45 protein-coding genes and 3 pseudogenes (1 of these 48 running past the window's edge) are annotated in these 57,671 nt (G+C 66.3%); 29 read left to right on the forward strand and 19 right to left on the reverse strand.

Features of this window, described 5'->3' with window-relative positions; all coding sequences use genetic code 11:
* Positions 1 to 148 precede the first annotated feature (148 nt).
* The 5 genes from ABD301_RS31335 (at position 149) to ABD301_RS31355 (ending at position 5,124) form a co-directional block, all read left to right on the forward strand.
* Entirely contained in the window at positions 149 to 1,624 is a 1,476-nt protein-coding gene (locus ABD301_RS31335) for an FGGY-family carbohydrate kinase (RefSeq protein WP_344313880.1), read from the forward strand.
* Positions 1,621 to 2,256, forward strand: a complete 636-nt coding sequence (locus tag ABD301_RS31340; RefSeq protein ID WP_344313881.1) for a histidine phosphatase family protein — start codon at positions 1,621 to 1,623, stop codon at positions 2,254 to 2,256. The genes ABD301_RS31335 and ABD301_RS31340 overlap by 4 nt, the downstream gene beginning before the upstream one ends.
* An 11-nt stretch (positions 2,257 to 2,267) precedes the next feature.
* Positions 2,268 to 3,059 carry a DeoR/GlpR family DNA-binding transcription regulator gene (locus tag ABD301_RS31345; RefSeq protein ID WP_344313882.1) on the forward strand — a complete coding sequence of 264 codons (792 nt, stop codon included), beginning with the start codon at positions 2,268 to 2,270 and terminating at the stop codon, positions 3,057 to 3,059.
* A gap of 354 nt (positions 3,060 to 3,413) precedes the next feature.
* Entirely contained in the window at positions 3,414 to 4,430 is a 1,017-nt protein-coding gene (locus ABD301_RS31350; RefSeq protein WP_344313884.1) for a glycoside hydrolase family 43 protein, read from the forward strand.
* 7 nt (positions 4,431 to 4,437) lie between these two features.
* A complete protein-coding gene (locus ABD301_RS31355) occupies positions 4,438 to 5,124 on the forward strand; it encodes a class I SAM-dependent methyltransferase (RefSeq protein ID WP_163566954.1) in 687 nt (228 codons plus the stop codon).
* A gap of 103 nt (positions 5,125 to 5,227) precedes the next feature.
* On the opposite strand, the gene asnB is transcribed toward ABD301_RS31355, so the two are convergent.
* Positions 5,228 to 7,066 carry an asparagine synthase (glutamine-hydrolyzing) gene (gene asnB / locus ABD301_RS31360; RefSeq protein WP_344313885.1) on the reverse strand — a complete coding sequence of 613 codons (1,839 nt, stop codon included), beginning with the start codon at positions 7,064 to 7,066 and terminating at the stop codon, positions 5,228 to 5,230.
* Positions 7,067 to 7,329: 263 nt separating this feature from the next.
* Here asnB and ABD301_RS31365 point away from each other — a divergent pair, with 263 nt between their 5' ends.
* Positions 7,330 to 8,478 (forward strand): acyl-CoA dehydrogenase family protein, encoded by a 1,149-nt coding sequence (locus ABD301_RS31365; RefSeq protein WP_344313886.1) that lies wholly within the window; start codon positions 7,330 to 7,332, stop codon positions 8,476 to 8,478.
* A 32-nt stretch (positions 8,479 to 8,510) separates the two neighbouring features.
* Here the strand turns inward: ABD301_RS31365 and ABD301_RS31370 are convergent, their stop codons facing one another.
* Positions 8,511 to 9,401: a phosphotransferase family protein gene (locus tag ABD301_RS31370; RefSeq protein ID WP_344313887.1), complete on the reverse strand. Its 891-nt coding sequence runs from the start codon at positions 9,399 to 9,401 to the stop codon at positions 8,511 to 8,513.
* A gap of 111 nt (positions 9,402 to 9,512) precedes the next feature.
* On the opposite strand from ABD301_RS31370, the gene ABD301_RS31375 reads away from it, so the two are divergent.
* The 4 genes and pseudogenes from ABD301_RS31375 to ABD301_RS31390 all read left to right on the forward strand — a co-directional run bounded on the left by ABD301_RS31375 (position 9,513) and on the right by ABD301_RS31390 (position 13,753).
* Positions 9,513 to 9,911 (forward strand): thioesterase family protein, encoded by a 399-nt coding sequence (locus ABD301_RS31375; RefSeq protein ID WP_163567072.1) that lies wholly within the window; start codon positions 9,513 to 9,515, stop codon positions 9,909 to 9,911.
* Positions 9,912 to 10,145: 234 nt separating this feature from the next.
* A complete protein-coding gene (locus ABD301_RS31380; protein WP_279579233.1) occupies positions 10,146 to 11,750 on the forward strand; it encodes an alpha/beta hydrolase in 1,605 nt (534 codons plus the stop codon).
* 316 nt (positions 11,751 to 12,066) lie between these two features.
* Positions 12,067 to 13,185: pseudogene (gene rho, locus ABD301_RS31385) on the forward strand (transcription termination factor Rho); the annotation flags it as partial.
* Between the two features lie 43 nt (positions 13,186 to 13,228).
* Complete coding sequence (locus ABD301_RS31390) at positions 13,229 to 13,753, forward strand: redoxin family protein (RefSeq protein WP_163566951.1); 525 nt, start codon at positions 13,229 to 13,231, stop codon at positions 13,751 to 13,753.
* Here ABD301_RS31390 and ABD301_RS31395 read toward each other — a convergent pair.
* Positions 13,737 to 14,339 (reverse strand): class I SAM-dependent methyltransferase, encoded by a 603-nt coding sequence (locus tag ABD301_RS31395; RefSeq protein WP_344313888.1) that lies wholly within the window; start codon positions 14,337 to 14,339, stop codon positions 13,737 to 13,739. The two genes, ABD301_RS31390 and ABD301_RS31395, sit on opposite strands and share 17 nt — an antisense overlap.
* A gap of 87 nt (positions 14,340 to 14,426) precedes the next feature.
* On the opposite strand from ABD301_RS31395, the gene ABD301_RS31400 reads away from it, so the two are divergent.
* A complete protein-coding gene (locus tag ABD301_RS31400; protein ID WP_163566950.1) occupies positions 14,427 to 14,681 on the forward strand; it encodes a hypothetical protein in 255 nt (84 codons plus the stop codon).
* Here the strand turns inward: ABD301_RS31400 and ABD301_RS31405 are convergent.
* Positions 14,674 to 16,977 (reverse strand): sialidase family protein, encoded by a 2,304-nt coding sequence (locus tag ABD301_RS31405; protein ID WP_344313889.1) that lies wholly within the window; start codon positions 16,975 to 16,977, stop codon positions 14,674 to 14,676. The genes ABD301_RS31400 and ABD301_RS31405 overlap by 8 nt on opposite strands.
* A gap of 142 nt (positions 16,978 to 17,119) precedes the next feature.
* Between ABD301_RS31405 and ABD301_RS31410 the strand changes: the two genes are divergently transcribed.
* From ABD301_RS31410 to ABD301_RS31430, 5 genes and pseudogenes are all read left to right on the forward strand, one after another.
* Positions 17,120 to 17,782 (forward strand): response regulator transcription factor, encoded by a 663-nt coding sequence (locus tag ABD301_RS31410; protein ID WP_344313890.1) that lies wholly within the window; start codon positions 17,120 to 17,122, stop codon positions 17,780 to 17,782.
* Between the two features lie 47 nt (positions 17,783 to 17,829).
* Entirely contained in the window at positions 17,830 to 18,633 is an 804-nt protein-coding gene (locus ABD301_RS31415; protein ID WP_344313891.1) for a MerR family transcriptional regulator, read from the forward strand.
* A gap of 673 nt (positions 18,634 to 19,306) precedes the next feature.
* Positions 19,307 to 20,244 (forward strand): annotated as a pseudogene (locus ABD301_RS31420) (DUF222 domain-containing protein); the annotation flags it as partial.
* Positions 20,233 to 20,547: an HNH endonuclease gene (locus ABD301_RS31425; protein ID WP_344313926.1), complete on the forward strand. Its 315-nt coding sequence runs from the start codon at positions 20,233 to 20,235 to the stop codon at positions 20,545 to 20,547. The pseudogene ABD301_RS31420 and the gene ABD301_RS31425, both read left to right, overlap by 12 nt.
* Positions 20,548 to 20,660: 113 nt before the next feature.
* Positions 20,661 to 21,115 (forward strand): annotated as a pseudogene (locus ABD301_RS31430) (transposase).
* 266 nt (positions 21,116 to 21,381) lie between these two features.
* On the opposite strand, the gene ABD301_RS31435 reads toward ABD301_RS31430, so the two are convergent.
* From ABD301_RS31435 to ABD301_RS31455, 5 genes are read right to left on the reverse strand one after another with little or no spacing between them, the layout of a single operon-like run.
* Positions 21,382 to 22,842, reverse strand: coding sequence for a DUF8189 domain-containing protein (locus ABD301_RS31435; RefSeq protein ID WP_344313892.1), 1,461 nt, complete (start codon positions 22,840 to 22,842; stop codon positions 21,382 to 21,384).
* Between the two features lie 55 nt (positions 22,843 to 22,897).
* Positions 22,898 to 25,039 (reverse strand): transglutaminaseTgpA domain-containing protein, encoded by a 2,142-nt coding sequence (locus ABD301_RS31440; protein ID WP_344313893.1) that lies wholly within the window; start codon positions 25,037 to 25,039, stop codon positions 22,898 to 22,900.
* The gene (locus ABD301_RS31445) at positions 25,036 to 26,172 is read right to left on the reverse strand and encodes a DUF58 domain-containing protein (protein WP_344313894.1); all 1,137 of its coding nucleotides are present in this window, start codon (positions 26,170 to 26,172) and stop codon (positions 25,036 to 25,038) included. The genes ABD301_RS31440 and ABD301_RS31445 overlap by 4 nt, the downstream gene beginning before the upstream one ends.
* Positions 26,169 to 27,137, reverse strand: coding sequence for an AAA family ATPase (locus ABD301_RS31450; protein WP_344313895.1), 969 nt, complete (start codon positions 27,135 to 27,137; stop codon positions 26,169 to 26,171). The genes ABD301_RS31445 and ABD301_RS31450 overlap by 4 nt, the downstream gene beginning before the upstream one ends.
* Positions 27,134 to 29,302: a fibronectin type III domain-containing protein gene (locus tag ABD301_RS31455; RefSeq protein ID WP_344313896.1), complete on the reverse strand. Its 2,169-nt coding sequence runs from the start codon at positions 29,300 to 29,302 to the stop codon at positions 27,134 to 27,136. Before ABD301_RS31455 ends, ABD301_RS31450 begins: the two co-directional genes overlap by 4 nt.
* Positions 29,303 to 29,618: 316 nt before the next feature.
* Here ABD301_RS31455 and ABD301_RS31460 point away from each other — a divergent pair, with 316 nt between their 5' ends.
* Complete coding sequence (locus ABD301_RS31460) at positions 29,619 to 31,685, forward strand: serine/threonine protein kinase (protein WP_344313897.1); 2,067 nt, start codon at positions 29,619 to 29,621, stop codon at positions 31,683 to 31,685.
* A 7-nt stretch (positions 31,686 to 31,692) separates the two neighbouring features.
* On the opposite strand, the gene ABD301_RS31465 is transcribed toward ABD301_RS31460, so the two are convergent.
* Together ABD301_RS31465 and ABD301_RS31470 are read right to left on the reverse strand one after the other, a co-directional pair.
* Entirely contained in the window at positions 31,693 to 32,964 is a 1,272-nt protein-coding gene (locus ABD301_RS31465) for a sensor histidine kinase (protein ID WP_344313898.1), read from the reverse strand.
* Entirely contained in the window at positions 32,961 to 33,650 is a 690-nt protein-coding gene (locus ABD301_RS31470; RefSeq protein WP_344313899.1) for a response regulator transcription factor, read from the reverse strand. The genes ABD301_RS31465 and ABD301_RS31470 overlap by 4 nt, the downstream gene beginning before the upstream one ends.
* An 86-nt stretch (positions 33,651 to 33,736) precedes the next feature.
* On the opposite strand from ABD301_RS31470, the gene ABD301_RS31475 reads away from it, so the two are divergent.
* Genes ABD301_RS31475 through ABD301_RS31485 form a run of 3 tightly spaced genes read left to right on the forward strand, consistent with a single transcriptional unit; the run spans position 33,737 to position 37,523 of the window.
* Positions 33,737 to 35,152, forward strand: a complete 1,416-nt coding sequence (locus tag ABD301_RS31475; RefSeq protein ID WP_344313900.1) for a hypothetical protein — start codon at positions 33,737 to 33,739, stop codon at positions 35,150 to 35,152.
* The gene (locus ABD301_RS31480; RefSeq protein WP_344313901.1) at positions 35,149 to 35,829 is read left to right on the forward strand and encodes a helix-turn-helix transcriptional regulator; all 681 of its coding nucleotides are present in this window, start codon (positions 35,149 to 35,151) and stop codon (positions 35,827 to 35,829) included. Before ABD301_RS31475 ends, ABD301_RS31480 begins: the two co-directional genes overlap by 4 nt.
* Positions 35,826 to 37,523, forward strand: a complete 1,698-nt coding sequence (locus tag ABD301_RS31485; protein WP_344313902.1) for a right-handed parallel beta-helix repeat-containing protein — start codon at positions 35,826 to 35,828, stop codon at positions 37,521 to 37,523. The genes ABD301_RS31480 and ABD301_RS31485 overlap by 4 nt, the downstream gene beginning before the upstream one ends.
* Here the strand turns inward: ABD301_RS31485 and ABD301_RS31490 are convergent.
* On the reverse strand, positions 37,520 to 37,939 hold the full coding sequence (locus ABD301_RS31490; protein WP_344313903.1) for a hypothetical protein: 420 nt from the start codon (positions 37,937 to 37,939) through the stop codon (positions 37,520 to 37,522). The two genes, ABD301_RS31485 and ABD301_RS31490, sit on opposite strands and share 4 nt — an antisense overlap.
* Before the next feature lie 133 nt (positions 37,940 to 38,072).
* Here ABD301_RS31490 and ABD301_RS31495 point away from each other — a divergent pair, with 133 nt between their 5' ends.
* Positions 38,073 to 39,068: a hypothetical protein gene (locus ABD301_RS31495; RefSeq protein WP_344313904.1), complete on the forward strand. Its 996-nt coding sequence runs from the start codon at positions 38,073 to 38,075 to the stop codon at positions 39,066 to 39,068.
* A 350-nt stretch (positions 39,069 to 39,418) separates the two neighbouring features.
* Positions 39,419 to 40,660 (forward strand): HNH endonuclease, encoded by a 1,242-nt coding sequence (locus tag ABD301_RS31500; protein ID WP_344313905.1) that lies wholly within the window; start codon positions 39,419 to 39,421, stop codon positions 40,658 to 40,660.
* 136 nt (positions 40,661 to 40,796) lie between these two features.
* On the opposite strand, the gene ABD301_RS31505 is transcribed toward ABD301_RS31500, so the two are convergent.
* Positions 40,797 to 41,213 carry a MarR family winged helix-turn-helix transcriptional regulator gene (locus tag ABD301_RS31505; protein ID WP_163566934.1) on the reverse strand — a complete coding sequence of 139 codons (417 nt, stop codon included), beginning with the start codon at positions 41,211 to 41,213 and terminating at the stop codon, positions 40,797 to 40,799.
* Between the two features lie 88 nt (positions 41,214 to 41,301).
* Here ABD301_RS31505 and ABD301_RS31510 point away from each other — a divergent pair, with 88 nt between their 5' ends.
* Positions 41,302 to 42,240 carry an NAD-dependent epimerase/dehydratase family protein gene (locus ABD301_RS31510; protein WP_344313906.1) on the forward strand — a complete coding sequence of 313 codons (939 nt, stop codon included), beginning with the start codon at positions 41,302 to 41,304 and terminating at the stop codon, positions 42,238 to 42,240.
* Here ABD301_RS31510 and ABD301_RS31515 read toward each other — a convergent pair.
* Positions 42,237 to 43,481 carry a serine hydrolase domain-containing protein gene (locus ABD301_RS31515; protein ID WP_344313907.1) on the reverse strand — a complete coding sequence of 415 codons (1,245 nt, stop codon included), beginning with the start codon at positions 43,479 to 43,481 and terminating at the stop codon, positions 42,237 to 42,239. The genes ABD301_RS31510 and ABD301_RS31515 overlap by 4 nt on opposite strands.
* Positions 43,482 to 43,603: 122 nt before the next feature.
* Between ABD301_RS31515 and ABD301_RS31520 the strand changes: the two genes are divergently transcribed.
* A complete protein-coding gene (locus ABD301_RS31520; protein ID WP_344313908.1) occupies positions 43,604 to 44,329 on the forward strand; it encodes a GntR family transcriptional regulator in 726 nt (241 codons plus the stop codon).
* Positions 44,322 to 45,140, forward strand: a complete 819-nt coding sequence (locus tag ABD301_RS31525; RefSeq protein WP_344313909.1) for an arginase family protein — start codon at positions 44,322 to 44,324, stop codon at positions 45,138 to 45,140. Before ABD301_RS31520 ends, ABD301_RS31525 begins: the two co-directional genes overlap by 8 nt.
* Here the strand turns inward: ABD301_RS31525 and ABD301_RS31530 are convergent.
* Positions 45,128 to 45,946 (reverse strand): C40 family peptidase, encoded by an 819-nt coding sequence (locus tag ABD301_RS31530; protein WP_344313927.1) that lies wholly within the window; start codon positions 45,944 to 45,946, stop codon positions 45,128 to 45,130. The two genes, ABD301_RS31525 and ABD301_RS31530, sit on opposite strands and share 13 nt — an antisense overlap.
* Before the next feature lie 216 nt (positions 45,947 to 46,162).
* Here ABD301_RS31530 and ABD301_RS31535 point away from each other — a divergent pair, with 216 nt between their 5' ends.
* Positions 46,163 to 46,861, forward strand: coding sequence for an alpha/beta fold hydrolase (locus ABD301_RS31535; RefSeq protein ID WP_344313910.1), 699 nt, complete (start codon positions 46,163 to 46,165; stop codon positions 46,859 to 46,861).
* Here the strand turns inward: ABD301_RS31535 and ABD301_RS31540 are convergent, their stop codons facing one another.
* The 4 genes from ABD301_RS31540 to ABD301_RS31555 form a co-directional block, all read right to left on the reverse strand.
* Entirely contained in the window at positions 46,862 to 47,653 is a 792-nt protein-coding gene (locus tag ABD301_RS31540) for a nuclear transport factor 2 family protein (protein WP_163566932.1), read from the reverse strand.
* A 45-nt stretch (positions 47,654 to 47,698) separates the two neighbouring features.
* The gene (locus ABD301_RS31545) at positions 47,699 to 48,460 is read right to left on the reverse strand and encodes a SecDF P1 head subdomain-containing protein (RefSeq protein ID WP_344313911.1); all 762 of its coding nucleotides are present in this window, start codon (positions 48,458 to 48,460) and stop codon (positions 47,699 to 47,701) included.
* 75 nt (positions 48,461 to 48,535) lie between these two features.
* Complete coding sequence (locus ABD301_RS31550; RefSeq protein ID WP_344313913.1) at positions 48,536 to 51,244, reverse strand: lectin; 2,709 nt, start codon at positions 51,242 to 51,244, stop codon at positions 48,536 to 48,538.
* Positions 51,245 to 51,448: 204 nt separating this feature from the next.
* A complete protein-coding gene (locus ABD301_RS31555; protein ID WP_344313914.1) occupies positions 51,449 to 55,357 on the reverse strand; it encodes an alpha-N-acetylglucosaminidase TIM-barrel domain-containing protein in 3,909 nt (1,302 codons plus the stop codon).
* Positions 55,358 to 55,633: 276 nt separating this feature from the next.
* Here ABD301_RS31555 and ABD301_RS31560 point away from each other — a divergent pair, with 276 nt between their 5' ends.
* The 3 genes in view from ABD301_RS31560 to ABD301_RS31570 are tightly spaced (at most 19 nt apart) and all read left to right on the forward strand, a layout consistent with a single transcriptional unit that may run on beyond the window.
* Positions 55,634 to 56,068 (forward strand): hypothetical protein, encoded by a 435-nt coding sequence (locus ABD301_RS31560; RefSeq protein ID WP_344313915.1) that lies wholly within the window; start codon positions 55,634 to 55,636, stop codon positions 56,066 to 56,068.
* Positions 56,069 to 56,087: 19 nt separating this feature from the next.
* The gene (locus ABD301_RS31565) at positions 56,088 to 57,212 is read left to right on the forward strand and encodes a sensor histidine kinase (RefSeq protein WP_344313916.1); all 1,125 of its coding nucleotides are present in this window, start codon (positions 56,088 to 56,090) and stop codon (positions 57,210 to 57,212) included.
* Positions 57,209 to 57,671, forward strand: the 5' portion of a protein-coding gene (locus tag ABD301_RS31570) for a response regulator transcription factor (protein ID WP_344313917.1). The gene runs 146 nt beyond the window's last position; 463 of the gene's 609 nt are visible here — the first part of the coding sequence; it begins with the start codon at positions 57,209 to 57,211; the stop codon falls past the right edge of the window. Before ABD301_RS31565 ends, ABD301_RS31570 begins: the two co-directional genes overlap by 4 nt.

The following is a 57,671-nucleotide window of genomic DNA, read 5'->3' on the forward strand; positions in this document are numbered from 1 at the left end:
GGACGCACGCATCGCGTCGATGCGGACAAAACAGGACTACTGAGGGTGAGAAAGAACAGGTCGGAGGGCGGCGCGGGCGTACGACACTTAACATAGTGGTTGAAGAATTTATCATTCAGGTATGTGATCTTCGGGGAGAGAGGGTGCGGTGGGCGACCTCTGGGCGGGCGTCGACATTGGCACCCAGAGCGCGCGCGTGGTGCTCCTCAATGAGACCGGCCAGCAAGTCGCGGCCGGCTTCGCCGCGCTCGGCACCGACCACCGGATGGCCACCCGGCACGAGCAGGATCCCGACGAGTGGTGGGACGCGGCGTGCGCGGCCAGTCGGCAGGCGCTGGACGGCATCGCGCCCGAGCGGGTACGAGCCCTCGCGATCTGCGGTACGTCCGGAACGGTCCTGGTAGTGGATCACGCCGGCCGCCCGACCGGGCCCGCGGTCATGTACGACGACAGCCGCGCGAGGGACGAGGCCGAGTGTGTGCAGCAGGTCGGCGCGGACCTGTGGGACCGGCTCGGTTACCGCATCCAGGCCTCCTGGGGGCTGCCCAAGGTGCTCTGGCTGGCCCGGCACGGCGAGCTGACCGGCGCCCGCCGGATCGAACACCAGGCCGACCACCTCGCCGCCCGGCTGGTCGGGCACCCGGTCGCCACCGACACCGGGCATGCTCTCAAAACCGGCGCTGACCTCACGAAACTCAGCTGGCCAACGGACGTACTCGACAAGCTGTCCCTGGACCCGGCCGTCCTTCCGGACCTGGTGGTTCCTGGCACGCCGTTGGGGACAGTCAGCCAGAGTGCCGCGCAAGCCTGCGGGCTGGCGGCCGGTACGCCCGTGCTGGCCGGAACGACCGACAGCTGCGCCGCCCAGATCGGCGCCGGCGCGCTTCGGCCGGGCAGCTGGAACTCGGTGCTGGGCACCACGCTCGCGATCAAGGGCGTGTCCACTGAGCTGCTTAGAGACCCAGAAGGCAGCGTCTATTCGCACCTGCACCCGGACGGCGGCTGGCTGCCCGGCGGGGCGTCCAGCGTGGGCGCCGGGGTGCTGAGCCGCGACTTCCCGGCCGGCGACCTGGACCGGCTGACGGCCGCGGCGGCTGCCGTGGAACCGGCCCCGGGCGTCACGTACCCGCTGGTCGGCCACGGTGAGCGGTTCCCGTTCCGGGCCACCGCGGCGGAAGGCTTCCAGCTCGGCGTCCCGGATGACGAGGCCGTACGCTTCGCTGCCGTACTGCAGGCGGTGGCCTTCACCGAACGCCTTGCCTATGTGGCGCTCGCCGAGATCGGCGCCGACGTGAGCGGCCGGCTGACCGCGACCGGCGGCGGCAGCCGCAACGGCTACTGGAACCAGCTGCGGGCCGACGTGATGAAGCGCCCGGTCTCGCTGCCGGCGCACGTCGAGGCGGCCGCCGGGATGGCGATCCTGGCCGCCGCACCAGCCGGCGAACTCACCGCGACCGCCGAGGCGATGGTCCGCATTCGCGAGGTGGTCGAGCCGCGGCCGGACCGGGCCGGCCGGTTCGACGACGCGTACGCGCGGTTCGTCGACGAGCTGTGCCGCCGCGACTGGCTGCCCACCGCACTGGCCGCGGCGGCTTTCCGGCCGTTGACCAAAGGCGACCAGTGACCAGCCTTTTGTTGGTACGGCACGGCGAAACCGAATGGCACCGGGAAAATCGGTATGCCGGTTCGTCGGACATCGGGCTCGCACCAGCCGGGTACGCGCAGGCGAGGCTGCTCGGCGAATGGGCCGGCAGCCGGACGGCCGCCGAAAGGCCGACCGTCCTCGCGTGCTCGACATTGCGCCGGTCCCAGCTGACCGCCGCGCCGGCGGCGCGGGTTCTGGGCGTACGGCCGGAAATTCACGCCGATCTGCGGGAAGTCCACTTTGGATCGGCGGAAGGCCGGACGCTGGACGAGATCCGGGCGGACAGCGCGCAGATCGCGGACTCGTTCGTACGCGACCCGGTGGCGTCGCCTTTTCCTGGCGCGGAGCCGCTTTCGGCGGCCGCCAACCGGATGGTCCACTGTCTACAACTGCTTGCCAAGGCACATCCGGGTGAACGAATCCTGGTGGTCGGCCATAACACCGTGATCCGGCTCGCGCTCTGCCAGTTGCTGGGAATCGATCTCTCGACCTACCGCCGGGTGCTGGCCGCGCCTGACAACGTGGCGGTGACAGAACTGCAGGTAGCTGACCGAATGTTCAGGCTGGCCAGATTCAATGCCCCGTTAAGCCCGGTAGACCCGATCTTCTAAGCTCAGGCCACATGGACGCGCAAAAGCCCGCCTCGGCCCGCCGGTCCCGGCAGGAACAGATCGCCCGTTACGTGCTGGACCGCGAGTCGGCCACCGCGAACGAGCTCGCCGAGATGACCGGCGTCAGTCTGATGACCGTGCACCGGGATCTGGAAGATCTCGCCCGCCAGGGCATTGTCCGCAAATTCCGTGGTGGGGTGTCCGCGCAGCCATCCAGTGTTTTCGAGAGCAACATCGAGTTTCGGCTGCAGAGCAGGCAGGCCGAGAAAGCCGCGATGGCGCGGGTGGCCCGCCGGCACGTCGACGCTGGGATGGCCATCATGCTCGACGACGCCACCTCGACGCTGGCGACCGCGCGGCTGCTCGGCGATGTCTCGCCGCTGACCGTGGTGACGAACTACATCGGTGCCATCGAGGTGTTGCGCAAAATGCCGGACATCCGGCTGATCGCGCTCGGCGGGGAGTATTCGCACACCCACGACTCGTTCGGCGGAGTGGGCTGCATCGACGCCATTTCCCAGCTCACCGTCGACGTGGTTTTCGTTAGTACGTCTGCGATGACACCGGAAATGACGTACCACCAGGAGCAGGAGATCGTGCTGACCAAGCGCGCGATGCTGCGGGCGGCGCACAAGAAGGTGCTGCTGATGGATTCCCAGAAGATCGGCCGGCGGGCCCTGCACCAGCTCTGTCCGCTGAAGGATTTCGACGTGCTCATCGTGGACGCGGGCGTCGGCGCGCAGCAGTTGGAGGACATGCGGGCCGGCGGAGTGAACGTTGAGGTCGCCAGCCTGCGGGAATGACTGGTCCCCGCTGACCAGCACGGCCAGCGGGACCCCGCCACCACCGGAGCCTCCCCCGACCACGCGCATCGAGCGCGACGGACGCGCGACCCGGTGCCCACCGGCACCACGGCCCCACATCCCCGGTGACAGAGGATCTGCTGCAGACCCTCGGCGCGTACCCGATACGGCGTGTTGCGCCGTGCTAGACGATAGCTCGAAAGATCAACCCTGCGTAATGGACAAAAGGCCCTAAAGCGGTAGCAATTGCCGAGAATTTTGGCTGCCAGATGCGGACAGTTCAGTGCCGCCCGGCTGTTTACAACGTGAGAATGGGATGTCCGCCGCATTCCGTCGTACCCAGGGAGCGCCCAGATGACCGTTCCGCGCACCGGATTAGCTGGGTACGTACGAGGCCTGCGCCAGGTGGTCTCGGTGGGGCTCGTCGGCACCCTCGTGATGAGCGCTCTGGTTTTGGGTGATCTGGCTTTGGGCGATCTGCCCGCGGTCGCCGCCGGCGCGCCGACTCCGCTGATCAACCGCGACTTCCCGGATCCGGACGTGCTGCGGGTCGGCAACAGCTACTACGCGTACTCGACGAACAGCACCTACGACACCGGCCTGCGCAACATCCCGGTCGCCCGGGCTTCCCGGATCACCGGCCCGTGGACCGTTCAGCCCGTCGACGCACTGCCGCAGCCGCCGTCGTGGACCGTCTTCGACCAGGGCAGCGGCACCAACCTGATCTGGGCGCCGGACGTGTCCCGCCGGCAGGACGGCAAGTTTCTGATGTATTTCGCGGCAAACTTCCACGGCCAGGTGCAGTGCATCGGCGCCGCGCTGGCCGACCGGCCGACCGGGCCGTTCCGCAACGTCGGCTCCGCGCCGTTGGTCTGCCGGCAGGACGAAGGCGACATCGACCCGTCCAGCCTGACCGTGAATGGCCGGCATTACCTGGTTTACAAAGACAATTCCAACGCCCATGGGCAGCCGGCGTCGATATGGCTGCAGCCGGTGGCCGCCGACGGGCTGACCTTTCGGGGCGACCGGGTCCGGCTGCTCACCGCGGATCCGGCCGGCGACGAGAACAACGTCATCGAAGCGCCCATTATCGTGCCACGAGCCGGAAAATTCGTGCTGCTCTATTCAGCGAACCCGTACACGCTCAACTACCACGTCAAATTCGCCACCGCGGATCGACTCACCGGCCCGTACCAGAAATCCAGCACGTACGTGCTGGACAGCACCACCTGGCCGGGGGTGATCACCAACCCCGGCGGGCAGGACGTGGTCGGCGGCCAGATCGTCTTCCACGCGAACATTCCCAGCGGGCGGGCGATGTTCACCGCACCGCTGTGCTGGCGCGGGTCGACGCCGGTGGTGGTGCGATAATTTCCGGATGCGCGGTGCGATTCCCAGTCCGAACATCTGGAAACACCCGGATGTCTACGAGCTGGAAAACCGCGCGGTCGACCCGGACGGGGTGATTCCGGCCGCGATGCGGCGGATGCGGGACTGGGCCGGCGAGCCAGTGCTGGATATCGGCTGCGGCACTGGCTTTCACCTGCCGATGTTCGCGGCCACCGCGGCCAGTGTGATCGGGGTCGAGCCACATCGCGGCAATGCCCGGCAGGCGGCCCGCCGAGTTGCCGGACTGTCCACTGTGGACGTGAGAGTCGGCGTCGCGCAGGCACTGCCGGTCGCCGACCGTAGCATCGCGGTGGCGCATGCCCGCTGGTCGTACTTTTTCGGCCCTGGCTGCGAACCAGGGCTGCGCGAGCTGGAGCGGGTGATGCGCCGCGGCGGGGTCGCCTTCATCATCGACAACGACGCCACTCGATCGTTCTTCGGGCCGTGGTTTCGCCGGCAGGTGCCGTCGTACGACCCGATCGAGGTCGAGCGGTTCTGGGGCCGGCACGGTTTTTCCCGGCAGAGCCTGGACATGGGCTGGCGGTTCGAGTCGCGCGCCGACTTGGAGGCGGTCGTACGGATCGAGTTCTCGCCGGCCCTCGCTGACGAGTTCTGCGCCGCTCACCAGGGTTTGGAGGTCGACTACGCCGTCAACCTCTGGTCCCGCTCGTACTAGAAAGGGAGACCGGGATCGGCGCCATCGCCGACGAGGGGGGCGTTCGTGGACGGATGCGCCGATCCCGGTCTTACCTAATCGTACACGTGTTCGAATGATTCGCCTAGACGGCGACGGTGACCTTGTAGTCGGTGAGCCAGGTGTGCAGGTTGAGGGCCATGTCCAGGCCCATCCGGGCGCCCTGGTCGTGGCCGGCCGGCACCTCGGCGAGCTTGCGCAGCGCATCCGGCGCGATCACGTCGAAGATCGGGCTGTCACCGGTCGCCAGCAGCTTGCCGGCCGCGTCCTCCAACGCCTGGTGATAGCGCGGGTCCTGGGTCGACGGGTAGGGGCTCTTCACGCGCTGCACGATCGACTCCGGCAACACGTCCTTGGTGGCCGCCCGCAGCAGGCTCTTTTCCCTGCCGTCAAAGGTTTTCATCGACCACGGAGTGTTGAAGACGTACTGTACGAGCCGGTGGTCGCAGAACGGCACCCGGACTTCCAGGCCGACCGCCATGCTCATCCGGTCCTTGCGGTCCAGCAGGGTCTGTACGAACCGGGTCAGGTGCAGATAGCTGACCTCACGCATCCGCGCCTGGAACGGCTCCTCGCCGTCCAGTCGCGGCACCTCGGCGAGCGCCTGCGCGTACCGGTCGGCGACATAGGCATCCAGGTCGAGCTGCTTGGCCAGCGCCGGAGTCAGCAGGTTCTGCCAGCCGCCGTCCATGCCGTGCTGCATGGCCATCCACGGGAACGTGTTCGCGTTGACCGCGGCCTTGTCGTGGAACCATTTGTAGCCACCGAAAACCTCGTCCGCGGACTCCCCCGACAGGGCCACTGTCGAACGCTTGCGAATGGCCGCGAAAAGCAGATAAAGCGAGGTGTCCATGTCGCCCATCGAGAGGCCGTCCCGGGCGCGTACGACCGCGAGCCGGTTCGCCTCGTCCATCAGGTCGGCGGTGTCCAGCACGATGTCCTGATGGTTGGTCTTGGCGAACTCCGCCAGGTCATGCACGTACGGGCCGTCCGGAGTCCCGCGCATCGCGTCCGGCTGGAAGTTCTCGGCCTGGCCGGTGAAATCGACCGCGAAGGAGCGCACCGAGTCGTGGCCCTGCGCGATCAGCGCCTTCTGTGCGATCGCGGTGATCGCGCTGGAGTCCAAGCCGCCGGACAGCAGCGTGCACAGCGGTACGTCCGAGATCAGCTGCCGGGTGACGATGTCGTCGAGCAGCTCGCGGACGGTGTGGATGGTGGTGTCCAGGTCGTCAGTGTGTGGCTCCGAGTGCAGCTCCCAGTAGCGGTGTTCCTCGATACCGGAACGGCTGACCTTGACCAGGTGTCCGGGACGCACCTCCCGAATGCCCTCGTACGGCGACTCGCCCGGCGTCTTGATGAAGGCGAGCACCTCACGCAGCCCGGTCGCGGAGACGACCGGTTTGATCAGGCCGTTGGCGAGAATCGCCTTGGGCTCGGAGCCGAACAGCACGCCGTTCGGGACGGTCGCGAAGAACAACGGCTTGACGCCCATCCGGTCGCGTACGAGCAGCAACTCCTGCGTACGGGAGTCCCAGATGGCGAAGGCGTAGATGCCGTTGAGGTGGTCAACCATGCCCGCGCCCCACTCCAAGTACGAGTGCAGCACGACCTCGGTATCGCTGTCCGTCTGGAAAACGTGCCCCTTGCTGGTCAGTTGCTCGCGCAGCTCCCGGAAGTTGTACGTCTCACCCGAATAGGTCAGCGAGACAACGTCGTTTCCGGCCTGCTCGTACGGCATCGGCTGGGTGCCGCCCTCGATGTCGATGACCGCCAACCGGCGGTGCCCGAGGGCCACGTGTTCGCGCAGCCAGAGTCCCTCGGCGTCCGGGCCGCGGCAGATCATCGTGTCGACCATGGCCTGGGCGGCTGCTCTTTGTTGGGTCAGATCACGGTCGTAGTCGACCCACCCGGTGATTCCGCACATGCGCGTTGCTCCCTCGAGGTTCCCGGCAGCGAGGCCTGGTGTTTCGGGCAGGTTTCCGACGCCGGGGATTTAATTTGCAGTGCTAACTAATTTCGACGGTAGATACTCGCCGGTAGATCACGCAATATGACAAATCAGCCAATCTTGCGGTGTCCGCTTTGCTGGCTTTCTCCGAGCAGTGGTGTTACGCCGATGTTTCCGGAATCTGGCCGGTGCCGGCGTGACACACTCGGTGCAAGAAGCAAGAGCAGAGGGGACCTGTGATGCGCCGCCAGTTGTACGGGTCAGACCATGAGGCATTCCGGGAGAGCGTGCGCCGGTTTCTGGACAAGGACGTGGTGCCGCACCTCAGCCAGTGGGAGGAGGCCGGGATCGTGCCGCGCGAGCTGTTCGGCGCGGCCGGCGCGGCCGGGTTCCTCGGGATGGCCATCCCGGAGCAGTACGGCGGTGGCGGAGTCGACGACTTCCGCTTCAACGCCGTCTTCGGCGAGGAGGTGCAGCGCTGCGGCGCGGCCGCCGCAGGGCTCGGGATGACCCTGCACAACGACATCTGCATGCCCTATTTTCTGTCGTACGCAACGGAAGAACAGCGCCAGCGCTGGCTGCCCGGGATCGCCGCCGGCGAGCTGATCACGGCCATCGCGATGACCGAGCCCGGCATCGGCTCCGACCTTGCCAGCATGTCCACCACCGCGCTCCGGGACGGTGCTGATTTCGTCGTCAACGGCTCGAAAACGTTCATCACCAACGGCATCAACGCGGACCTGGTCATCACCGCGGTGAAAACCGACCCCACCCAGCGGCACGCCGGCATGAGCCTGCTGGTGCTTGAGCGCGGGATGGCCGGCTTCGAGCGCGGCCGCAACCTGGACAAGCTCGGCCAGCACGCGCAGGACACCGCCGAGCTGTTTTTCAACGATGTACGCGTGCCGGCCGGCAACCTGCTTGGCGAGCTGGGCCAGGGTTTCCGACAGCTGGTGGCGAACTTGCCGCAGGAACGGCTGTCGATCGCGGTCGCCGGGGTCGCGGCGGCCGCCGCCGCGCTGGAGTGGACGCTCTCGTACGTCAAGGAGCGCACAGCCTTCGGCAAGCCGATCGGCTCGTTCCAGAACAGCCGTTTCACGCTCGCCGAGATCTCCACCGAGGTCGACGTGGCGCAGGCGTACGTGGACGCGTGCATTCTCGCGCTCGACGCTGGCGAGCTGACCGTCGAGGACGCGGCCAAGGCCAAATGGTGGTGCACCGAGCTGCAGGGCCGCGTGACCGACGCGTGCCTGCAGTTGCATGGCGGCTATGGCTACATGACCGAGTATCCGATCGCTCGCGCGTACGCGGACGCCCGGATCACCCGGATTTACGGCGGCACCACGGAAATCATGAAGGAAGTGATCGGCCGAGGCCTCGGGCTCTAACGAGAGCGCACCGACAGGATCTTCTTCCGCGATTAGCGGAGGGAGCCGAGGCCGGCGCGGACGAGGGCGCGGTCGCCCCGGCGGGGGCCGCGCATCGCGAGCCGCAGGGCGTCGACAGCGACGAAGAAGTCGAGCTTGTCGACCAGCCGGGTACGGTCGTGGTGGCCGAGCCGGATGGCGACCTCCAGCGCCACCGAGAGGCCAAAAGCCTGCGCCAGGTGCCGCAGCTCGTAGTCCGGATCGCCGATCGCGGCGGCGGCGAAATCCAGCACTCCGCGGATCGCGCCGGTGGTCGGGTCACACAGAATGTGGTCGACGGACAACGCGTTGTGCAGAAGGACGGGTTCGTAGTCGAAATTGGCGGGATCGCCCAAATAGTCGGCGAACCGCAACTCGATGCGGGCGGCTTCGGCAGCACTCATCCGCGCGGCGAACTCGTCGCGGAACCGGTCGCGGTCGGCGGTGTACGTACCGAGAAAGTCGAGGTCCGGTACGCCACAGCCGCGGGCCAGCTCGAGGGTGGTGGCACGCAGCGCGGCGATGAAAGCGGCCAGCTCGTCGAGCACCCGCGAGCGCGCGTCGCTGTCCAGCGTCAGGAACCGGTCGGCGGTCAGGAACTGGCCGGTGAGCTGCGGATATCCGACGTACGGCAGGCCCGTGACGGTCTGCCCGACGAACCGCAGCTCGGGCACCGGCGCCGGCAGCCGGGGCGCCAACTCGGGCAGCAGCCGGGTTTGCACCTGCAGCGCGACCGCCTGCCCGGCGACTTTCGGGAAGCGGAACACAAACCGCTCGTTCACCAGGTAGGTGACCGAATCCGACCGGTGACCCAGCGCGGTGATGCGCGCCGGGTGCGGCGACGCGATCGCCGTCTCTATCGCTTGCGCCCGGACGGCTTCGTCCGTACGGCCCGCCGGATTCACGTTCGGGAGTTTGCCAGAAGAACTCCGGGTTCCGGACCGAATTCATCAGGTGTGACACGGATCTTCGCCGGCAGGTCGCCTGCCCTTCGCCGCCGCCCGTACGATATCCGGATGGCTGACGAGTTCCTTTTCCCGGCACGGGTGCGCTATCTGGAGGTCGACGCCCAGAACGTGGTCTTCAACATGTGGTATCTCGGCTATTTCGACGAAGCCTCGTACGAGTATTTCGGGTATCGAGGCGTCGCCTACCACGACTTGATCGCCAGCGGCACCGACATCCAGCTGGTGCACAGCGACCTGGACTACCGGTCCAGCGTCCGGTGGCGCGACCCGCTGGTGGTCGCGGTCACCACTGGGAAGGTCGGGAACACCAGCTTCCAGCTGGACTTCCAGGCCCGAGTGGGCGACCGGCTGGCCTGCGAGGCCCGCAATGTGTACGTCACGGTCGACACCGAGCAATACGCCAAAAAGCCGGTCCCGGACGACTTCCGGGCAGCGTTGCTTGCTTGACCGCTGCCCTGTCGGCCTCCGCAAGCACCAACCCTGAACAGCACATTTGCCCCTCGGCAGGCGAACGCCGACATCCTCCATAACAGAACCTGAAGCCCCCATCACAGTTTGATAACGGTATGGGTGGCGTCTCCCCATCGGGCCCCGCGACGCGAAAAATCACCCCCGGCCACCTGCGTGAATGACGCCGTTCACCGGTCCACGCGGGACATTTTTTCGGCAAAGGGGTTTTGAGTGAGAAAACTGTTAGTCGCGGCCGTGACCGCGGTCGCCGGCGGTGCGACGCTCGTCTCCGGGATACCCGGGGCGGCCGCCACCGCGGCGCCCACCACCACCAGCACCGCCGCCGCCAGCATCACCTGGGGCACATGCGACTCGACCCGCCTGCAGCAGGCCGGCGGACAGTGCGGCTTCCTGCAGGTGCCGCTGGACTACAGCAAGCCGTCCGGCACGAAGATCTCGCTGGCGGTCTCGCGCATCAAGCACAAGGTCCCCGACGCGAAATACCAGGGCATCATGCTGACCAACCCGGGCGGCCCGGGTGGATCCGGCCTGACCCTGTCCACCCTCGGCGCCTCGGTGCCCAACCACGTCGGCGACGCGTACGACTGGATCGGCTTCGACCCGCGCGGGGTTGGCTCCAGCAAGCCGGCGCTGACCTGCATCTCCGACTACGCCGGCTTCAACCGCCCGCAGTACGAGCCCACCTCGCTCGCGCTGGAGAAGATCTGGCTGGCCAAGTCCAAGGCGTACGCGCAGGCCTGTGCCAAGAACGGCGGCGCGCTGCTGGATCACCTGAAGACCACCGACTCGGCCCGTGACATGGACTCGATCCGGGCCGCGCTTGGCGCGAGCCAGATCAACTACTACGGCTTCTCGTACGGCACCTACCTCGGTCAGGTCTACGCGACGCTGTTCCCGTCCCGGGTCCGCCGGGCGGTGCTGGACAGCAACGTCGACCCGCGCAACATCTGGTACCAGGCGAACCTCGACCAGGACATCGCCTTCGAGCGGAACATCAAGATCTGGTTCGGCTGGGTCGCTCAGTACGACAACATCTACCACCTCGGCAAGACCGAGCGGGCCGTCGAAGCCCAGTGGTACCGGCAAAAGGCGCTGCTGGCAAAGAAGCCGGCGGCCGGCAAGATCGGCCAGGACGAGTGGGTCGACGTCTTCCTGCAGGCCGGCTACTACATTTACGGCTGGGTCGACATGGCCAACGCCTTCGCCGGCTGGGTGCACAAACAGGACGCGCAGCCGCTGCTGGACCTCTACGGCGACCCGACCGTGCCGAACGCCGACAACGGGTTCGCGGTCTACAACGCGGTGCAGTGCACCGACATCCAGTGGCCGCAGAGCTGGAACAAGTGGCGGATCGACAACTGGCGGACGTACGCGCAGGCGCCCTTCGAGACCTGGGGCAACGCCTGGTTCAACGCGCCGTGCCTCTACTGGCCGGCGAAGGCCGGCAAGCCGGTGACCGTGACCGGCAAGACCGTCGCGCCGATCCTGCTGCTGGACGAGACCCTCGACGCGGCCACGCCCTACGAGGGCACCCTTGAGGTGCGCAAACTCTTCCCGAACGCGTCCCTGATCGCGAGCCCCGGCGGCACCACGCACGCCGCTTCACTGTCCGGTGTGGCATGCGTCGACAACCAGGTCGCCGACTACCTGGCCACCGGCAAGCTGCCCAAGCGCAAGGCCGGCGGCGGCGCCGACGCCACCTGCCCGTACCTGCCCCGCCCAGTGCCCACCGCGCCGACCGCCAACGCGGCGAAGGCGGCTCCCGGCACCACCGCGAAGGCTGCCGGCACACTGCCGGGCAAGTTCCGCGGCTAGTTTTTCGGCGCTAGTACGACCCTGCTAGTACGGCCCGGCCGGCGGATTCCACTCTGCCGGCCGGGCCTTTTTATGCCCGGCGGAATAGGCGTACGGATGGCGGTGTTGAACCCGTCAGAAGCGACATGGCTAACAAGGTGCTTGCCGGTGCCTTGTGGACAAGCTATGGTGCGTTCAACAGCTCCTGTGGATGACGGCGAAGCGCCGCCCCAGGAAGCGGTTAGAGTCCAGTCATCAGGTTTGCGCTCGCGGATCTGATTCCCACCGCCCGTGACAGCGGCGACCTTTTCCTGGGCTCGATCCCAGTCTTTCCGCTCTCGCAAGGAGAAATCTCATGAAAACCGTCAGTGGCATTCTCGACGTACGAGAAAAATCCGCTTTCATCCGCACTGCCGGCTACCTGGCCGGCCCCGACGACGTACATGTGCCAATGGCCTTGGTACGCAAGCACAATCTCCGCAGTGGTGACCTGGTCACCGGCGTTCCGTCCGAGCCGGACGCGAAATTGGCCACGCTGGCCAGCGTCAACGGCCAACCACCGGAGTCTTTCCAGCGACGGCAGGAATTCCAGTCGCTGGTGCCGTTGCACCCGGACCAGCGCCTGTTGCTGGAAACCACCCCGAAAAAGCTGACCGCACGGGTTATCGACCTGGTGATGCCGATCGGCAAGGGCCAGCGCGCTCTGATCGTTTCGCCGCCCAAAGCCGGGAAAACGTCCGTGTTGCAGGCGATCGCCGAAGGCGTCGCCACCAACCACCCGGAATGCACCTTGATGGTGTTGCTGGTGGACGAGCGCCCCGAAGAGGTCACCGACATGCAGCGGTCGGTACGCGGCGAGGTCATCTCGTCCACGTTCGACCGGCCGCCGGCCGAGCACACCGCGGTCGCCGAACTGGCGGTCGAGCGGGCCAAACGGCTGGTCGAGATGGGCCAGGACGTGGTGCTGCTGCTCGACTCGATCACCCGGCTCGGTCGCGCGTACAACCTCGCGGCCCGCCCGTCCGGCCGTGTGCTGTCCGGTGGCGTGGACGCGGCCGCGCTGCACCCGGTCAAGCGCATCCTCGGCGCCGCCCGCAACATCGAAGGTGGCGGCTCGCTGACCATCGTGGCCACCGCGATGGTCGAGACCAGCTCGGCCGCCGACACCCTTTTCTTCGAGGAACTCAAAAGCACCGGCAACGCCGAGCTGAAACTGGACCGCAAGATCGCCGAACACCGGACCTTCCCGGCCGTCGACGTGACACCGTCCAGCACCCGTCGCGAGGAGCTTCTGCTGTCGCCGCAGGAGTTGGTCCTGGTCCAGGAACTCCGCCGGCTCCTGCAGACCCGCGACAGCCAGCACGCCATCGAGCAGCTGCTCGACCAACTCCGCAAAACCCAGTCCAACGCCGAGTTCCTCATGCGCATCAGCGCCACCACCCGTCTCGCCGCTTAGACCCTGCCTTAAGGGGCACCCGGGGCTGTGTACGGTCGAGGCCATGGACGAACGGACCGGAGAGGCGTTCGAGCTGGACGAACAGCTCACCGTGGTGGGTCGTAAGCTGGTCGTGGGGGCGCCGGCCCCGGCGTTCGAGCTGGACTGGCTGGCGTCCGATGGCGCGGTGATCCCGGTGCGGCTGAGCGACTCGGCCGGCGCCGTACGGCTGCTCAACGTGATCAACTCGATCGACACGCCGGTCTGCTCGCTGGAGACCCGGACCTGGGATGAGCGGCTTTTCTCCGAGGACTCGGCCATCAGGATGTCCACGGTGAGCATGGACCTGCCGTTCGCGCTGGATCGCTGGCGGACCGAGACACACGCCGGCCACCAGTTCCTGTCCGCTCATCGCGACGAACGCTTCGGCGTCGACTACGGCGTGCTCCTCAAACAATGGCGGCTGCTGCAGCGGGCCGTTTTCGTGATCGATCGCGAGGACCGCATCGCGTACGCTGAATATGTGCCCGACCAGATGCGCGAGCCGAACTATTCGGCGGCGGAGGCCGTCATCAAATCGTTGGCTTGATCTTTTCCCGTACGGCAAGGACAAGATAGCGTTCATCGGCGTCGTCGACGGACTCGCATCGCCAGCCGGTGGCGGCCAGCGCGGCCCGAATACGCGGTTCGGCACGGATGTCGTCGGCGGCCAGTTCGTGGCCGTGTTTGCGGGCGAGGGCAGCGCGACCGACCGGGTGGAAAAGAGCCAGCCGGGCGCCCGTACGAGCCACCCTGGCCAGCTCGGACAGACCACCCTCGGTGTCCCGCAAATGCGGCAGCAGTCCGGCCGCGAAGACCGCGTCCAGCGAGGCGTCCCGCAGCGGCAGCCGAGTCGCGTCGGCCAGTACGAGCCCACCGCGGCCGCGCCGAGCGGCCTCCGTCAGCATCTCGACGGTCACGTCGACGGCGATCACCGTGCCGGCCGGTCCGACCGCCGCCCGCAACGGCTCGATGGCCCGGCCGGTGCCGCAGGCGGCATCGAGCACGGCCCCGGCGACCGGCACCGCGAGCTCGTCGACCGCTCGCTGGTAGGCCGGCCCATCCTCGGGAAACTTGTCCTCCCACCCGGCCGCGCGTGGCCCGAAAAACGCCCGTGTGGCCGCGATGTCACCCATCTGGCCAACCTATCGGAACGGAGAGGATCCGGCGCCGACCGTGGACAGCCGACCATCGCCGCGACGACAATCTCCTCGGAGGTCGCCATGCGGAACCGGACGTTCAGGGCGCAGGTCGGGGTCGAGAACGCGGCCATCCTCGCCACCGAGAGCCGCACGCACTGGCTCGCCTCCGAATACCGGCCGCACGATGCCGGCGACGGCTGGATCGAGCTGAGCGAAGCGGCTCTCGGCGCCTCCCGCGAACTCGGCGAGGAAGAGGACGGTGCGATCACCGACGACGCCGACGGTCTGCGCATCTGGGTCGGCGACGAGGCGTACGACCTCGACCCGGTCAGCTGAGCGACACCTGCCGCGACCACACCTGATAAGGCGAAGGGGTCGGCGAGGACCAGTTCGCGCCGCGGTCCCCGAAAAGCAGCAGATGTGCCGGGTCGAGCACGACCAATGTCCCGTTCGCCGAGTCCTGGTAGTCCGCGGCCACCGATCTGGACCACGAAAGCCCGCCGTCATCGGAAACCAGCAGAGACAAACCCGGACGTCCGGTCACCATCACGAAAGTGTTGCCGGCGGTGTTCACGATCGTCGGGAAGACACTGAAAGTCGACTCCCCCGGTCCGTTGAGCAACGGTGTCGGCGTCGACCAGGTGACACCGTTGTCGGTCGATCTTGACGCGTACATCGGCAGATAACCGCCGATCCGCATCGCGGTGAAGAGCGAACCGTCCGCGGCCCGCGCGAAGGCGCCCTCGCAGAATCCCTCGTACCGGCCATCACTGGTCAGCGTCGGATTGAATCCCACCGTCGCCCGTACGGTCCAGTTGAGCCCGCCGTCGGTGGAGACCAGCAACAGCTCACGGTATTTCGGGTCGTCTTGGTAATATCCGTACGCGGACTGGAAAAGGCTGCCGTCCGAGTTTTGCAGCGCGCTGTGCACCAGCACGAATCCACCCTGCGCCGAGCCGGGTCGATCGGTGGCCGAGGAAATCGGCCGCATTTCCTGTGTCGTTGTCATCGTGCCGGTACGTTTGGTCCACGTCATGCCATTGTCCGTGGAAATCGCGCTGTCGACCGACGCGCTTTTGTTTCCGGCGAGCATGTACGTGTGATAGTTGACCGCCAGCAGATTTCCATTGCCGAGCCTGGTCATGCTATAGGACGCTTCATTCGGCATCGGGTTGCTGGCCTGCGCGTGCACCCAACTCGCACCGCCATTGTCCGAGTACGCGTACTCGTTGCCGCTGGTGGCACTGCTGTCGGTGTGCGCGGGATAGCTCAGCAGCACCCGCTGGCCGACGACAACTGCTGTGTTGGGCATTTGCACTGGAGTGCTGCGCTGGTCGATGAGCACCAGCGGCGAAATGTCGAACCGGCCGTGCGCCGCCGGTGGCACGGCGTCGTCCGCCGCGCCAAGCCCCACGTTGTCAAGGAAAACCGTGTCCCCGGTGGTCGGCGTGCCGTTGCTGGCGAAACCGTACCCGACAATGCTCGTCACCTCGCGTACGCCCCAGGGCCCGCCGGCTCCGACATACTGTCCGTTGACCGAGACATATGCCACACTTTGGTCTGTCGGCACCGAAATCTCGAAGCTGGACCAAGTCGCCATCGGTACGGTCCCGGCCGGCGCGACCGGCATCCAGGTCCCACCGTCGTACCAGTTGATGCCGCCGGCACTGGTGACCGCGAGGTGGAAAACTGTTCGTACGTCCGAAAAGCCGCGGACGGTGCCGTTGAAGTCGATAAGGAATCCGTTCGCCAGCGCGGCCGGGTAGGCCATGAACTTCAAGTCCCCACCCTGCTGCACTGGCCGGTCACAGCCGACCTGGACGATCGCGCTGGTGGACTGGTCGTTGATCAGCAGCGACCTATTGCTGTTATATCCCCGCTGAGCGCTGACCGTCGCGGGCGTTTTCCCTGCCGGTGTGACACATCCGGTCGGCACCGCGCCGGCGGTGTCCGTCTCGAAAGTCTGGATCGACGGCACCGCACCGAAAGTGACGTTGTCAAAGAAGACTCGGTCGCCAGTGGGGACCGTACCCGTGCTGGCGAAGCCGAATCCGGTGATGCCGGTAATGCTTGCCGTCCCCCACCTTCCACCCGTACCAACGTCATGCCCACCGACCGACACGGACATCCCGCCATAGTTCGACGGAACGGCGATCTCCACCGTGCTCCACTGGTTCTGCGGCAACGATCCGGCCGCCGCGAACGAGTTCCATTTCGAGCCGTCGTACCAACTCATCGATCCGTCCGCGGAAGCCAGCAGATGAAAGACCGGTGTCGTCCCGCTCGTCGCGGTGGTGCCGAGAATGTCGATCAGGAAACCGTTGGCGCTGTGATCGGGAAACGCGGCGAAAGCGAGGTCGGCACCGGCCGCACTGGCTGAACCGCAGGCTATCGCGGTCATCGCCGTCGAAGTCTGATCATCCACCAGCAATGAGCGACTTCCCGCGTACGCCCGCTGGTCACTGACCACCGCCCCAGCCCGCCCCGTCGGCGTCACACACCCCGCCGGCACACTGCCAACCGCGTCCCCCTCGAAGGTGTAGCTCGCTGGCGACCCGAACGCGGCCACCGGCACCAGCACCGCAGCGGCCAACACCATCCCCAGGGCGCAGAACAAACGTCGGCCAGCCACCGCAGCCACCTTCCCTCGACCAGCACTGTAGCGCTACATGCGGCCTTTCGCGAGGGTGACGTTTCGGGGTCGGTATGCCGTTATTTGTCACCTCAGAACGTCACCCTCGCGAGGGTTTCGCTCTCCGCTACTGTTGACAACCGTGCGTGTACTCGTGGTGGAGGATGACGGCGATTTGCGCTTCGCCGTCCATACCGCGTTGCGCGGTGCTGGGTTCGCGGTGGACTCGGTCGGTGACCTGCCCGATGCCGATGTGGAGCTCGCGGTCAACTCGTACGACTGCGCGGTCTTCGACCGGCGCCTGCCGGGCGGGGACTCGCTGTCGTACGTACGAGATCGGCGGGCCGCCGGGTGGGCGGTGCCGGTGTTGTTCCTGACCGGATTGAGCACTGTGCCGCATTTGGTGGAGGGACTCGCGTACGGCGACGACTACGTGACCAAGCCGTTTGAGATGGCGGTGCTGGAGGCGCGGGTTCGGCGGCTCTGCCTGCAGGTGGTGCCGGGCCCGCCGCCGGTGCTGCGATGCGGTGACCTGGAGTTGGACCCGGGCCGCCGGGAGGTCCGGCGGGCCGGGACGCTGCTGACGCTGACGAAAACACAGTTCGCGGTGCTGGAGCTGCTGATGACCAAGCAACCCGAGCCGGTGTCGACTCGGGTGCTGATGGAGCAGTGCTGGGACGAACTCGAACCGGACCCGAACCGCGTCCAGGTGCTGATCGGCCAACTTCGCCGCAAGCTACACGACCCACCGATCATCGAGACCGTACTGCGCCGCGGCTACCGCCTGATCCCACCACGGCCGTAACGATTTCGGCTTGCAGCTCACACGATGTGAGGTAGGACAGTGACGGCATGATCAACATTGGAGATTTCGGGCGCCTTGGTGGAGTGTCGCTGCGGATGTTGCGGCACTACGACGAGATGGGGCTGCTGCGGCCGGCGGAAGTCGACCAGTGGACTGGTCGTCGCCGCTATCACTTGGACCAGCTCGGCGATCTGCATCGGATCGTCACCCTCAAAACGCTGGGATTCACCCTCCAACAGGTCGGCGAAATGCTGCACGACGGCTTCGACACAGCGCAGTTGCGCGGCATGCTTCGGATGCGGCGTGCGGACTTCGAACGGCAGTCGCAGGACGCGCGCCACCGGATAGCCCAAATCGATGCCAGGCTTGCGCTGATCGAAAGGGAAACGGGTAGGTCCGACCCACCGGTCGTGGTCAAACAGGTTGAGTCGATTCGGCTCGCCGCGCTCACCAGCGTCGTCGCCGACGACGAAGATTTCGGTGCCGCGGTGGAAGAACTGTTCATCAAAGCGTGCGATCTTATGAACTCCGCTGGATGGAGCCGCACTTCACCGATCAGTTGGTACGTGCCAGCGGCAGCCGACGCCGTACGCATTTACACGGGTTTCGCCGCACCGGCCGAAACCCCGGGCCTGACCTCGGTCGATCTGCCCGCCGCCAACGTGGCGTCAGTCATCCACCACGGCCCGATGCAGGACATCGGCGCCGCCAACGTGGCTCTCGCTCGCTGGGCCGACGCCAACGGCCACACCGGCGAGCAGCGCCGGCGGTCGATCTTCCTCGAAGCGACCGGCGACGACCAACACAACTGGGTGGTGGAAGTGCAGCTTGAGCTTCCTCCGCAACGCTAGTGGTCTTGTCGCTACCTGGCAACGGTTTGTCAGATTATGCCCGCTTCTGAAGAAGGCTCACCACCCACAACCTCGCCGCGCCCGGCTAACCGCCAACACACCGAAGCGGCGCGAAACTGTCGTACCGATGCTGTTTTCTAGCCCCCTCCCTTTGAACGGGCGGGGGGTGGGTTTGAGGATCGATGTTCAACTAAAAATTAAGGTCTGCCTCTCGACCCACCCCCCGCCCGTCACTGGGTGGGGGCAACTTTCGCGGGTGGGTACGACAGTTTCGCGCCGCACCCCTCTTACTTCGCCGGAATGTCTCAACACAACCTGACAGGAAGGGTCGGCGGGGTGGTGGGTCCCTTCGGGTGGAGCCTCAAGGAAGAACGGGGATCGACGGGTGGGGCGGCTTGGGTACGGGGGTTGGGCGAGGTTCGTTCTCCCCCTCAGCGGGCAAACAAACCAGCATCACGTTTCCGGGGGTGGTTCAAGACCTGAGTTTGGGCTCGACCGTCACCTCCGCGACTCCAGTGACTATTGCCGACTGGGCCATCTGCGAAAGCAACGAATGGCTCACAAAACGTTGAACGCGCGCGCTCTATGTTTCGTTGGGGTTATTGTGAAAGTATGCATTTCCTGATTACCCGTACGCCATCAAACTGTCGGTGCCGGCGGTAGAATTAGTGTCATGGCCGCCGGCGATGACACCACCTCTCCAGAGCTCTGGAGGTGTGACCCGGATGAGCTGGGTGAGTTGCTGCAGGAGAAAGAGAAAGCGGTTCGGTTGCTGCAGGTCGAGGTGTTGGACATTGTCGCGGCGATCCACCGGCGAAACGTCGGCAAGACGCTCGGGCACCGCAACACCCTGGGCATGCTGCAAGACCTCCTTCGACTGTCCCCCACAGAGGCATCCCGACGCTACAAACGAGCCCTGAACCTGTGCCCCAGCCAAGCCCTGACCGGTGAAACACTCGCACCCACACTCAGCATCGCGAGCCATGCGATGCGCCGCGGGGAACTCGCCGACTCCCAAATCGACACGATTGTTGGGGTCGTTAACAGGCTCCCGGCCAGGGTAACCATCAAAGACCGCGAAGAAGCCGAAGCGTCGCTGGTGGAGCACGCGAAACGGTACACCGCACCAGGCCTGGCCAAAGTCGGGCGACGGATCCATGACCACTTGGACCCCGACGGACCAGCGCCGTCCGAACATGAAAACGAGACACCACGCCGCGAACTGTCCTTGCACACCGGGACAGACGGGCGCCTGAACTTCACTGGTTCGTTTGACGGTGAAACCGGCACTTTGTTCAGTGAAATTCTGAGCCCACTGGCCAAACCCCGGCCCGCTGAGAACGGCACCCTGATCAGCGGTCAGTGTCCGAACGCAACGGGGACGCGCTCGCGGAAGCCCTGAATCTGATCGCGGACTCCGCGAAACTCCCCACCCAGGGCGCCGAGCGACCGCATCTCACCATCACCATCAACTGGGACATGCTCCGAGACCGCCTCGGAGCCGCATACCCACACAGCGGCGCACCGATTTCCCCCGAAGGCGTCCGCCGGCTTGCCTGTGACGCGGACATCATCCCGATCGTGCTGGGCAGCGACAGCGTGCCCCTTGATGTCGGACGCAACGAACGACTCATCACACCAGCCCTACGCAAAGCCCTGATAGCACGAGACAAAGGCTGCGCCCGATGCGGCCGACCACCCCGCTGGACGCGGGGGCACCACGTGCAGCACTGGGCCGATGGTGGGCATACTTGCCTTGACAATTGCGTACTCCTGTGCGATCGCTGCCATCGTTTAGTGCACCACGGCGGCTGGGACGTACGCATTGTTGACGGAATCGTTGAATTCCTGCCGCCCGCGTACGTTGACCGCGAACGAAGACCCATCCGCGGGATTAACCAGCTCGCCGCATAGAAAGCCCACCTGGCCGCCGGGCAGCAGCACGCCCGGCGGCCGACAAACTCTGCCACCGACTGGCTAGAGCGTGTCTGCTTATTCGGCGCGGCTGGGTAGGTGATCATGAATGGATGCTGCGGACGGGTGCTATGTCGGATGAATTGTGGGCTGTTATTGAGGCCGGTTTGCCGAAGCGTGGTGCCGACGGGGCCGACCGTGGAATGATCATCGGCTGACGCTGGAAGAGCTCGTATGGCGGTTCCGGACCGGTATGCCTTGGCGCGGCGGGCTGACGACCAAGATCCACGCTCTGGCGGACAAGGCGTACTCACACCCCTCAACCCGCCAGCAGCTGCGTGATCTCAAGATCCCCCACACGATCCCTGAGCGCAGCGAGCATATCCAGGATCGCGAAACCCAAAGGCTCACGCGGTGGCCGACCGCCAGCTTTCGACCCTGAGATCTACAAAGAACGCAATATAGTCGAACGCGCCTTCGGCCGCATCAAACAATGGCGCGCCATCGCCCCCGCTACGAGAAATACGCCACCAACTACCTCGACGGCGTCCTCCTCGCAGCCACCTAGCCGGAGTTTCCGGCCTTTCATGATCAACATCGACGAACCCGCTGGTCAATGGGCTTGACTCGGACGCCCCGGCGTATTACCCAGGTCGCCAGAGTCTCGCTATGACGTACTTGCAGGTGGTGGTGCAGGAGTGCGGAAGTCTATCGCCAGGCGAGACCCGACAAGAATCGCGATCCCTGCACTACTGGGTAATACCGCCGGAAGGGTGGAAAGTGAGGTATCGCAACGAAGATGAATTGCCGCGTCCTCAAGCCCGGAAACTCAGGCTAGGGCATTCCGGTGATGGTTATCTTTGTGGCGCCGGCGGGGTCGGTTGTGCCGATGCCGGGCAGGCCGTTGAAACCGCTCCAGTTCGCGTTCGCGTAGCGGATTTCGTGATAGACGTGGTTGTCGAGGCCGATGATGACAACCTGCGCCGAGTTGTCCGGGTCAGCGCCGATGCTGATTTCCTTCGCTCCGGCCGCAGCGGTGGTGCCGATGCCGGGCACGCCCGCGAAGCCGGTCCAGTTTCCGTTGGCGTAACGGATCTCGTGGTAGACGCTGTTGTCCGTGCCGATGATGAGGACTTGCGCCGAGCCGTCCGACATCCCGGTGATGGCGACTTTCTTGCCGCCGGCCGCGGCGGTAGTGCCGATTCCCGGTAGACCGTTGAAACCCGTCCAGTTTCCGTCCGCGTGGCGGACCTGGTGATAAACCTTGCCGTCGAGTCCGACGACCAGGACCTGTGACGAGCCGTCGGGCATTCCGGCGATGCTGATGGCTTGCGCGGTCATGAAGTTCGCCGCGCCGATGCCGGGGATCTGGGCGAATCCGCTCCAGTTTCCATTCGGATAACGGACTTCATGGTAGACGCGATCGTCGGTGCCGATGATCAGGACCTGCGACGAGCCGTCTGGGAGGCCCGCGATGGCTACCGCTTTGGCGCCGGCAGGCAGGGTCGTACCAATGCCCGGCAGCCCGGCGAAACCACTCCAACTGCCGTCCCGATAGCGCACCTGGTGATAGACCCGGTCGTCACTTCCGACGATCACGACCTGGGCTGAGCCGTCCTTCATTCCGGCGACGCTGACCGATTCGGCGGTCCGACCAAGACCCCCGAAACCAGTCCAGTTTCCGTCTGGATAGCGGACTTCGTGATAAAGGCTGGAGTCCATCCCGGCGATCAGGACCTGCGCCGAGCCCGGACCGGCCGGCTGCAGACCGCCGCCGGGCAACCCGTTCGCGCGGCTGATCAGGTTTTGCGCGATGGCCTGCGACTGGTCATAGCGATCCGGGTAAGCGGAGTGCTGCACCGCTTGCGCGATCTGCCCAGCGGTCCAGCCGGGGTTGTTGGCCCCGAGCGGGATGGCGCGATCGAGGAACGCGTTGGTGGCATGCGGTACGTCCATGCACAGGCTCGCGGGCGAACACCAGCCTTGACTGGGCCGCTGCTGGAAAACACCGACTGAGTCGGCGTCGCCGCAGGGCAGGTTGTTGACGTGTGACTCGACCCAGGCGGTCTCGAATTCGGACAGCCGAACTCGGCCGTCAATGCCACGCTGGTTGGCCACATCGCGGATGACCCGAAGCACGTTGTCGTCGGCATTGGGCGGGATTGCACAGGCAGGCGCCGCCACGGCCGCTGGCACGGGTGTGCCCGGGGCGGCTGGACTCGCCGCGTACGCGCCGGTTGGCGGCACCAGCAGCGCGGCGGCGACCACCAGGGCTCTCAAGGTATGCCGGCTCATGAAATTCCTCCCGACGCGGATCGACAGACATCAGAACGCGCCAGGCAGCCGAGGGTCACACTGGTACGGGAGTTTGCCGGGGCGGACGCAGGCTGGTGGGGTGGAAGGCGGCGCCGAGCCGGCGGCGGACCGGGCGGCCGGCGAGGGCGCGGCGGATCAGCGCGACGGCCGCCCAAGCGGCCTCGACCGCGCCAGCCTGGGTACGCGCGCCGGACCACAGAGTTGAGTCCATAAGGACAGCTAGTACGGCCAGATGCTCAGCGACGGGTGGGCCGTTCAGGAGCAAGCAAGCGGCAGCCACATCGCGTACGGTCATGCCGCTGGTCACCCGCACGACATGGGAGCGGAGCAGATCGCGCGCTTCCGCCCACGCGGCGACCACGCCGTCCGACCCGGTGGCTCGGCGCCGACGCCAGGTACGGATCCGTTTGGCCACCGGCACGCCGGCCACCGCGGCCAGGAAAAGCACCAAAATCACGAGAACAAAAGGAAAAGCCAAGACAGTGAGGCCCGCGAGGTCGACCGGGCCACCGAAGGACTGAGGGGGCAGCGGCGGATCCTTGAGGTCCTTCGACGGCGGCAACTCCGACCGGGCCTGGGCGGCCGCGGCGGCGAGGCCGGTGTCGGTTTTGGTGTAAGCTGCGCCGGTGACGCTGGAGCCACTGGCCGTCCGGGTCGGATCCAGCGGCACCCAGCCGACGCCGGCCACCGCGACTTCCGGCCAGGCCAACACATCCCGGTTCCGTACGATCGTCGTACCACCGGTAAGTGCCTGCTCGCCCCGATAACCCACGGCGATCCGAGCGGGAATGCCGAGAATCCGCGCCAACACAACATAAGATGCGGCGAACTGCACGCTGGTGCCGCGTTTGGTCTGCAGCAGGAAGGTGCTCAGCTGCGGCCAGCCGGCACCGGTCGGCAGGTCGGTACCGGTGGCGACTTTGTAGTTTTCGCTGAGATAGCGCTCCAAAACCAGCGCTGCCTGGAAGGACGGCCGCATGCCATCGGTTGCTTTGATGGCCAGGGTGGAAATTTCCGGCGGGACCGCGCCCAGGCCGGCGAAACCGCCGGCCGCATGCGGGTCGATGGCCGCCCCGCCGAGCTGCACGGCATCAACTTTTGGCTCTTTCCAGGACAGGTCGTAGTGCACTGGGCCATCGCGGTGCGGCACGACCAGGACACCTGACTCCTGATCCAGCAGCGGAGCAGCACCCGCGACCGAGGTGGGCAGCGGCTGGCTGGGCACCCACGGATCGCTGGGTTCGGGCAGGAAAACACTCGCGTCCCGGCGTACGGTCGGAGCAGTGATCGTGCTGGGCAACGAGACCGTGCTGCCCATCCGGCGGAAGGTCGCGGTGAACGACCAGCCAGCGCCATCGAAGCCGTCCAACACCGCCAACCGCCAGCGGTCGACCTGAGTTTTGGATGTATAGCTGAACACCGGCAGGTCCGGTTGACGCAGATCCGCGGCCACCTCGTCGAGCGGGCTGGCCACGTCCTCGGGCAGTGCCGCGGAAGCCTGGATCTGTCGCAGCGAAACCGTCGGCGTCACCGGGTCGGCGACCATCATCGCCAGCGCGCCCAGCACCCCGAGAATCGCGGTGGGCGCCCACATCCAGACTCGCAGCGGCGTCCGGTGGCCGACGGATCGGCGGGATGCCACCAAAAGTGCGGCCGCGGCCACCGCGTAACAGAGCGCGCCGCCGGTCGCCGCCGCACCGGTCAGCGGCACGAACGCCTGGCTGAGGCCAACCACCGCGAGGCTCGGCAACAACGCGGCCGGTGCCCATCGCAGCAGTTCCAGGCCCAACAGTGCGGCCGCGACCACCGCCAACGGCACGAAAAGCAGCAGCTCCGGATCCGGCCGGGCCGGCCAGGTCGACTGCAGCGTCAACTGCCACGACTGGGTGACACCGGCGGCGATCGCTCGTACGGTCGCACCGGTCGGCAGCCCGCCGAGCGTGGTCGCCCACAGTTCACTGTAGACGGCCGCCAAAAGCCCACCGACCAGCACCAACAACGCTCGCCACTGCGCCAGTTTTGGTACCCGCAAAGCCAACTCGACGGCCAAATAGCAGGCGACCAGCACTGCGGCGATGGGCCGTATCAACGCCCACAGACCAAAGACCGGCTCGAAAAGCAGGCCGGCGACTCCGGCGGCGAGCAGCACCGGCACCGCGGAAAGACGAGTTTTCATCGGGAGATCACCGTGTTCCAGCGATGGACGGCGTCTTCGGCCGTCGCCGCGGACAGCACTCGTACGCCCGGAATCGCCACCTCGGTACGGCCGCCAACCATGATCAACACGACCGTGGCGAACCGGCCACGAATGGCCGCGAGCGCGGTCCGATCCGCCGGCGAAAGCTCGGAAAGCACCACCACGAGCCCGCCGCCACCGCCGAGCTGAGGGGGCACCAGCGGCCCGGTCTGCTCGGCGCGACCGAGCTGACACAACTCGTCCAGCACTTGACGAGCGCCGGAACGCACCCCCGACGCGGTCGCCACATCGAGCCCGCAGGTGCTCAGGAACCGGCACCGATAATCGGCTTGTACGGCCGAAACCAGCAATGACGCGGCCAGGTCGACGGCGTCCTCGAACACGCTCGCCGGCATGAAATCCTGGCGGGTGTCCAAAAGTGTGGTGAACCGCGGCTGGTTCGGGTCCACGTAGTCGCGAACCATCAGCTGCCCGGTCTTCGCGGTCGCCTTCCAATGCAGGTGCCGGACCTCATCCCCAGGCACGTATTCGCGCACTTCGCGCAGGTCCATCGAGCCACCCAACGCGTACGCCGTGGGCGGCCCTGCATAGTGATTTCGCAGGCGTCCGCTGGAAATCGCGCGCATGGGGAGCGTACGCGGATGGACCCACAGTGTCGCCGTGTCGCCGGTGGTGAGCCGGCTCCGACCAAGCCCGAGCGCGTCCTCGCGGTCCAGGGTCAGCGGACCGACGGTGTGTCGGCCGCGCACCTCGGTCGGGAGTTCATAGCTGTATTCAGCGGTGGCGCCCTGGCGCAGCGGTCGTACCACCACGTGCCGGAACCGCTCGCCGACCCAGTCGCCGGCGGTGAAACCGGTTTGCCAGCGGGTGCCAGGATTGCGCACCCGAAGGCGAGCCAGCGCCGCGCCGCCGCGGGCCACCCGGTCCGGGTAGACCTCCCGCGACACGGTGGCGCGCGGCCGGTGCGCGCCGACGATCAGCGACGCCACCTCGACACCGGCGCCGATGGCGGCCAGCACGAGCAGCACCGGATAGCCGAGCCATTGGCCAGCGACGAAGAGGGCGACCGCGGCGACCAGGACGGCGATCCCGCGGCCGGTCAGCCGGGTCATCGACGCTCCGCGCCGACCCTGGTCGGGGCCGGGGTGTGGTCAAGCACCTCGGCCACGATGACCGCCGGTTCGCGCTGGTTGAGCTCGGCCTCCGGAGTCAGGATCAGCCGGTGGCCCAGGACCGGCACGGCCACTTCCTTGATGTCGTCAGGAGTCACGTACGTGCGTCCATAAGTCGCGGCGAGCGCTTGTGCTGCGCGTACCAACGCGATGCTGCCCCGCGGGCTGGCCCCATAACGCAGGTCAGCGTGGGTACGAGTGACCGCGACCAACTGGGCCGCGTACCGGACGATCTCGTCCTCGACATGGACCGTACGCACCTGCTGCACCGCCGCGTAGAGCTCGGCCAGCGACACCACCGGTGACAGTCCGTCCGGGCCAAAACCGGCGCACTCCCCCTTGATCACCATCACCTCGGTCTCCAGGTCCGGGTAGCCGACCTCGATCCGCATCAGGAACCGGTCGAGCTGTGCCTCCGGCAGCCGGTACGTGCCTTCCATCTCGATCGGGTTCTGCGTCGCGATCACCAGGAACGGCCGCGGCACCTCATGCCGCACCGAGTCGACCGTGACGGTCCGCTCAGCCATCACCTCCAACAGCGCCGACTGAGTTTTCGGCGTACCACGGTTGATCTCATCGGCGAGAACAACGTTCGCAAAGACCCCACCCGGATGAAACTCGAAGCGTTCCAGATTCTGGTGATACACCTGCACACCAGTGATGTCACCAGGCAACAGGTCCGGCGTGAACTGGATCCGGCTGAGCGTCCCGCCAATGCTGCGCGCGAGACAGCGGCCGATCGTCGTCTTGCCCAGCCCGGGCACGTCCTCGATCAGCAGGTGACCCTCGGCGAGCAACGCGCAGACCGCCAGCCGGACAGCCCGCGGCTTGCCACGTACGACAGCCTGCACGTTGGTGGCGATCCGCTCGTACACCTGGTGGGCGACGTAATCTGCCTGACTCATCTGCGCTCCCAATACAAAGTGTTCGACTGGACCCGGCCGTCGGCGGTGTCCGCGTAGACGTAGACGGTGGTGTCCGGCACGTCGTAGCGAGTGTCGTTGTCGCAGGTGGCGGCGCCGGACGAGTCGGTCGTCGTGACGCACGGCTCGCTGAAGACGTGCCCGTTGGCGTACGGCTCAAGCTCGACGCGGGTGTTCGGGGCGAAACCAGTGAGCCGCATGTTGATCCACGAACAGTTCGGCGACTTGCAGTCCGAGCTGTGCGTGTCGCTGCCGCGACTGATGAAGATTTTCGGGTTCTTCACGGCGATCGTGACGGTCCTGGACGCGGCCGCGCCGGTCATCGTACGGCCGCCGACCGTGGTCACCGCTCGTACGGTGAAGGTGACCTGGCCGCCTCGCAGCCCGGAGTAGCTGGTGCTCGTACCAGCCACGGACCTGCTGCCGATGCCGCTCGCGGTGACCGTGTAGTGCTGCAGGGTGCCGCCGCCGAGGTTGGGCTGCGACCAGCTCAACGAGGCGTCATTGCCGGAGGCGGTCGCGGTGAAGCCTCCCGGCGCACTCGCCGCCGCGGCCGGAGTGACCGCGTTGGAGCCGGCCGCCGGGCCGAGGCCGACGCTGTTCCGGGCGGCCACGCTGAAGGTGTAGCTCTGGCCGTTGGTCAACCCGCTCACGGTCGCTCGGCGCGCGCCCCCTGCGACGGTCGTCGAACCTCCGGACCAGCTGACCAGATAGCCGCCGATGGTCGCGCGGTTGGCGGCGGCCGCGTTCCAGGTCACGGTGGCCGACCCGGAGCCAGCACTGGCGGCCACCGCACCGGGAGCACCCGGTGCGCTCGGTGGCACCGGCGGCTTCCGGGACGCTGGCGCTTCCGGCGGCGCCGGCGGTTTCGGCGGCGCGGGCGGTTCGGGGTTGGTCGTCGGTTCGGGGTGGGGCGTGGGCTGAGGCGGCTGCGCGGACGGCGACGGCGGCGCGGACGGGGATGCTGGACCGCCAGGGCTCGGGGACGTGCTCGGTACGGCGGTGGGCACCGGCTCGGTCGCCACCGGTACGTCCGCGACCTTGCCGTCCTTGCCGACCACCAGCAGGTGGCTGCCGCCACCATCCTGCACATACACCTGGCCGTCGGCGCCGCGAGTCATCTTCGGCGCGCCGGTGGTCACCGGGATCTGCTTGCTGTCGGTCCGCTGGCCTTTGATGTCGTACGTCGTGACAGTGCTTGTCGTCTTGTTCACCACCGCGATCACCGACCCGCCGGACAGCGGTCCGTCGTACTGGCCCGGCGGCAGGTCGACAGTGATGGGCCTGCTTCCCGAGGTCTTCGGATCGACCAGGTAGAGGGCATGTTTGGCGGCATCCAACAGCGCCACTTTGCCGCCCGCGTCGGCGGGCGCGACCTGAGTGGTGGCCGAGGTCGGCACGCCCACCGGCAGCCCGGCGCCGAGGCCGTCCGGGTTGATCGGGCGCAGCACCCCGGCGGTGGTGTCCAGCACCCGCGGCTTGTCGGCGATCACCGTCAACGCGCCGGAGTGGCCCGCGGGCACCCGCGCCGGGCAACTGTTCGTACTCACCGCCGCCTTGGGCAGGGTGCACACCAGGCCGGTTTCGCTGTGCAGCAACCACATCGTGCCGTCGGCGGTGACCACCGGATCGCCGATCCGATCCCCCGTCGGGATCACCACCGGTGACGTACCGAGGCGGACGATTTTCCCGGCCTGCCGGTAAACCAGGTAAGGTCCGCCCACCGATTCGATGGTCAGCGGGACCTCGTCGGAGGGTGGCACGACAGTGCTCTGGACCTTCAGGTTGGACTTGCCGAACCGGACGATCCGGGAACCGCCGACCACATATCCGTCGGTGTCGCTCTGCACCACCTGACTGCCCGCGTCGCCGGCCACCGGCACCCGCGCGTCCACGTTGGTGGTCGCGCCGTCGACGTGGAACGCCGTTTGCAAGGCGGTGTCGTAAACCCAGTGGCCGGTCGGGTGGAACTGCATGCCCGCGACCGGCGGCACCGCGCCGCTGAAAGCCGCCGCGACCAGGACCGTACCGACCGCCACCGCGGTCACGATCGACAGCGACCGCCGCCACGACCTCGGCCCCCGGCGCGATCGCCGGGCCGTGGACGCGACGAGCTTGCGATCGTCGGAACCCGCTGGTTCGGTCACGCGGGGCACCGTAGGCCGGTGCGGCCGGGACCGGTCCCCACCGACGCTGGATGTGTCGGCGTTTGCCCCTGGGGCGTTCGGCAGCAAGCTGCCGCTTTCCGCTGGCGCCGGTCAACGTACCTATCATCGGGCGAACGGCCACGGCATATCAGGGAGGTGACGGTGTTCGTACCAGTCGGGCGCAATCTCGGCGCTTTCACCTTCGGCGCCGAGGAATTCGCTCGTACGCACCAGCGGATCTTGTCAACGAAATCATCGGCGACCTGCGTATGCTTCTCGTGCATTGCTGCGCCTATCTGGACGTGACCCGTCCAGCATGAGTACGACCGAGGCATCCATGTCCCTGAACGAGCAGCTGACCAGCGTCGGCAGCGGCCCGATGGCAGCCGTCTACCGATCCGACCTCGGCGGGGTTTCCAGTGCTCTCAAGGTCTTTCCCGGCCGTTTCGACCGGCGTACGGTGGCCGAGCTGGACCGCGAGTTCGCGAAGCTGCGCGCCTTGCGAGTCCCCGCCGCCCTGATCCCGTCCCGGATCGAGCAGCTGCCGGACGGCCGACACGCGCTGCGAATGGAGTTCTGCACGCAGTCGCTGGCCGCGCTCGTCCAGCGCTGTGGCGCGTTGCAGCCGTCCGACGTGCTGGTGCTCGGGTACGCGGCGGCCACCGCACTGGCCGCCGCGCATTCGGTCGGCGTGCCACATGGTGGCGTACACCCGAAAAACGTGCTGTTCCGGCCCACTGGCGAGGCGGTCCTCGCCGATTTCGGGGTGCCGCTTCGACGGGCTTTCCCGCGCGATCCCATGCAGTCGATCGAATGGCTGTCGCCCGAGTCGTTGCGCGACGACATACTCAGTGACCGCACCGATCTTTACGGCCTCGGCGCGGTGTTGCATTTCGCGCTGACCGGCCGGCCGCCACACCCCGGCCGGCTCGGCGAACGCCTGGGCGACCGGGTTTTGCGGGTGCTGCGCGAACCAGTGCCGCCCATCGCGCTGCCTGGGGTGCCGGGCGAGCTTTCCCTGATGACTGGCGCCTTGTTGAGTGCCGACCCGGCTCGCCGGCCAGTGTCCGCGGAATTCGTCGCGTACCGGCTCTCAACTTTGTTGGCGTACCAACAACGCGGGCCGGCGGCCTATCATGCGCCGCCGCCGTTCCAACCGCCAGCGCCGCCCACCAGCCCCGCACCGCCGCTGGCCGCGCCGCCTGTTCCGACACCGCCAGTTTCGACACCGCCTGTTCCGACCCTGCCTGTTCCGACTCTGCCTGTTCCGACACCGCCTGTTCCGACACCGCCGCCGGCCGCTGCGCCGATCCCGCCACCTCCGGCCGCTTCGACGCCACCGGTTCCGGCCCCGAATCCACGGCCGCTTCCGGTCGTACAGACGCCATACCAGCCGGCGATCGACGAGGATGACTTCGACGATTTCCAGGAAACCCCGAACCCGTCGTTCGCTTCGCCAGCGCCCGAAAAACCAGTTGTCGCGCCGATAGTCGAAAGGCCAGCCGTCGCGCCGGTGGCGGAATACCCCGTCCAGCCAGTGATCGCCGAGCCGCTGGTTGAGGCTGCCACCACTGCGGCGACTGTCGTCGACATTCCCGAGGTGGTCGAGGTCGCGCCTGAGCCGGCACGCGGCGGCGAGGGCGCATTCGACGACTTCGATACACCGGACAACGCGGCCGAGTTCGACCACCAAGAGGACGACTTCACGAAGGTAGCCGCGGATTTCGCTGAACTTCCGGATGTTTTCGACCAGCCGTCGCCCGGCCCGACCAGTGATTTCCCTGCGCCGACGCGGGATTTCGCGGAGCCTCGAGAAGATTTCACCGAGCCGGGCAGCGGTTTGGCCGAGCCGCCCGACGACGATTTCGACGACTTGCTGCCGACAGCCGAGCCATCGCACTATCCGCCGGCCGTGCCCGCCGCCGCCCCCAGGGAGCCGCGCCGCCGCATCCCGTACCGGATGATCATTGGCGCGGCCGCGCTGGCGGTTGCCGTGGTGGTGCCGTTGGTGTTGGTTTTCCAGTCACATCCGCCGGAACTGACGACCACTCCCCGGCCGGTACGGTCAGTGGCCACCAGCGTGCCGTCCGGCCAGCCGCCGAAATCCGTGACGCTCACGCTCTCCAATCCGACCGATCTGGGCAACGAGGTCGTGCTGAACTGGACCGGCAGCGTGCCCAACCTGGATTTCGCGGTCGTGGTGGCGCAGGAAAACGGACCGACCAAGGTGGTCATCGCGAATCGCCTGCGGTCGCTCACCGTTGCGGTCGATCCAGCCCGCAAATACTGCTTCCAGATTCAGGCCGTGGACAGCAGCAGCAGTGACTCCCAGGTGTACGAAAGCCAGCCCAAACCCATCCGCGGCGCCACCTGCCAACAATAGAAATCAGCTAACGCTGGCGAATCGGGGATGACGTGGTACGCACCAAATCCAACTCGAAGATAGCACCACCCTCATCCGCGTTGTAGACGTTCAAAACCCCGCCGTGCGCCTGCGCGACCCAACGGACAATGGACAGCCCGAGCCCGGTCGAACCACCACCGGTGTGGAAGCGATCGAGGACGAATTCGGCAACGTCTTCGGCCACTCCGGGGCCGTGGTCGGCGACGGTGATCCGGCCGTTCGTGACGGTGATGTGGACGATCGCGGCCTGATCCGGTTGCTTGCCGTAATGCAATGCATTTTCCAGGAGATTGCGGACAGCTCGGCGCACCAGCGCCGGATCGACAGTCACCCGGGAGGGCGCCGCGGCAATTGTGACATTCGCGCCGACTTCGGTCGACTCCTCGACCACACCGGCGACCAGTTGGTCGAGCCAGACCGGCTCGAGGGCGAGCTCGTCCAGGCCGGCCGCCAGCCTCGCTCGTACCAGCAGGCCGTCGATGGTTTCTCCCATGCCAGCGGCCAAAGCGACCGTACGCGGCAACAACTCGGCCCGCACGCCCGGATTACGCTGTGCGGTCTCGGCGAGCGCCCGCAGTTTCGCGACCGGCGTTCGCAGGTCGTGCGCGGTCTCGGCGAGCAGGATTTCCTGCTGTTCCAACGCGATCGCGGCCGGCCGGATCGCCCGGCCAGCGAGCAGGTAGCCGGTGGTGGCCAACGCGGCGATCCCCAGCAGACAACCACCGACCACGACCAACACCAGCAGGTCGTAGGTGGCCTGGTCCGGTCCGGCGTCGGCGACCGCCACCACCGCACCGATGTACTGCCCGGTCGGGTTGCGGACCGGATCGGCCAACACCCACACCCGGCGCCCGTCCGTACCGTATTGCAGGCCGGAAAGAATGTGGCCGGACTGCGCCGCGTCGTGCGCGAGGCCGCCGAGCATCGCGCTGTCCATCGGCACGCATGTACGCGAAGAGAAGTAGCCGGGAAAAGTGCCCGAAGCGCCGGGCAGCACAGCGAACTGCGGGCATTGGTTGTCGATTTGGTCCTCCCGAATAAACGCGGTGACCAGCGTGTTGTTGTCGTACTGAAGTAATCGGGAAACCGTCGACGTGACACCCTGGAGATCGGATTCCAGGAGTTTCTGTTGCTGGTCGGCATAGGTGTGCAGGAACGCGACCGCGAGCACGACCAGGCCCACCATATTGAGGCTGGTGAACAGGATGGTCAGCACCCAGCGGAGCCGGCGCAGCTTGTCCGCGGCGGTTCGGCTCACGACTGGCCCGCCGAACCGAACCGATAGCCGGTGCCTCGTACGGTATGGATCACATTCGGGTCGTGCAGCTTGTCGCGAAGCCTTTTGACCGTCACATCCACCACATTCGCCTTCGGGTCGGACAGCTCGTCCCAGCAGTGCTCGATCAGGTCGGCCCGGGAAATCGCCTGCTCCGGGCGCAACATCAGATATTCCAGCACCGCGAACTCCTTCGCGGACAATGTCAACAAAACGCCGGCACGACGGGTTTCCCTGCGAGCGGTATCCATTTCGATATCACCGAACCGCAAGACCGTCGAGCGCCCGGAACCGGCCCGCCGGGCCAGATTACGCACCCGTGCGGTGAGCTCCTGCACCCGGAACGGCTTGACCAGGTAGTCGTCAGCACCGCTGGCGAATCCGGCGACCACGTCCGTTCTGCGGTCCCGGGCGGTCAAAAACAGCACCGGCACCGCGCCACCGGCGACCCGGTATCGGTGCACATATTCGATCGAGTCGCCGTCGGGCAACATTCGATCGAACACCGCGCAGACAAAAGGCTTCGCCGAGAGGGCGGCGGCCGCCGTCGCGATGTCCGGCGCCGGCGTCACGTCGAACCCGGCCGCGCGCAGCTCGGCGGCCACCGCGACGCGCATGTCCTCATCGTCCTCTACCACCAACACCCGCAAAGTGCGCCCCATTGTCATCAAATCCTCAGGTCGGCCGGGCAATCATAAGCGCGCAAGGTCAAGGAAACGAAACGGCACGAGAACAGGAACGGGGGTCCCGCACAGTGGATGAGCAGGAGTTTCGCGGCCCGCCCCGGCCCGCCCCGGGACGTGCGGGGCGGCCTTTCCCACCGCAGCTGAACGCCCCGCCCGCGCCCATGCTGGTGGTGGCGGCGGCCGCGGATCCGCGAGCGGTGACCACCCCGCGGCCGATGGTCCGAGCCGCCGCGGCGCCAGCGGTGATTGGCACCGCGGTGCGGACCGCCGGCCGTACGACATCACTCGGCACGCTGCCCGGAACCGTGCCGATGCCCGCGACGGCGACCCGTACGACACCCGTGCCACGGCCACCCATCGCCCGCCCGGCGGCTCCTGCGCCGGCTGGTCCGGTCCGAGTTCGCATTCCGATTCGGCAGCGAGCCACCGGAATTGTCGAGCAGCTCAGCGTGACCCAGGCGGTGTGTTGGCAAATCGCCGTGCTTTCGGTCATTTTCACCCTGCACCGGCCGTGGCCGGTGATCGCGACAGCGGCGACCGCGGCAGTTTTGTTGTTGATTGTCACCACTGTCCGCCTGCACGGACACTGGTTGTACGAACATGCCGTGCTCAGATACCAGTTCTTGTCCCGAAACCGGCGCTTCGACCTGCCCAACACCGGCGCTCGGGCATTGGCGTTGGTCGAGCGGCTGCTGCCCGGAACGTCGATCCGCAGCATGGACGCCGGCACCGAAACCGTGATGGTCATGAGCCAACGACACGGCCTGACCGCGATGATCAAGCCAGCGCAGGTATCCCGCGAACTGGTCACCACTTTTCCCTCCCCCACCGCACTTTTGCCGCACCCGGACAGCTCCACCGGGGTGTCCACCGAATTCGGCGTCCAGACTGTTTACCACTCGGGCACCCGGCCGGGAGAACCGCCACGGATGTGGCTCGCGGTGCACGCTGACCGTACGGCCGACACCCCCATCGACGATGATTTGGCGCTGGCATTGCGAAATGCGCTCCGGCGCATCCGTAAGGCATTGCGCCGGGCCGGTGTCGACACCGAACCGCTCGCCGACGAGGCGGCGCTGGCAACCATCGCGGCGCTGGCGCACGTTACCGGCGGTCGCCATGAAGTAAGGGAAAACTGGCGGTTTCTCGCCACCGGAGTCGTGTCGCAAGCCTGTTTTCGGCTCGATGGCTGGCATAAGATCGACGACACCGCAGCACGAAGCCTGACCAACGCCATGGTGAACCGGCATCGCGGCACGGCCGCAGTGGCGATCACCCTGACCTGCTATGCCCGTTCCCAGCTCGGCGAGGTGAGCTCCGGCGCGCTGGTACGGCTGGCGGCCACCACCGAGGGCGGGGTCAACGCCACTTCCACCGCACTCGCCGGCATGCTCCACCCAGCCGGCGTCGGACTCACCCGACTGGACGGCGAACACGCCGCCGGCCTCACTTTGTCGCTCCCGATCGGAGGTTTCGGATCATGACCGCAGCCCTCACCCTGGAAACGCTTGTCAGGTCCTCGGTCACCAGCCCGGTCGCCGGAATCAACACGTTGCTGGCGAACGCCAAAACGCAGGTGCTGATCATGCGTACCAGCGTTGTCCCCACCAGCTGTCCGATCGGCTGGATCCAGCAGGTCGACCACGACAACCTGCGCCGGGGACTGCAATATCGTCTGCTGGTCCCGGATGCGGCGCGTACGGCTCCGCGGATCGCCGGCCAGCTCTTTTCCTTCGGCCTCGCCGGCGCGGACATCAGGACCGTGCCAGCGGTGCCGATGGACGCTCTCGTGATCGACGGCGAAGTCGCGGTCCTGCCGGCCGGCCCGGCCGGGATGATACCGGCGCTTGCGACGCTCCGGCTGCCGAGCATCATCACCACGACCACCGAGCTTTTCAAGCGGGTGTGGGCGGACGCCATGCCGCTGGCCCCCTTTGACCTGCCCCATTCGAACCAGTTGAGCGAAAAACACCTCCGGCTGTTGTCCCTGCTGTATTCCGGAAGTACCGATGAAGCGGCTGCCGCGCAGCTGAAAATGTCGGTACGAACCGTCCGCCGGATGATGTCGGAAATGACCAACCTGCTGGGCGCCCGCAGCCGGTTCCAGGCCGGCGCCAAGGCCGCGCAGCGCGGCTGGATCCGGGACGAGGTCGCCCGGTGACTGTCGCCGCCCAAGACGCTCCCCGCAATCTTTTGGTCGCACCCAACGAACGTGGCACGTACCAAACCATCGGCGAAGCGATGTACGCCGCCCCGGACGGTGGCGTGCTCACCATCGCCGACGGCACCTACGCGGAGACTTTTGAGCTGCTGGACCGAGAACTCACGCTTCGGGCCGCCGTCGGCGCGACCGTGGTGCTGGACGGCTCGGAATGCGACTGGCCGGTGATCAGCGCGCAGGGCGGATCGCTGACTTTGCAGGGCATCGAGTTTCGCGGCCGGGTCGGTGGCGTGCAGGCCGACAGCGGCAACCTCGCGATGGACCGATGCACGGTCAGCGCGCCGTTGGGTCCGGCGATCTTCGTTCGCAACTGCGCCAACGCCCACATCCGGGAATGTACGATCACCGGCGCCAGCCAAGGCATCGTGGTGGACGGTTCGTCCGGCCGCATCGGTGACACCACTGTTGAGAACGTGGCCGGTGACGGCATCGTGATCGGTTTCGGCGCGGATCCCCAGGTCGCCAAGTGCACGATCAGCGGCTGCGGGGAACGCGGCATCTATATTTACCAGCACGCCCGGCCGACTATTGAGAGTTGCGACGTGTCGCGGACCGGTCACGCCGGCATTTCGGTGGCACAGCAAAGCAAACCGAAAATCATGACGACGGCCGTTCACGACGTACGAGGCGTCGGAATCGACTTCGGCGCGGACTGCGCCGGCTCGGTGACCAAGTGCCGGATGGAAAACACCGCCGCGCCGGCCATTCGGATCGCCGACGGCGCGTGCCCGGAAGTGACAGCGGAAACAACGCCGTCGGCAACGGTGTTTGGCGACGACCTCGAGCAGCTGCTGTCCGATCTGGACAACATGGTGGGATTGCCCAACGTCAAAGCCGAAGTGCGGGCCGTGGTGGACGAGATCCAGGTGAACGAATGGCGGCGCGGCGCCGGCCTCGCGGTCGGCTCGGTCAGCCATCACCTGATTTTCGCTGGCGCGCCCGGCACCGGAAAGACGACCGTCGCCCGTACGTACGGGAAACTGTTGAAAAAGCTCGGTGTGCTCACCAGCGGCCAGTTCCGCGAGGTCTCCCGCCGCGATCTGGTCGGTCAATATGTCGGCCACACCGCGGAGAAGACGGCAGTGGTTTTCGAGGAGACCAAGGGCGGGGTGCTGTTCATTGACGAGGCGTACACGTTGTCCCGGCAGATCGGCAGCGGCAACGACTACGGCCAGGAGGCCATCGACACGCTGGTGAAGCTCATGGAGGACCATCGCGAGGAAGTTGCCGTGATCGTGGCCGGCTACACCGGCGAAATGATCGACTTCCTGGCCGCCAACCCGGGCCTCGCGTCCCGGTTTTCCAAGACCATCGAATTCGACAACTACACTCCGCAGGACCTGGTGCTGATCATCGGCCGAATGGTCGCGGACGGCGACTACCAGCTCGACGAGGCGACCGAACGAATGCTGGTCGACTATTTCGGTTCTATCGCCGAAAGTCCCAGCTACGGCAACGCGCGGGAGGCGCGGCGACTGTTCGAGGCGGCCCGCAAGGCGCAGTCGCAGCGACTTCGGCTGCTCGGCCGGATGCCGGACTCCACCGAACTTCGCACCCTGCTAGCGCAGGACATCTCGGCCGCCGCCACCTATCTTCGTTCTGCTTATCGGGGCAGCCAACCGCCAGTCGCCTAAACGACCGTACGGCCGGCGATCCAGTCGCCGACTGGGGGGCGGGTCAGCAGCACGATCACGACGACGGCGATCAGGATGGCGGCCACCGGCTGGACGTGACCGGACAGCATGTTGAGCCCGCCCTCCATGATTCCTATCGCTTCCACCACAAACGCGAGCGGCCGCGCCCAGGACCGTTTGGAGACCAGGAAAGTCGCCGAGATCAGCAGCGCGACCGCCACCAAGGGATCCACCACCGTGCCCACATACTGCAGGCCCGGCACGTCCTGACCGTGCCTCACCAACTGGACGACCTGAATCAGTTGCACGGTAGCGACAAACAGCGAAGCGACGGCCTGCACATACATCAGAACGTTGGCGATCCAAAGGATTCCCGGTGCGCCCCGGGTGCTGGACACAGTCTTTGCCGGCATCATGGCCCGATGCTAGCCACCCGTTTCGGGACCGGTCCCCACCAGCGAGTGACATGGCCTATCCATAGTCGGATGGCTGAGGCACCTCTGTCCTTTGGCTGAGGCGGTGGCCGGCGGGCCGGGCAACGCTGGTGGCATGACGACGACAGTTGAGGCGGCGACCTCGGTCCGCCGCCGGTGGGCCTTGGCGTACCAACGAAACGGCTGGTGGTTGCTGCTCCTGTGGGCGGTCGCGTACGGGCTGCTGCGAGCTTCCCAGGCGATCCATGGCGAGCCGTACGTGGCCCCGCTGGGCACGGATCTGGTGGTCGGCGGCTGGCTACCGACCGTTTTGTGTGCCGTGGCCGCGATTCTCGCGCCGATGCTGCGTACGCCCCGCGGCCCGAAGCCACTCCGGGTCGCCGCGGTCGCGGTCGCTTGGACAGTTACCACGGCATTAGCCGCCGAAGCGGCACTTTTCCTGCTGGATCTGGTCAGCGTGGTGCTGCCCGGCATCGGGCTGACCGTCGAGCCGGCGGCGCTGGCCACCCGGCTGGCGTGCGAAGCGGGCGCGGTCCTGCTTGCCGGCACCACCCTCGTTTACCAGCGCCAGCAACGTAGTGCGTGCCTGACCTGCGGTCGTACCGACCGACCGCGGCCACCGTGGATGCTGAAGGTGGCGACTTTCGCCGGCTACGCCGCGATTGCTGGCTGCCTGCTCCGGCTGGTCGCCCAATACGCGGTCGGGACGAACGGCATTCCGCTGGCGGTCGTTGGCATGACACCGCAGGCGCTCGGATTCGAAGCCGGATTCCTGCTCGCCGGCGTGGTGTTGCCGCTCGCGCTCGTACGCCCCTGGGGACGGCGCTTTCCGCGCTGGGTTACGGGATTGGCCGGCCGCCGGGTGCCGCGCTGGCTGCTGCTGGGACCGGCCTTCGTGATTTCGCTGGGCATGACCGCCTATTTCGGCGTGACCTTTGCCGAACTGGCTTTCCAGAGCGCGGCCGGCACCTTCGATGCTGGTCCGTTCGGGCTCGCCTTTTTCTGGGTTGCGGTGCCGGCCTACCTGCTGTGGGGCATCGGGCTCGGGCTCGCCGCACTCGGATTTTGGTCCCGCACCAGGCCAATCTGCCGCCAATGTGACCGCTTCTAGTGTCCAGCGCCCCCCGGTGCATGTGACTCGACATTGACAGCGACCATTCCAGAGCGGACAGACAGACAGCAAATTTCCCCTGGTCGCGCTTCTCCAGATTCACAACAGCCATAGGAGCAACCCACAACTTGGCGATACTTGTCGGCGGAGCATTGGCGGGGATTTTCGATGCCGTCGATGGGACGCGATCAGCGCCACGCTTCTGAGCTTTTATTTCAGAGGCCCAACGTTCTCGCCCGTCGGCGTTGAACGCGCGCGCTCTATGTTTCGTTGGGATTATTGTGAAAGTATCCATTTCCTGATTGCCCGTACGCGGCCATATTGTCGGCGCCGGCGGTAGAATTAATGTCATGGCCGCCGGCGACGAAGTCACCTCTCCAGAGCTCTGGAGGTGTGACCCGGACGAGCTCGGCGAGCTGCTACAGGAGAAAGAAAAAGCGGTCTGGCTACTGCAGGTCGAAGTGCTGGACATTGTCGCCGCGATCCACCGAGGAAACGTCGGCAAGACGCTCGGACACCGCAACACCCTGGGCATGCTGCAAGACCTCCTTCGACTGTCCCCCACAGAGGCGTTCCGCCGTTACAAACGGGCCCTGAACCTGTGCCCCAGCCAAGCCCTCACCGGGGAAACCCTCGCACCCACACTCAGCATCGCCAGTGAGGCGATGCGCCGCGGGGAACTCGCCGACTCCCAGATCGACACGATCGTTGGGGTCGTGACCAGGCTCCCGGCCAGGGTGACCATCAAGGACCGTGAGGAAGCCGAGGCTTCCCTGGTGGAACATGCGAAACGGTACACCGCACCAGGCCTAGCCAAAGTAGGGCGACGCATCCATGATCACCTGGACCCCGACGGACCCGCGCCCTCCGAACATGAAAACGAGACACCACGCCGCGAACTATCCCTCCACACCGGCACAGACGGACGCCTGAACTTCAGTGGCTCCTTCGACAGTGAAACCGGGACCCTCTTCAGCGAGATCCTGAGCCCACTGGCTAAACCACGACCCGCTGAGAACGGGACCCCTGATCAGCGGTCAGTGTCCGAGCGCAACGGGGACGCGCTCGCGGAGGCCCTGAATCTGATCGCGGACTCCGGGAAACTCCCGATCCAGGGTGCGGAGCGGCCGCATCTGACTATTACGATGACGTGGGACATGCTGCGGGACCGGCTCGGTGTCGCTTATCCGCACAGTGGCGCACCGATTTCCCCCGAAGGCGTCCGCCGGCTGGCGTGTGACGCGGACATTATCCCGATGGTGCTGGGCAGCGACAGCGTGCCGCTGGATGTCGGGCGCAACGAACGACTCATCACACCAGCCCTACGCAAAGCCTTGATAGCGCGAGACAAAGGCTGCGCCAGATGCGGGCGACCACCCCGCTGGACGAGGGGGCACCACGTGCAGCACTGGGCCGATGGTGGGCATACTTGCCTTGAGAATTGCGTGCTCCTGTGCGATCGCTGCCATCGTTTAGTGCACCACGGTGGTTGGGATGTACGCATTGTTGACGGAATTGTTGAATTCCTGCCGCCCGCGTACGTTGACCGCGAACGAAGACCCATCCGCGGCATCAACCAGCTCGCCGCATAGAAAAGCCACCCGGCCGCCGGGAACCCCATACCCGGCGGCGCACAACCCTGCAGACGAACCATCACCCGATCGTTCTCAGCAGACCTGAACCCGAGAGCCACCGACAAACAGCGCCAGATTTAACAGCAACACGCTTCTAGTCTTTTTCCAGAGTGGCGATCATTTTGCGGAACGCGACCAGCATCGCCTTTCGTTCGGCGTCGGTGAGGCCGCTGGTGGCACGGCGTTCCAGCTCATCACGGCCGGCCTCGATGTCGCCGCGCACCGAACGAGCCCGGTCGGTCAGATAGAGCCGGACCAGCCGGCCGTCCGTTCGGTCCCGCTTCTTTGTCACCAGGCCGCCGGTGACCATCCTGTTCGCGGTGTTCACCACCGTGGGGGTGCTCAGGTGCACCCGCTCGGCGATCTCGCCGGGCGTGAGCCCGTCGGTCGCCCAGAGCGCCTCCAGCACCAGATTTTGGCCCACTCGTACGCCATGCTGGCTCATCGACTCGTCGGCCGCGGCACGCATCAGCTTGGCCGCTCTAGTGAACAGCGTGAGGAACTCGTTCATCTCCCCATGATAGTTCGTTTGCTAGCTAACGATCTCGCTGCTAATGTCGTTAGCTAGCTAGTAACTGACCTTTCATGGAGGAGAAAGCATGATTTTGGTGACCGGCGGGCTCGGTTTCATCGGCTCGCACACCGCTCGCACGCTGGCGGACCTCGGCGAGTCCTGTGTCCTCACCCAACACCGCAACGCGACCGTGCCCGACTTGTTGACCAAAGAGCTCGGCAGCCAGATTTTCGTCGAGCCACTCGATATCGCCGACCGGGCGGCCTGGTCCCGACTCGGCGAGAAACACTCGATCACCGGCATCGTGCACCTCGCCGCGCATTCCATCCTCGACCCGGATCCACTGGCCCACCTGGACGGCAACCTTCGCGGCCTCAGTAACCTCCTGCACGCTGCTGCGGCCTGGAAAGTCTCCCGGGTGACCGTGGCGAGCACCATCGGCGTGTACGACCTCGCATCATCGCGACCGCTACGCGAAGACGAACCGCTGGCAATGGACGCCGGCAACGTCATTGAAGCGTACAAGAAGACCGCCGAAATCCTCGGCCCCTTTGTCGGCGGCCAACTCGGCATCGAGGTGGTCAACGTCCGCATCGGCGCGATCTGGGGACCGCTCGGCCGGGTCCGATCCGGCTTTTTCGCCGTGCCACAGCTGATACACGCGGCCGCCCACGGCACCGCGCTGGAAAGCCCTCCCAGCGCCGGAAAAACCGAGGACGGCATCGACATGTGTTACGTACGGGACTGCGGCAGGGGCATCGCCGCGGTGCAGACCGCGACGACTCTCCACCACCACACGTACAACGTCGGCTCGGGTCGACTGACCACCAACGGCGACATTCGCGACGCGGTGCTCCGGCTGGTGCCCGATGCCACCCTGGATCTGCCGGCCGGTCGCACCTGGAACGGCCGTGCCATGAATATCAGCCGGATCCAGGAGGACACCGGGTTTCAGCCCGAATATGACACCGACCGTGCCGTCGCCGACTATCTTTCTTGGCTGCGGGCCGGGAATCCGCGCTAGTGACGCGTTGATTCACCGCCGCCGCAGAAGACCAGTTTGATGAGATTCTGCTGGGCCTGCTGCAGCGCGGCCCCAGGTGGGGTCACCGAGTCCACATAGGTCAGCGAGGCCTCCATCGTCGTGCTGCCGTCGAGCGTGCTGTACATCGCTGTCGCGGAACCCTGGACGCCGCCGGGGTGGTTGATCAGGACGGTGCCGCTGCAGTTCGCGTCCGCACGCAACTCGAACAGCCCGAGGCCGTAGTCGCTGGTCGGATCGGTGGTCGCATGCGGCTTGAGCATTTCCGCCAACAGCGCGGGCGCGAGAAGCTTTCCACCCAGGAGCGCGGAAATGAAGGTATTGATGTCCTTTGTGGTGGAGATTATCTCACCGGCACTGGAAATCCAGGAGGGATTCTGCCGCGTGACGTCGACCGTCTTCCACTGGTCGCCGTCCTGATAGCGGTAATAGCTGTCGGCGTGCGGCCCGGGGATCTCCGGCGAGGTGCCCGGCACCACGGTGTCCCGCAGCCCGAGCGGCCGCAGAATTCGTCGCTGGACCTGGTCAGCGTACGAGCGACCGGTGACCTTTTCGATCAGCAACCGGGCCACCACGTAGTTGGTGTTGGAATAGCTCCAGTTCGTGCCCGGCGCGAACCGCAACGGCTGCGACAGGGCGAGCCGCACCAGCTGCTGGGGCTGGTAAGTGTGGAATCGGTTGTCCACCCATTCCTTGCCTGACCATGGAATTCCCGGCACCACCGTGCCATCGGCGTTATATTCGCCGGTGAAGTTGAACAGCCCGCTGGTGTGCTGCAACACCATTCGCACGGTGATCCGCCGGTCAAAGCCGAAGTCGGGCAGGTAGGTGGCCACTGGGGTGTCCAGCCCGATTTTGCCCTCACCGACCAGTTGCAGCACCACCGTCGCCGTGAATGGCTTGGTGGTGCTGCCTATCCGGAACCTTCCATCCGTCGGCGGCTTCGCGGACTCGCCGAGGGTGCGTACGCCGGCACTGCCGACCCAGTCGCCTTTCTTGTCGTGTACGCGCAACTGCACGCCAGCGATCCCCGAATCGGCTACCGCCTGGATCGCCTGCTGCAGCTCCGGGCGGTCCTGCCCGGTGAGAGTTCGCGCGGTGGCCATCCCTGGCGTGGCTACGCTGGCCAGCAGCGTGACAGCCAGCACTACGCCGTACGCCCGCCGGAAAACCCGGCCTCTGCTGTTTTGCGGCCTTGAAGCCGCCATTGGTGAAGTAGTCATGGCGGCCACGTTCGCCTACTCCTCTGACACGGAACCGTCACTGCCCTGACACGGCCTTGCCAGATTGCCGGACAATATGATAACCTGGTCTCACGACAGGCCAAGACTTCAAGGCAGGAAGCATGACGAGTCCGATTGCCGGCCTGGGTGCGAGCATCCAGCGGCAGAGCACCACCGAGCAGGCCGTCGACGCCGTACGGCAGGTCATCCTGTCCGGGCGGCTGCTGCCGGGCATGCCGCTGCGCGAGGTCGCCCTCGCCGCCGAGCTCGGCGTCTCCCGCAGCACCTTGCGCGAAGCCGCACGTACGCTCGAAAGCGAGGGCCTGGTCCGCTACCAAATGAACCGCGGCATCGTCGTCGCGGAAGTCACTGGGTCCGACGTCGCCGACATCTACGCTGCCCGCGCCGCCGTGGAACTGGCCGCAGCCGACGCCCTCACCGAGCACCGGGATCCGGCGGTCTACGCGAGCCTCGCCGACCTGGTCGACCAGATAGAACGTGCCTTCGGCCACGGCAACATCGACACCGTGCTGGACGGTGACCGGCGCTTCCACGCCACCCTGGTCGCGGCCACCGGCAGCCCCCGGCTGCGCCGCTTTCATGGACAGCTCCAGCAAGAGCAGCGCCTCGCCCTGGCACTGGCCGAACGCTCCAGTCGCGAACTCGGCCGTACGGCGGACGACCACCGTCGGCTACTGGACGCGCTGCACGGCAGCCCGGCACAAGCCAGGGCGGAACTCACCACGCACCTGCAAGTAGGCGCCGCCGAATTGCAACGGCTGGTCGATTTGCTCGCGCAACGCCAAAAACTCACCCACCGCAAAGAAGCAGAGACACCCCATGACTGACCACAGCACCGGCGACGCCTGGGATCTGATCGTCTCGCCCTGGCATCTCGACGAGCACATCCCGGCCTTCCCCATCCCCGCCAACACCACCCAGGTCGTACGCCCGACCCTGTCTCCCGGGCCGGTCCCCGTCCGGATGAGCCTGCTGCATCAGGCCACCGTCGATGCGGTGACGCGTACCGCCAGGCCGCTGGTGCTCTCCGGCGACTGCCCTACCGCCAGGGCAGTGGTCGCCGGGCTGCAGCGCCGCCAACCCGACTTGGCCGTGCTCTGGCTGGACGCTCACGGCGACTTCAATACGCCCGCCATATCGACCAGCGGCTACCTCGGCGGCATGGCGATAGCGATGCTGACCGGCCGTACGCCCGAGCTGTTCGACGATGCGCTCGGGTTGCGGCCGGTGGCCGAGACCAGTGTCGTGCTCGCTGACGCCAGGGACCTCGACCCCGCCGAACGCGACGCCCTGGCCGCCAGCCAGGTCCGCCGCGTTCCCGCCGATCCGGCCGCGATCACCGCCGCCCTCGGCGAGCTCGGCCGTACGCCGGTCCACGTGCATCTCGACGTGGACGTCATCGACAGCTCGCAGCTGCCCGACCTGCGCTTTCCGTCCGGCCCAGGGCCCTCCCTCAGCCAGATCGAGGAATGCCTCGCCGCCGCCTGCGGCACCGCTGATGTGGTGGGCGCCAGTATCGCCTGCGCCTGGCTGCCCGACCGCGTCAGCGACCAGACCACCCGCGATGCGATCACTCGGCTCGTCAGAGCACTCGGCGCCGACCTGGTATGGCCCGACCCGGCCGTTCAGCCGCTGTAGTGGAAATAGCCAATCAGATCGGACTGAAGCGAGTCCGTACGCACCAGCGTTCCGGTCTGCAGGGCGTCGATCATTTTCCCGCTGCCGACAAAGACCCCGACGTGATGGGCATTTGACGACGTACCAAAGAAAACCAGGTCACCTGGCACCGCGCTGGCGGCACTGACCTTGTGTAGCTGGTGCATTTGGTCATTCGCGGTGCCACCGCCGAGCACGTCCGAGCCGAAGGCCAGGTCGTACACCCACCGACTGAAACCGGAACAGTCCAGCCCGATGGTGACCTCTGCCGGGCAAGGGCTGATAAAACCGGTGTAGCCGTCGCAGGTGCCGGCGGACGGCTTGGCCGAACCGCCGTGGCCGCCGCCCCACGCGTACGTGATTTGGCCGCCGCGCCAGCCATGTTCGGCCGCGCCGTTCTTGATCGCGGTCGCGTGCTGGACGATCGTACTGGCGCCACCACCGGTCGCGAGACCCGGCGGTGGCGTCGCCATGGTCCGCAGCAACGACTGTTTCGTCGCCGGCCCGACCTCACCGTCGACCGACAGTCCCTGCGCCGACTGATACGTTTTCACCGCGGCCAAGGTGTCCGAGCCGAAATCCCCGTCAACCCCCAACAGCGCGTAATAGCGATTGAGTCGCGTCTGCAGATCGGTGACGCAGCCGTCCTTTTCGCCTTGTTTCAGCACCGATGGGCACGACGGCGAGGAAATGGTGATCGGCGTCGGCGCGGCCACCGCCGCGACCGGTGCTGCCATTGCCCCAAGAGTTGCCGTCAGCACCAACAGCCGAACGAAGTTCTTCCGCATAGCAGACACGACGCCCACCTTTCGCCACCATCCGGCCACTCCGAAAGATGATGACACGAAAGCTGACCAGTTTCATATGGGCGACAATAGATACGTAGTCCGCATTCGGACCGACTTCTCTCGCAACGTCAAAGAGTCCCGTTGTTTTGGTTGGCGCAAGACTGTCTTGCGAACTTCGTCCTTCCACCGCGGACCACCAGCTGCGAGAGTCAAGGGATGGCAACCTATGTGGATCTTGATGGCGTACGCACCTGGTATGAGGAATACGGGACAGGACGGCCGCTCGTTCTGCTGCATCCTGGCGGCTACGGCGCGGCCGCGTTCGAGGTGAATATCGGTCCGCTGGCCGAACATTTTCACATCTATACACCGGAAAGGCGTGGCCATGGAAACACACCGGACGTGGCCGGCCGGTACACATTCGAGCAGGGCGCGCAAGACACCATCGCATTTTTGGAGACGGTGGTCGGCGAGCCGGCGGATCTGATGGGCTGCAGCGATGGCGCCATCGTGGGGTTGCTGACCGCGCTGCGACGGCCCGATCTGGTCGCAAGGTTGGTGTTCGCGGCTGGCGTCTTTCACCGGGACGGCTGGCACGATGGAGTGTTGGACGGCGCGGCCGACGACGACTTTTCGCTGAAGCTACAGCAGATGCACGCCGACGGACCGACAGTGACGGTCCAGGAGCTGGCCGGGCTACCGAACCGGACCCTGGTGCTGCTGGGCGACGACGACGAGGTCCGGCTCGAGCACGCGGTCACCATGTACGAGGCGCTGCCGGCCGGTGAACTCGCGGTGCTCCCCGGCACCTCCCATGGCCTGCTGGTGGAAAAGCCGGCGCTTTGCCACCAGGTCATCCTGGATTTCCTTACCCACGACCCGGTGCCCACGATGGCGCCCATTCGGCGGCGCTGATCAGCGCGGGGCAGCAAGTGCCTCAGCGACGGTGAGGCTGTCCTCGTACACGTGATAGCGCGTGATGAGCCCGTCCTCAACAGTCAGATGCACCGCACACCTCGCCGCGTAGGCACGACCGGTCGCCCGTACGGTTTGCCGGATCTCGCCCAGCACCACCACGTTGTTCCCGTCCACGAGAATGCTGGGCGCCGCCGGTTTTTCCTTCGGCGGCAGGTGAAACGCGTCCAGCGTACGGAAATGGTCGATCACGTCGGCGCGGGTCGAGCGGGACCGAATCCAGGGCACCGCCGGATGCCCCTGCGCCGGCCAGTCGAGCTGCCAGTCAACCGTCGGCGCAAACAGTTCAGCGAGCCCGTCAAGGTCACCTTCGGCCAGCCTGCGCAGAAACTCCTCGACCGTACGCACCGCCGGGTGCACGATCGGGGCGAACTGGTAGTCGCGCCGGATCCGCCCGTTCTCGTCCAGCAGCAGGAAAATCGACCCGGACCAGGCGATGTCACCGCCACCGGCCGGCACCATCTGGGTGGTAAAGGTGACGGCGTCGTGATGTGCCATCACGTCTGCCGCGACCCGGAAAACGAAGCCGCCGCCCGCGACAAACTGTTCGTACGCCTCACGAATGCGGGTCTCCAGTGCCTGATGGCCATGGATTTCGCCGGAGGGCAGGACTTCCACCCCGTCGTCGGCCCACAGGTGAGCGATCGCCTTCCGGCGAGCCGCCGGATCGCCTTCGTTCCAGACTGCGGCGTAACTGTCGACTAGTGCTTTGATGTCCGTTTCAGTTGGCATGAGACAACCGTACGAGCAATGACTGACACCGTCTGTCAGTCATAGTCAGCCTGGATTGCCGACATTCACCGTGACCGGGTGCTGCCCGAGCTGAAAGGCGGCGGTGAGACCGTCCGCGTCAGCGTGGCTGAACTTGCCCTGCACGATCACCTGTCCACCGGTGATCGCGTCCTGAATCATCGGCGCCGACACCACCGTGCCGGCCACCACGATCGCGAGCTCCTGGCCGACCAGCCGGGCGGTGACGTCATCGAATTCCTTCGCGCCGGCGGCGTCCAACGACACTGTCACCTGCCAGTCGCCGGGGCTGTTGGAGGATGCCGCCGACTCGGCGGCGCTGACATGGACGCCGGTCATCGCCACCGGGCCGACCTGGTACGTGTTTTTCCCGTCCAGCGAAGGCAGAACGCTCGCCGCACCGGAGGTGCCGGTGCTCAACACCGGACGGAACTCGACATCGGTGTGGATCGGAGCCAGCGACCGGATTCGCTGCAGGGCCGACTTTTCGGCGAGGGGAACGCCGATGAGCACTCCGTTTGGCCGCGTCGTGTACCGCGCGCTGCCGCCAGCACGTGCGACCAACATCTTGCCGACCTGGTCGCGGGTGTCGCTGGTGGGGTTGCCAGAGACCACAAAACCAGCGGTGGGCCACCCCGCTGGCAGGTTCTGGCCGGGCCCGAGAGTGGTGAGAACGTACAACCCGACAGCGAAAATCAACGCGACCACGAGCAGCGACGGCACCAGGATCAGCAGCAGGACCAACCCGGTGCGGCGCCGCCGCGGCGGCGGTGCGGACAGCGATGCCACCCGATCTCCTCCACTCGACAATGCGCTCTGCGAGGGCGCGTCCCAAGGCCACCCTCGCAGAGCTGTCAAGTCTACTTATGTGGAGGGCACTGCCCAGGTTTGGGCATTGGTTCCGTTGCACGTGTAGATCTGCACCTGGGTGCTGTTGGCGGTGCTGGAATTCGGATCGTCCAGACATTTACCCGATTCCGGGTTGAGCAGCGCGCCGTTGGACTGCGCTCGCCATTGCTGAGCACCACTGCCGTTGCACTCGTAGTGCTGAACCAGACTGCCGTCAGCGGTCCCGCTGTTGGACACATCCAGGCAGCCGCCCTGCGCCTGAATCGTGCCATCGGGCACCATGGCCCACATCTGCGCACCGGTTGAGTTGCAGCCGTAGACCTGGACAGCGGTGGAATTGGCGGTACCGCTGCCGCGAGTGTCCAGGCACAGTCCCGGAATCGCCGAGGTGATCGCACCGGTCTTGTACGGTCGGCCGCTGCCGGCGTACGAAGGCGGCGCCGCGGTGGACCCGCTCGCCCAACTGGTGTTGGCCGAAGTTCCTTCGGTGACAGCGAAAGTGCCGCCGCTGGTCAGCGCCGCGGTGGGCGCGTACGCGTTGTTCCAGGCGGTGCCGTTCCAGGACGCGCTCTGGACGTAAGGCGCGTTGTCCGCCGCCTGCGGTGCGTTGATCGTCAACGTGTTGCCGCTGGGCAGGGTTATCACCGCTTGCGAGAAAAGCGGGCTGCCCAGCGCGAGGTCCGCGGTGCCAGGCGTCTCCGGATACATGCCCAGTGCGGAAAACACGTACCAGGAACTCATCTCGCCGAGGTCGTCGTTGCCGGCGAGGCCGCCCGGCGCGTCGGTCCAGATCTGGTCCTGCACCTGCCGTACGATCCGCTGGGTTTGGTACGGCTGACCGACGTAGTCATATTCCCAGGGAAGGTAAAGGCTCGGCTCGTTGCCGAGATCGGCCTGACTTCCGCCGCTGCCATGGAAACCGGCCAGCACGCTGTTGAGATAGCTGATCATCGCGGCGTTTCCGCCCTTGGCCGCGGTCAGGCCGGCGATGTTGAACGGCACCATCCCGGTGTACTGCCACGACGTGCCCTCGACGAAGTTGTCCGAGCTGGCCGGATTGAACCCGCCGGCCCAGCTACCGGCCGCTGTTTTGCCTTGCATGAAGCCACTGGACGGGTTGAAGGTGTATTGCCAGTCCTGCGCGCGGTTCCGGAAGGTGGTCTGGTTGGCGGTGTCGTGCAGCGCGCCAGCCAACGCAGAGATGGCGAAGTCCGCACTGTTGTATTCGAGCTCAGTGGACACCGCGCCATAGAAGTTGCAGCATGCGTACGCGCCGTCGCTGGCCAGATATCCGGGGCTGTTCAGGTAGTTCAGGCCAGGCCGGATGTTCGTCGGACCCATCGCCTGCTTCACCATGTCGGCCAACGCGGTGGCGGCGTCGAAGTTCGTCGCGCCGAAGGCGTAGTAGTCGGCGAGGATCTCGTCGGCCGGATCACCGACCATCACGTACGACTCTCCGTTGTTCTGCGCCCATTTCGGGAACATCCCGCTCTGCTGGTATTCGTCGATCATCGACTGCGCGATGTCACTGGTCTGGCCCGGCGCGACCAGCGCGGAGAGCTGTGCCTGGCTGCGGTAGATGTCCCAGCCGGAGAAATTGGCGTAGAAGGCCGAGTGTCCGCTGTCCACGGTGTGGGTTTTGTTGTCGAACCCGATGTACTGGCCGTTACTGTCCGAGTAGACGTTCGGGTGCAGCAACGAATGGTAGAGCGCGGTGTAGAAGATCTGCTGTTGCGCGGTCGTGCCGCCACCGACCTGGACGCGATTGAGCAAGGTGTTCCAGGAACTGTGGGTAGCCGTGTGGATCGCGTCGAAGTCCCAGTTCGGATTCTCCGCCGTACGATTGGCCGCCGCGTTCGCGGTCGACACGTACGAGAGGCCGACTTTGGCTTGTACGACGTGATTTCCGGTGGTGTTGAAGGTGACGTAGCCGTTGTTCGGACCAGCCGCGGCCGCCTTCGGGGTGACGCCGGTGCGCGGAAGGGCTCCATGCAGTTTGGATTTGCTCGGTGCCACTGCCGAAGTTTTGGCGATCGCGGTGCCGTTGGTGGTGAAGGGTTGATCGAAGATCATGTCGAAATATGCCGTGTACGTGTTGCCAGCGCCGCAGAAATGACCGGAGGTGACCGATCCCTGCACCTCGTTGGTGCCCACGACCGCCCAACTTGTCGCCGAGTCACCGGTCGCGCCGCCGGTCAGTTTGAAGATCAGGTTGGCCTGGGTGGTGGACGGGAAGGTGAAACGGGCCATGCCACTGCGGGTGGTCGCGGTCAGCTCGGTCTTGATCCCGTTGTTCAGGCCCACCGAATAATAGCCGGCGTTCGCGGATTCGTTGGCGTGCGTGAAAGCGTCGGTGGCGCCGGTGTTGATGCCGCCGGTGGTGGGCAGGATCGGAATGTCACCGTCCGCCGGGCAGCCCGGGCCGGACATGTGGGTCAGGCTGAATCCGGTGATGGACGAGTCGTTGTACTCGTAACCACCGCCGTCTGGCCGGCTCGGCGTGTCCGGACTCCATTGCACCATGCCAAAAGGTGCGTCCGCGCCGGGAAAGTCGTCCGCGCTGTTGGTGGTGCCGATGAACGGGCTCACCACCGAAGCCGGGTCGCTCACCAGCGTCGCCGCCTGCGCGGCCTGGCCGGGAGCGGCGAGCATCGCACCGACGACCGCGGCGCAGGCCGCCGCGATCGACAGTGATCGGAATCCAGATCTGCCTGATGGGATCATGAAACGTCGTCCCTCGCGTCCGGTGCCGGATGGGTTACACGTGCGCGAACATCCACGAGAAAACTCCGGACAAGTCTCCTGTGTCAAGGTCAACCGCGATTACTGGCCGCAATCGGAACGAAAGGTGTGCGGTATCCGTGCTCAGCGGCGGAATGAGCGAACCGCACTCGTACGCCGGTCGAGAATGGCTTGAAGATCCCCTGATCAGGCCGGGCGGCCGTAGACGCTGACCTCGGTGAGATGGAAACTGTTGTTCGCTGAGTCGCTCAACCCGATAATGCGGATATACCGCGCCTGAACCGGCGCGCTGTACGCGTCGCCGGCATCGGTGGCCGGATTCGCGTTCGTCTTGCTGGCGAAAGTGGAGAATGTGGTGCCGTCCGTACTGGATTGCACCTGGTAAGTGTAAAATCGGGTGCCGTCCACATAGTTCCGGACGTTGACCGACGAAACGTTGGTCAGCTGGCCGAGGTCGACCCGCCACCAGGTGCCACCGCTGGCCGGGATCACGCTCCCCCAGTACGGGTCGTTCCCGCGGCTGCCGTCATTGGCCGCGGTGGCCGGGTTTCCCGGCTCGGAAGACAGCGCGGTCACCGGCCTTCCCACGCTCACCAGCGGTTGGTGGCCCCGCACACTGACCTCGCTGAGGTGGAAACTGGTGTTGGCGGAATCGCTCAGTCCGACCACCCGGACATATCTGGCCTCCGCCTGCACAGCGAAGGTCTCGCCGCCGTCGGTGGCCGGACTGGCACCGCTCTTGCCGCCCAGCGCGAAGAAATGTGTGCCGTCGGCACTGCCCAACAGCTGATATGTGTAATACCTGCTGCCGTCGACGTAGTTTCGCACGTTCACTGTGGAAACGTCGGTGAGGATGCCAAGGTCGACCTGCCACCAGGCACCGCCGGTGGGTGGAATCACGCAGCCCCAGTACGGGTCGTTTCCCCGGTTGCCGTCGTTGGCCGCGGTCGGCGGATTGCCGCCCTCCGAGGACTCCGTCGCCACCGGTTTTCCGACGCTCACCACTGGATCGTCGGCCGCGGCTGGCGGCGCGTACGAGCCGATCGTGAGTCCGGAGAACTGGGCGACCCCGAGCCGGCCGGTGTCCGCGTTGGCGGCGCTCATAAACAGGCCGACGTCCTCACTGGGGCTCGTACCGGAGAGGGTCGCCGAACCGACTGTCGTCCAGTTTTTCCCGTCGCTGCCGCACGATCCGGTGAACTGGTCGCCGTCGCGGCCGAGCCGGACATAGACAGCCGGCGCGAAGCCGTCGACCTCGGTGTTGGCATCCAATTGACCGTCACCATTGGTGTCCCAGCTGAAGACACAGCCGTGCGCGGGAGTGACCGCTATGGTGGCGTACCCACCCGATCCAGCGCCGGGGATGTCCGTCTGGGTCATCAGGCCGGCTCGCGCCCATGGCGAGGTGTTGTCCTGCGAAGTCACCAAAGTCTGGGCCGCATGCCCGGTGGCGAGGGTGTCCGGCAGGAAGACCGAACCGTACTCGTTCGTGGCACCCCAGACGTCCGCACCGCCGCCGGCGATGGCGAAATCACTGCCAGACTGGGCAAACCCAGCCCCGTTGGAGGAGAAGGTCTTGTACGTCCCGGAAACACCGCCGGTGACCAGCGCCCTCGTAGTGCCTGATGCGGTGCCCGTGATACCGGCAACGACCCACGACGACTGCGCCGTGAGCGTCGGTACGCTGCCAGCCGCCGCGGTGGCTGGGACCGTCACGTTCCAGGTGGCCGAGAATGTCCCGTTGGCCGCGACCCCGGAGGTGGTGGTCGAAGTGGTCGCGGAGACGGTGTAGCCAGCCGGCGCGGCAAGGGAAAGGTGCACGGTCTGCGTTGCCTGACCACTCTGGTTGGCGAAAACCGCGGTGGCCGGGAAAGTTCCACCGGGCTGCGCCGAAACCGGGTTGGCCGTCACCGTCACTCCGCGGGTCGGATTGTCCGCGGCGACCTGAGTGGCGAGCGCGTACGAGTCTCCCTCCGGCTGGGTCAGATAACGCGGATTGCCACCGTCGTCGTTGGCGAAGGCCTGTGCCATCGCGGTCCAGTCATTCGACGGAACCGCCCCACCAGAGGTCAGCACATGGTCGAGGCCAGCGAAAAAGAGCCGCCAGCGGCTGGCGTAATAGTCGCCCACCAACCCGTTGTCCTCCCGGCGCGCATAGTCGTTCACTCCCGCCGCGCCCGTTGCCCAGATGCTGACCATCGATCGAATGTCGTACCGGAGATTGGCGGCCTCGGCCGGTGAGCCGGCCTCGGCGGTCGCGCCGGCCAGCCAGCTGCCGAACAAGTAGTTGCTGTCGCTGCCCAACAACTGGTCCAGCAGTCGCATGTTCGTCATCCACTGCCCGCTCAGCCGCTCGAAACCGGCGATGTCCTTGGCGTTGTACGCCGACTGGATTTGCGGCAGCAACGTACGACTGCCGTTCGCCATCACCTGTCTGGCCACATCGACCAGGTCGTCTTGATAGGCCGTGGAGTTTCGCAGCGCTGGGGCGACTTGTAGCAGCTGCGGCAGCGCCGCGGCGAAGGCGGCTGGGTCGTACCCGAGTGAATTCAACGGACCGAAGCCGGGCGCCTGCTCGAAATAGCTGGTCGCATCGCGGGGATCGACGGTGATGGAGTAGGCGGTGTTCTCTATCGCCTTCCAGGCCGCCTGCGCATGCGCGTCCACCGCGCCGTACCTCGCGGTGGCGTAGTTGGCGAACCAGGTGTCCACGTCGACCGGCCCGTCCTGCCAGGCCATCTCGGTGAAGAACTCGAAAGCCGCCGGATTGTTGTCGATCGCCTCGGGCATCGCCGCGATGCCGCTCATCACCGTCCCGGATCTTCCCAGCCAGGAGTAAAATCGCTGGTTCCACACCTTGACCATGGCGGCGGTGTTGGTGTGCCCACCGAAGTTCCAAATGGTGCCGAAGGCGTACGGCGTGCCCTTCCAGTCGGAGTCCCGGTTCGGTTCTGGCGCAGAGTCGTCGGAATCACTGTCCAACACCAGGAGCTTGGACTTGTCCACCGCGTTCAACAAGGCGGGGAGGGGGTTGGCGAGCCAGCCGAGGATCGCCCAGATCGCACCGGGATGAGCGGTTTCCAGGGCCTGTTGAATCGACTTCGAAGCACCGCCAATATCAATGCCATCCGGGTCGCCGCCCTCGTGCAGGATATCCATCTTGTACATCGTGCTGGCCCCGAAAAGGGCGGTCTGAGCGGCGTAGAAGGCGGCCGCCACCTGGGCGTAGACCGCGTTGTTCGGATCCAGCCAGTCCGGTCGCGCGAACCCAGCCCAGTCACCCTGCGGCAGCACTCGTGCGCCGGCGTTCTTGGCCGCGAAATTCGGTGGCACCGTGCCGTAATAGCCGGGCAGCACCGGAGTCATGCCCAGGGCCTGCAGCTGGTTGGCGATGTTCTTGGCGAGCCCGGCCCGCTGGTCGATCAGCTGCTGGGACATCGGGCCGCCGACGCAGCATTCGTTCTGCAGCAGCCACCACGGCTGATGTCCAGGCTCCGGGATCCAGCCGCGCAGGTCGTCGGCGGAATAGCCAAACTGCTGGAAAGTCTGCTGGTAGACCGCTTCCTGGCCTTCGTAAACGAGCACTTCGTTGATCCCGTGCAGGGCCAACACGTCGATCCGGTGCTGCCACTGCGGCCAGCTGAGATAGGGATTGGAATAGCCTTCGTTGGTGTCGTTCAACGCAAACCTGTTCGCCACCGACGCGCTGTGGTGGATCGGCTGCGCCGGCAACGGCAGCTGTGCCGGCAGAGTGAGCTGGCTGTCGTCCAACCCGATGTCCGCGTGCGCGACGTACTTCAGATACCACCCGACGCCGGTCAGCTGCACCGCCGGCGTGGTGCCGGAGATGACAACCTGCGTTCCGCTGGCGGAAATGTTGAAGAAGTCTTGGCCGTTGGTTTTGCTGACTGCCTGCAAACTCACCTGGTCGGCATCACTCTGGCCAATGAGTCGTACGAGCGCCTGTTCGGCCGGGGTGGAATCGAAAGGCGCTGCTTTTGCCGTGGTCACAGCCGCCGCGGCAGCGGCCGGCAGTACGGACGCGGCCAGCGCGGCCACCGCAACAGCCGCCCAGACACGGAGTTCGCCCCGCATGGTTCCCCTCTCCAGGGCCGCCGGAATCTTAATGAAGGTATCTTTCGAAAGTTGATTGCGGATCACTGTGGCCGGCCGGCACCAGACCGTCAAGACCGAATCCCGGTCGAGTTGATATTTGTCATCTTCGACGCCCACTGCCAGCGACTTACGCTGGCTGTCATTCATGACAAACCTCATGGGTGGGTGGTGAACGGCCGCACTACCAGCTGCCGGCGCCGACGACCAGCATTGGTCGCAGTGAAAGTTCCCGACGCTGGCAAGGAAAGGTCCATCATGAACGCCCGTACCCCCGCTGTTTCCGAGCAAGACCTGAACCACCCGAGCAGTCTGTCCGCGTTTCGCACCGTGAAGCTGCTGGTGGGCGGCTACCTCGGCCTGAGCGTGCTCACCATGGTGGCCGTCATCCTGCTCCGCGACGACACCTCGGTGGTGACCGACGCGGTCTGGGTCCGCGCCAGCATCGTCACCCTCAGCGCCCTGCTGACGCTGGCGTTCAGCTTCAGCGCGGCACGCGGCTCCCGGCGCGGCTTCCTCCGGCTCCGGCTCGTCTCGGCGATCATGCTGGTCGCCATCGCGGTCATCGTGGCGCTACCAGGCGCCTTCCCGGTGTGGCTGCGGGTCGAGCAGGCCGTCTGCGGGCTGCTGCTGGCCGGCGTGGTCGTACTGGTCAACGGCCGGCACCTGCGGTCGTTGTTCGCCACTCGGTGATTCACGTACCGTGACCGTGATGAACGAAAGCGAGCAGGCGTCAGCCGGATGGCCCTCTGCCGAAGGGCAGCGGTGGGCCGATGGCTGGCGCCGGCTGGCTTTGGCCGCTGGAATGCTTATCTATCCGTGTGTGACGGCGGTCGCGGTCTCGCAGCACTCGAAAGGGCCGGACGCTCTCGCCGGCTATGCGATCGTCGCCGGTTTCAGCTGTTGTTACGTCCTCGCCGTACTCTCCACGGTCGGGCTCGCCTGGCATCGGTTCTGGATCCTGGTCGGCGCGATGGCCGCGTTGTTCGTCGCCGCGCTTCCCTTCGCCCAAGCCGACAGCTTCTTTCTTTTCGCGGTCGTCGTGTCGATGGCTACCGCCCAGCTGAAGCGGCGCCACGCGGCGCCCATCGTGCTGGCCGGCGTGGTCGCGGCACTGCTCGTACCGTGGGCGGTGACCTCCTGGCACAGCGGTCCCGGCTGGTTTCAGGCGGTGACAGTCGTTTTCACCGTGCTGCTCGTCTCCGGGTTCAACGAGACCGCTCGCGCCAACCGGGCGCTGGTCGAGGCGCGCGCCGAGGTCGCCCGGCTGGCGTCCGACGCCGAGCGGAACCGGATCGCGCGGGACCTGCACGACCTGCTCGGCCACTCCCTCACCGCCATCACGGTCAAGAGCGGCCTCGCCCGCCGGCTCGCGGCGACCCAACCGGCCCGGTCGCTGGACGAGATCACCGAGGTCGAGCAGCTGTCCCGGCAGACGCTCGCGGACGTACGCGCCGCCGTGTCCGGCTACCGGGAGGTGACGCTCGCCGGTGAACTCGCTCGCGGCCGCGAGTTGCTCCGCGCGTCCGGCGTCACCGCTGACCTGCCCGGAGCCACCGATGTCGTCGACGGTGCCTATCAGGAGTTGTTCGGTTGGGTCGTACGCGAAGGCCTGACGAACGTCGTACGCCACGCGCGCGCTTCCCGCTGCACGGTCATCCTGTCCGAGGCCGCGGTGGAGGTCCGCGACGACGGCGTCGGCGGCGCGACCCCCGCGGGCAACGGTCTCGCCGGCCTCCGAGAGCGGGTAGCGGCAGCCGGCGGCAGCGTCGAAGCCGGGCCCGTGAGCCCACGCGGCTGGCGGCTGCGGGTGTCCCTGGGACCGGAGGCCGCGTGACCATCAAACTGCTCCTCGCGGACGACCAGGCGCTCGTACGACAGGCGCTGGTCGCCCTGCTGAGCTTGGAAGACGACTTCGAGGTGGTCGCTTCGGTGGGCCGCGGCGACGAAGTCGTCGACGCGGCCCTGCGGGCCCAGCCGGATGTGGCACTGCTCGACATCGAAATGCCCGGTGTCGACGGGCTGGCGGCGGCGGCCATCCTCGCCACCCAGGTGCCGGACTGCAAGGTCGTCATCCTCACCACCTTCGGCCGGGCCGGCTACCTGCGCCGCGCCATGGAAGCCGGCGCCGTCGGTTTCGTGGTGAAGGACGCGCCCGCCGAAGCCCTGGCCGACGCCATCCGCCGGGTCATGCAGGGCCAGCGCGTCGTCGACCCAGCTCTCGCGGTCGCCACCCTCGCGGCCGGCGAGTCCCCGCTCACCGCCCGCGAACGCGACGTACTCATCGCGGCCCGCT

It is taken from the genome of Fodinicola feengrottensis, from assembly GCF_039530045.1.
In the GTDB taxonomy this organism is placed as follows: Bacteria; Actinomycetota; Actinomycetes; order Mycobacteriales; family HKI-0501; genus Fodinicola; species Fodinicola feengrottensis.

Coding starts and splice junctions, on each gene's coding strand:
- ABD301_RS31565 (WP_344313916.1), top strand. CDS start 56,088: ATGAACGAAAGCGAGCAGGCGTCAGCCGGATGGCCCTCTGCCGAAGGG.
- ABD301_RS31345 (WP_344313882.1), top strand. CDS start 2,268: ATGGACGCGCAAAAGCCCGCCTCGGCCCGCCGGTCCCGGCAGGAACAG.
- ABD301_RS31480 (WP_344313901.1), top strand. CDS start 35,149: ATGACCGCAGCCCTCACCCTGGAAACGCTTGTCAGGTCCTCGGTCACC.
- ABD301_RS31535 (WP_344313910.1), top strand. CDS start 46,163: ATGGCAACCTATGTGGATCTTGATGGCGTACGCACCTGGTATGAGGAA.
- ABD301_RS31365 (WP_344313886.1), top strand. CDS start 7,330: ATGCGCCGCCAGTTGTACGGGTCAGACCATGAGGCATTCCGGGAGAGC.
- ABD301_RS31355 (WP_163566954.1), top strand. CDS start 4,438: ATGCGCGGTGCGATTCCCAGTCCGAACATCTGGAAACACCCGGATGTC.
- ABD301_RS31555 (WP_344313914.1), bottom strand. CDS start 55,357: ATGCGGGGCGAACTCCGTGTCTGGGCGGCTGTTGCGGTGGCCGCGCTG.
- ABD301_RS31560 (WP_344313915.1), top strand. CDS start 55,634: ATGAACGCCCGTACCCCCGCTGTTTCCGAGCAAGACCTGAACCACCCG.
- asnB (WP_344313885.1), bottom strand. CDS start 7,066: ATGTGCGGAATCACCGGGTGGGTCGACTACGACCGTGATCTGACCCAA.
- ABD301_RS31505 (WP_163566934.1), bottom strand. CDS start 41,213: ATGAACGAGTTCCTCACGCTGTTCACTAGAGCGGCCAAGCTGATGCGT.
- ABD301_RS31495 (WP_344313904.1), top strand. CDS start 38,073: ATGACGACGACAGTTGAGGCGGCGACCTCGGTCCGCCGCCGGTGGGCC.
- ABD301_RS31500 (WP_344313905.1), top strand. CDS start 39,419: ATGGCCGCCGGCGACGAAGTCACCTCTCCAGAGCTCTGGAGGTGTGAC.
- ABD301_RS31540 (WP_163566932.1), bottom strand. CDS start 47,653: ATGCCAACTGAAACGGACATCAAAGCACTAGTCGACAGTTACGCCGCA.
- ABD301_RS31375 (WP_163567072.1), top strand. CDS start 9,513: ATGGCTGACGAGTTCCTTTTCCCGGCACGGGTGCGCTATCTGGAGGTC.
- ABD301_RS31450 (WP_344313895.1), bottom strand. CDS start 27,137: ATGAGTCAGGCAGATTACGTCGCCCACCAGGTGTACGAGCGGATCGCC.
- ABD301_RS31470 (WP_344313899.1), bottom strand. CDS start 33,650: ATGACAATGGGGCGCACTTTGCGGGTGTTGGTGGTAGAGGACGATGAG.
- ABD301_RS31435 (WP_344313892.1), bottom strand. CDS start 22,842: ATGAGCCGGCATACCTTGAGAGCCCTGGTGGTCGCCGCCGCGCTGCTG.
- ABD301_RS31525 (WP_344313909.1), top strand. CDS start 44,322: ATGACTGACCACAGCACCGGCGACGCCTGGGATCTGATCGTCTCGCCC.
- ABD301_RS31445 (WP_344313894.1), bottom strand. CDS start 26,172: ATGACCCGGCTGACCGGCCGCGGGATCGCCGTCCTGGTCGCCGCGGTC.
- ABD301_RS31460 (WP_344313897.1), top strand. CDS start 29,619: ATGAGTACGACCGAGGCATCCATGTCCCTGAACGAGCAGCTGACCAGC.
- ABD301_RS31490 (WP_344313903.1), bottom strand. CDS start 37,939: ATGATGCCGGCAAAGACTGTGTCCAGCACCCGGGGCGCACCGGGAATC.
- ABD301_RS31390 (WP_163566951.1), top strand. CDS start 13,229: ATGGACGAACGGACCGGAGAGGCGTTCGAGCTGGACGAACAGCTCACC.
- ABD301_RS31350 (WP_344313884.1), top strand. CDS start 3,414: ATGACCGTTCCGCGCACCGGATTAGCTGGGTACGTACGAGGCCTGCGC.
- ABD301_RS31520 (WP_344313908.1), top strand. CDS start 43,604: ATGACGAGTCCGATTGCCGGCCTGGGTGCGAGCATCCAGCGGCAGAGC.
- ABD301_RS31415 (WP_344313891.1), top strand. CDS start 17,830: ATGATCAACATTGGAGATTTCGGGCGCCTTGGTGGAGTGTCGCTGCGG.
- ABD301_RS31510 (WP_344313906.1), top strand. CDS start 41,302: ATGATTTTGGTGACCGGCGGGCTCGGTTTCATCGGCTCGCACACCGCT.
- ABD301_RS31440 (WP_344313893.1), bottom strand. CDS start 25,039: ATGAAAACTCGTCTTTCCGCGGTGCCGGTGCTGCTCGCCGCCGGAGTC.
- ABD301_RS31515 (WP_344313907.1), bottom strand. CDS start 43,481: ATGACTACTTCACCAATGGCGGCTTCAAGGCCGCAAAACAGCAGAGGC.
- ABD301_RS31550 (WP_344313913.1), bottom strand. CDS start 51,244: ATGATCCCATCAGGCAGATCTGGATTCCGATCACTGTCGATCGCGGCG.
- ABD301_RS31530 (WP_344313927.1), bottom strand. CDS start 45,946: ATGCGGAAGAACTTCGTTCGGCTGTTGGTGCTGACGGCAACTCTTGGG.
- ABD301_RS31395 (WP_344313888.1), bottom strand. CDS start 14,339: ATGGGTGACATCGCGGCCACACGGGCGTTTTTCGGGCCACGCGCGGCC.
- ABD301_RS31400 (WP_163566950.1), top strand. CDS start 14,427: ATGCGGAACCGGACGTTCAGGGCGCAGGTCGGGGTCGAGAACGCGGCC.